Below are 56,558 nucleotides of genomic sequence, written 5' to 3'. Positions count from 1 at the left end.
GTAAGAGCAACCCTCCGGCGGCAGATAAAAATCGACGATTTCTGGGAACTGTTTTTTCAAAATGGGCACAAAAACTTCGTTCAACGCCAGTCCCAATACTGCCGGCTCATCCGGTGGGCGACCGGTAAAGGTTGAATGATAGATAGCATCTTTACGCTGGGTAATATGCGTAACGGTAAACACCGGGAAGCTGTCTATTTCATTATAGTAGCCCGTGTGGTCGCCGTAGGGGCCTTCCGGTGCCATTTCACCCGGCTCGATATAGCCTTCAAGCACAATTTCTGCGCTGGCGGGAACCTCAAGGTCATTGGAAATACATTTGACCACTTCCGTTTTATTGCCGCGCAGCAGGCCGGCAAAAGCATATTCGGAAAGCGTGTCAGGCACAGGTGTCACGGCTCCCAAAATGGTGGCTGGGTCGGCGCCTAGCGCAACAGAAACCGGGAAACGCTTACCGGGGTTCTGCTGGCACCACTCTTGAAAGTCCAGCGCGCCGCCACGGTGCGACAACCAGCGCATAATCAGCTTATTTCTGCCTAATACTTGCTGACGATAAATGCCCAGATTCTGACGCACTTTGTGCGGCCCACGGGTGACCGTCAGCCCCCAGGTGATCAGTGGTGCCGCATCTTCCGGCCAGCAGTGCATCACCGGAATACGGCCTAAATCGACGTCATCCCCTTCCCAAATCTGTTCCTGACAAGGCGCAGAACTGAGGCGCTTGGTCGGCATGTTCAGCACTTGCTTGAACTTGGGCATTTTGTCGTAAAAATCGCGGAACCCACGCGGTGGCTCAGGCTCTTTAAGAAAAGCCAGCAATTCGCCCACTTCGCGCAGTGCGCTGACGTCGTCCTGACCCATACCTTTCGCAACGCGCTCTGGGGTGCCGAATAAATTGCACAGCACCGGCATGTCATAGCCTTTTGGATTCTCAAACAGCAGCGCAGGACCACCGGCACGCAGGGTGCGATCGGCGATTTCGGTCATTTCGAGGTAAGGATCAACTTGCTGGGTGATACGTTTCAGATCACCCTGCTTTTCAAGCAAAGCCAGGAAGTCACGCAGGTCACGATATTTCATACGAGGCACGTCATTAAAGTTTTATCACCAAATTTAGAGGGCAGTATAAAGCCTGTCGGGCGCTGTGGCTGCATTTTTCAAAATTAATGAACCAAAAATAGGCAACCTAAAGGATAATCGACAGCCCATGTGGCTTATCAATCTATTAAATGCATTGGAAGGGTACAAGACCAGAAAGTGCTCGCGTGTCTTGATATTCCTGCGTCTCGAGGCCATGACGGAAGACTTTAAAGCCTTCACCTTTGGCGCTGTAGTAGCTCAATTTATTGCCCGAAACGTGCAGCATACTGCCTTCACGCAGCGCAACCACTGACTCACTCGGATTCACCGCGCAAAATTCGGCAATACGTTCATCGCGCGTCTCACCCATGTGTCCGCTGATGTGTGCATCAATGTAATGAGGGTTAATCTGCACCGGAAACAGGCCCAGTGCAGGCAGTACCACCGAGTTGCGAACCGGCATGTCATTGGTGGTGCGAATACTAGGCGTGGCCACGTTACAACCCGCGCTCCAACCGATATAGGGCACTTCGCGCTCACGTACTGCGCGCTGTACCGGTACAATCAGTCCTTTTTCATGCAGCATTTGGTTTAGCATCCAAGTATTGCCACCGCTGACCAGAATACACTGCGCCTGCTCGATAGCCTCAGAAGGTACGCCAGCATGATGAATACTGCCCACTTTAATGCCCAGCGCATCTTCCAGCTCCAGCGCTTTGGCATCCCAATCGGTACGAATCAATGCGTAGGGGATTAACACTGCGGAAGTGATATTGCGCGCGCTGAACATCGCTTTAATCTGCTCATGGGCATAACCGAGTGGCTGGCTGTCGCCTGAAAGTTTGCCGTTACTGAGTAAGAACAACTCCATTACGTTTCTCCAAAAAATTATCAGACCGGAAGTTCGTCATTGAATCGGCGGATCGCGATTAAACGGATAGTCAGTGAATAAACCGCAAAATTGTTATCAGCTTAGATGTTACCATTCCTGTAGAGGCTGTGCTGCACGCGCGGCTATTTATCCCTTAAAGCTTTTGTTATTCTCAATCTGTTAGTCACGAGGAAAACGATAAATGGAAAGCTGGTACTTACTGTATTGCAAACGGGGTCAACATATTCGTGCCCAAGAACACCTTGAGCGTCAGCACGTTCAATGTTTGGTGCCGACGATCAAGTTAGAGAAAATCGTGCGCGGTCGTCGAACCATGGCAGACGAGCCTTTGTTTCCGAACTATATGTTCATCGCCTTTGATCCTGAAAAGGTTCATACCACCACCATCAGCGCAACCCGCGGTGTTAGCCACTTTGTCCGTTTTGGACACCAGCTTGCCACGGTCAATCCCAAAGTTATCGAGCAGCTGGTAACGCAACCGCCTATCGATGTTCGCGACCCTGAAACGCCGCACGAGGGTGACCGCGTGTTAATCACGGAAGGTGTATTTGAGGGGCTACAGGCTATTTATACCGAGCCTGACGGCGAGCGACGTTCACACCTGCTGCTAAACCTGCTCAACAAACAGGTCAAACAAAGTTTAAGCAACACCGAATTCCAAAAGCTCTAACCCCTCGACTCCCTTTCTACAGTCTGAACAACCGGCGCGCATTGTCGTCGGTTATCTGTGCCAATGCTTCTGGGGTCTCCCCTTTTTCACGCCAATGCGCGACCTGATTAACAATGTGGGGCAGGAAGCACGGCTCGTTGCGTCGGTTTTTAGGCTTGTTTTCCATATCTCGAGGCAGCAAATAAGGCGCGTCCGTTTCCAGCAACAGTTTATCACGCGGGATTAACGGCAGCATTTCGCGAAGCTCAAGCCCACGCCGCTCATCGCACACCCAGCCTGTAATGCCGATTGACAGCCCTAAGGCGAGATAATGCTCCAGCTCATGCCGACTGCCGGTAAAACAGTGCACTACCGCACCCGGCAGGTGCGTTAACCAGGGTTCCAGCAATTGTGTAAAACGTGGATGTGCATCGCGACAGTGCAAAAACACCGGCATCTTCAGCTCGGCGGCCAGGCTAAGCTGAGCGGTGAACGCCTTTTCTTGATCGGCTGGCGTAGAGAAGTTACGGTTAAAATCCAGTCCGCATTCGCCGATAGCGACAACCTGAGCATGACTCGCTAACTGTCGTAACTGCTGCTCCACGTTATCACTCCAGGTACTGGCCTGATGAGGATGAACGCCCGCCGTTGACCAACAAAAATCAGGGTACTGAGCGGCCAACGTCTGCGCCTGATGGCTTTCTTCAAGCGAAGTGCCGGTTATCAGCATCCCCGTTAGCCCAGCGATTTTTGCGCGCTCAACCACGTCGGCGCGGTCTTTATCAAACTGATTGCTGGTTAAATTCAGGCCAATCTCAAACATCACATCCTCTCAAAACAGAAACCGCCCAATTGGGCGGTTAATTAATCTGCAAGCTAGCGCTTAAGAAGCATCGGACTCGCTGTCCACATCGTCATCTTCATCGCCACGGCGTCTTTTACCTACATAATAACGGGCGCAGAACACGCCAATTTCAAACAAGATGTACATTGGAATAGCCAACAACGTCTGTGAGAAAACATCAGGTGGCGTCAGCAGCATGGCGACGACGAAAGCCCCGACCAGAACATAAGGACGTTTCTTGCGTAAATCTTCAGGCGTGGTTACGCCAGTCCAGCACAGAAGAATAATGGCTATCGGGACTTCAAACGATACGCCGAATGCCATAAAAATGGTCATGACGAAATCGAGATATTTGTTAATATCCGTCGCAATCTCTACGCCAGCCGGTGCCGTTTTTGCAAAGAAGGCAAAGGCCAACGGAAACACCAAGAAGTACGCAAACGCCATGCCGAGGTAGAACAGTGCGGAGCTTGAAAACAGCAGCGGCATCATCAGACGACGTTCATGCTTATACAGCGCAGGTGCCACAAAGCCCCACACCTGATAAAGGATAAACGGAGCCGAGACAAACACCGAAACGATCATCGTCAGCTTAATTGGTGTGAAGAACGGTGAAGCAACGTCTGTTGCTATCATGCTCGCGCCCAGTGGCATGACTTTGATAAGCGGTGCAGAGACCAGGTAGTAAATATCATTGGCAAAATAAACCAGTGCCAAAAACACCACAATCACGCAAATAATGGAATTTAGCAGGCGCTTACGCAGTTCTATCAGATGGCTGATAAGCGGTTGTGTATCTTCAACTGCCATGTTTAGCGTTCACCCGTTGGTTGTGAAGAAGGGGCCGACTGTACCGTTGGCGCGACTTTCGGTTGAACCACGTAGTCTATCGCAGCCTTTGGCGGAACAACCTGTTCTACCACCGGTGCAACAGCCGGTGAATCCGCGACATGCTCCGCAGCAGCGGGTGAAATACCTTCATCATGATGCGCTTCGGCATCCCTGAGCACAGGATTATGAATGGTATTTCCCTCTGTGGCATCGGCCACGGCCTGGTCAGCCGGGCTGAGGTTCTCATGAATTGAGCGCTTCATCGATGACGCCGCTTCTTTCAAATCGTCAATCGACGATTTAATTTCCGGCGATAGATTCTTTAAACCGGCTTCTTCGGCTTTCTTCAGGCTATCCTGCAACTCTTGCAGTTTTAACTCTTGATTCAGCTCATTTTGTACGGATGCTGCCATCGATCGTAGTGTACGGATCCAGCCCGCAACAGTTCTTACCGCAACGGGTAAACGCTCTGGTCCAAGCACAACCAAACCAATAACGAATACCAGCAACAGTTCACTAAATCCAATGTCGAACACGGCTTATACCTGCTCTTTGTTTTGACTCTTAGTTTCTTCTGCTTTTACTTCCGGCTTGGTGCCATTGATAGACTTGGCCGAAAAATCTGCATCAGACCCGGTTGTTTCAGTTTCTTTGTGCGCCTTGGAAGTATCATCTTCGTTCATGGCTTTTTTAAAGCCCTTGATTGAAGCGCCAAGATCGCTACCGAGGCCTCGTAATTTTTTAGTACCGAACAACAGAACTACGATAACCGCGATGACCAGCCAATGCGTAATGCTAAATGCACCCATGGTATTCACCTCAACATAATAATAATTTAATGACTGTCGTATAAACGACGCATAACTTCAATTTTAAGTTTTATCGGCCTATTCGGTCTTTCTGGTTCGCTTCCATCCGATAATCCAGGCGACCAGCCCCGCAGCAATCATCCATACAGGGTAAACCTCAACCTTGCCCATCATCAGCACTGTACCGCTGAGAAGTAATGTTGCCCCAACGCCGAAAAGATATCGGGATTGGCCCTGACGTTCGTTCTGCGTCTGTAACTGATGAGTCAGTTTTTCAATATTGTACTGCAAAAGTTGATGCTGTTTTAAGCTGTCGTACACCAGCTCGGGAAGCTCGGGAAGTTTCTCAATCCAGAAAGGTGCTCGCTCTTTGAAAGCGCGAACCATTGCCGGTAAACCTACCTGATCGCGGATCCAACTCTCCAGGAAAGGCTTTGCCGTAGTCCAGAGGTCAAGCTGTGGATAGAGCTGTCTTCCCAAGCCCTCAACGTACAGCAGTGTTTTCTGCAGCAACACTAACTGAGGCTGCACCTGCATGTTGAAACGCCTGGCGGTATTAAACAGGTTTAACAATACGTTACCGAAAGAGATTTCTGCTAGCGGCTTTTCAAAAATAGGCTCGCAAACCGTGCGGATGGCGAACTCAAATTCTTCAACGTTGGTATCACGAGGAACCCAGCCAGAATCTACGTGCAGCTCTGCAACTTTGCGGTAATCGCGGTTGAAGAAGGCTATAAAGTTTTCGGCCAGATAACGTTTATCGTCTTTGTTAAGCGATCCAACTATGCCGCAATCTATAGCTATGTAGCAAGGGTCTTCCGGCGTTTCATAGCTAACAAAAATGTTTCCCGGATGCATATCGGCATGGAAAAAGCTGTCACGGAATACCTGAGTGAAAAATACCTGCACGCCGCGCTCGGCCAGGAGCTTCATGTTGGTACCCTGTTTTTCCAGCGCGGCCACGTCGGAAATAGGAATACCGTAAATGCGCTCCATCACTAGCAGACGCTCACGGCAGTAATCAGAATAGACTTCAGGTACATACAGAATTGGGCTGTTCTCGAAGTTTCTGCGCAGTTGAATCGAGTTGGCGGCCTCACGAAGCAGGTTAAGCTCGTCAAGTAGCGTTTTTTCGTACTCTTTGACCACTTCCAGGGGACGTAAACGACGACCGTCAGGCAGCAGCAGTGGCAACCACCCGGCAAGGCGAGCCATCAGGCGTGTATCGGCCTTAATAATCGGCATGATGTCGGGACGTATAACCTTAAGCACCACCTTTTTGCCGTTCTCTTTCAAGGTAGCGGTATGCACCTGCGCAATCGAAGCAGAAGCCAGTGCGTTTTGGTCAAAATCATCAAACCAAGTTTCAATCGGTCCACCAAGGGCCAATTCAATGTGCTTGCGAGCCAGCGCACCGTCAAAAGGTGCGACGTGGTCCTGAAGCAACGCAAGCTGATCGGCAACGTGGGGCGGAAAAAGGTCACGGCGCGTTGACAGCATCTGGCCAAACTTGATCCACACCGGCCCCAGCTCTTCGAGCGCCATACGCAGCCGGGTACCCAGCGGCTTATCTTTGTGGCGGAAAGGGATCCAAAAGAATAAATAACGACCCAACCTTAACGGCAGCGTCAGTTTAATCTTAGGGATGAGTTCATCTAGCCCGTAGGAGAGAAATACCCGAATAATCAGGTACAGGCGACGCATTTCACCTGGAGTCATGGGTTCCCTTCCAGCATTTTTTTCAAGCGAGCTTCCAGCGCCAGAGTCTGACGTTCAACGGCGGCAACTTCATCGGTGAACCACGCGGCTTCCAGCGCACCCGGCGCCAGTTTCCACTCTTCGGTGATAACTTGTGCAACCTGACTCTGATGTTTCTTAACGCCCGCGGTCAGGAAACGAAATCCACCACTCACTGCCTGGCTGATGCCCTGTGCAGCAATATCGCCGATGTAGGGGGCCAGCAGCTCCGCAGGTTCCCATTCGGACATGTCTATCAGCGCAGAAAACTGCTGCACCACCTGAATATCGCCTTCGACGTTTAAATCGCCGCTGCGAATAAGTGGGGCCAGCTGTTGACGGTCGCGCAGTTTGCGCAGGGTGGAGAGGCGTGTAATAACGGTGCAATTTGCTTCGCCTTCCCACTGCCCCACCACGTCAACTTTTTGTTCATTAAAGATAAACGTCAGCGGTGAACTCAGTTCTTGCAGCTCAATACGCAAAACTTTGCCAGCAAGGCGTAGCCTCGCGGCCTTCATGCTACTTTCCTTAAACAACAACTGATTAAGGGTGGTCTCGATGGCAGCAGTCAATAACGGAGTTAACAACATCGGCATTTCCATATCAGAACTTGAAACCTCGGTGCAGCGCAACAATACCGCCAGTGAGGTTGTTATAAGTCACGTTCTCGAAGCCCGCGTCGGACATCATGCCCTTAAGCGTGTCCTGATCCGGATGCATACGGATAGACTCGGCCAGATAGCGGTAGCTTTCGGCATCTTGTGCCACCAGCTCGCCGATTCTTGGCAGAATATGGAATGAATAGGTGTCGTAGGCTTTGCTCAGCGGTGCGAAAACTGGTTTGGAGAACTCAAGTACCAGCAGGCGGCCGCCCGGCTTTAAAACGCGGAACATTGAACGCAGCGCTTTCTCTTTTTCGGTCACGTTACGCAGACCAAATGAGATAGTGATACAGTCGAAATAGTTGTCAGGGAAAGGCAACGCTTCGGCATTGGCCTGCACATAGCTGACGTTGCCAACAATACCGCTGTTGCGCAGCTTCTCGCGCCCCATTTTCAGCATGGAATCGTTGATATCGGCCAGCACAACTTCACCCTGATCGCCCACCAGACGAGAAAACTTGGCAGTTAAGTCACCGGTGCCGCCAGCCAAATCCAGGACGCGCTGCCCGCGACGAACGCCGCTACAGTCGATAGCATAACGCTTCCAGATACGATGAACGCCGAATGACATCAGGTCATTCATCAGGTCATATTTCGCGGCCACAGAGTGAAAGACTTCAGCGACCATCTCTGCTTTGTTATTTTTGGCTACGGTACGAAATCCAAAGTGTGTAGTTTCTGAAGAATCTACATTTTCCTGCGTCTGCTTTTCCATGTTTTTGCCTGCTTATTCATTATATCGCCTGGGGAAAGTGTATCAGAACCCCGGTGAAAGCCCCATCTCCGATGCGATTAACGCCGCACGCGGTGATCAAGCTGCGGTATTTTTGTTCACTCTATGAGCAAAACAAATTAAAAGTTCTTTGATGACGCAGCAACATCTTCAAATGGCCATGCGGCATTGTCATTCTGCTGGGCGTTTTCTGTCGCCCGCTCCGCCTGTTCCTGCGCCTCAGGCGCAGAGGGTTGTTCATCCAGTGACGCCTGATACTCTGGGTCATCTTCAGCGCTGGCCTGCTCCGCAAGCGCTGGGCTAATAGGCCGTTTTACCTCCACTCCCAACGCCCTGAATCCCTCAACCTGGCCGATAAGATTACCACGCCCTTGTGCAAGTTTGTTCATTGCCAGCCGATAACTTGCCTGCGCTTTATCGAGGCTCTGCCCCATCGACTGCATGTCATCAACGAACAGCCTGAGTTTGTCATAAAGGCGAGCGGCGCGGTCTGCAATACGTTTGGCATTCTGGCTTTGATGCTCATAACGCCACAGATTGCTAATAGTGCGCAGCGCAACCAGCAGCGTGGTTGGGCTAACCAACATAATGTTGTGGTTGAGCGCTTCACTAATCAGTTCGGGTTCACGATCGATAGCCACCAAAAAGGCCGGTTCTACCGGTATAAACATCAGCACGTAATCAAGACTGCGCAGGCCGGGCAACTGCTGATAGTCTTTACGACCTAACAGGCGAATATGGCCGCGCACCGAGGTAATATGCTCGTTGAGCGCAGCTTCACGCTCAAGGTCATCTTCGCTGTTGAAATAGCGTTCGTAGGCCACCAGCGACATTTTGGCATCAATCACCACGTCTTTATTTTGCGGCAGCCGCACCACGACGTCGGGCTGCATTCTGCTGTTATTTTCAGTCTGCACGCTGACCTGCGTCTGATACTCGTAGCCTTCTCGCAGACCGGAGGCTTCCAGCACGCGGCTGAGCACGACTTCCCCCCAGTTACCCTGCGTTTTGTTGTCGCCTTTCAGAGCCTTGGTCAAATTAAGCGCCTCGCGCGCCATTTGGGCATTGAGCTGCTGGAGACTGCGAATTTCATGGGTTAGCGTGTGGCGTTCACGCGCTTCCTGCCCAAAACTGTCCTGCACCTGACGGCGAAAACCGTCAAGCTGCTCACGCAGCGGCAGCAGCAATTTGTCTAGACTCTGTTTATTTTGTTCGTCTGCACGACGCCCGGTTTGCTCAAAGATACGATTTGCAAGATTTTCAAACTGACTGTTGAGACGCTGTTCGCTGTTAATTAACAGCCGCTGCTTGTCTTCGGCTGCCAGACGCGTTTCATCCAGCCGAGTGACAACCTCACGCAACTCGGCTTCCTGAGCGCTGTTAATTTCTCGCTGGGCCCGCAGTTCCTGGTTGAGCTGCTCACACTCGTTTTGCCAGTGTGCCAAAAGCTGGAGTTTTTCAGCGCTTGCGGCCTGCGCACTGTGCAGCGTTCTCAGTTCCAGTTCGCTTTCGCGCTGCTGATGTTTAGCCTGCTGCATATCGCGCTGTAGCGCCTCTTTTTCCAGAACAAGCTGCGCCTGAGCCTGCTCAAGCAATTTGTAGCGGGTGTCACTATCGGCCTGAACCTGCTGTTGACGCAAACTGGCGATTAACCCGCCCAGCAAAAGGCCAATCAAGCCTGCGCCTACCGCGTAAATAATGCTGATATCCACGGTTATTCCTCTGTCTAAATCTCTTGAAGGTCAAGGTAAATGCATACTGTATGGATGTCCAGATGCTTTTAAATCACCTGCCTGCACTTTGCGAGACGTCTTCCAGAAAATGGGCGCAACGGCGCTGATTTCACTTCACGGCCAGATCAAAACCACTGGCTTAGCCATTTGATCCCAAATGCACCCGGCGCCAGAATACCAAACCCCCACACCAGTGCCGACGTGAAGTTTGCCAGCTGAAAGTAGCGCTGTGGCATGCCGCAAATTCCTGCCACCAGCGGAACCACGGCGCGCAGCGGCCCAAAGAAGCGACCAATGAAAGCCCCTGGCATGCCCCAGCGTTCGAAGAAGGCGTGTCCGCGTTCAAGCATTTGAGGATGAGATTTAAACGGCCAGATATGGGGCACTTTATCGGTGTAGTGTGCACCAATCCAGTATGACAGCCAGTCACCAAAAAAGGCGCCGGAGGCCGCAGCGGCAAAAATAGGCCAAAAAGGAATACCGGTTTCACCAATCAGCGCACCTAACCCGAGCAGAATAACCGTGGCAGGCAACAATAATGAAAGGAAGGCCAGTGACTCACCAAAAGCCAGAAAGAAGACGATCGGCGGAGCCCAAGCCTGATGCTGACGGACAAACTCCGTCACGTAATGAATGACCTCGTTAATGCTCAAAAATTACCACCCATGTTCAAAACTGAATCTTATCCGCAATTTTTTACGTAATAACAGTAAACATTATTCAATAACAACCAAAGATTAACGAAGCGATTATTCAAGATAACGCGCGCACAAAGATTCACGGATTTCAGCCGTCAAACCGTACTCTTTTTCGAGCCAGTTATCCGCGTTGCCATACAGGTCGGTGATGGCGTTTAGTGCCGTATCAATGAATATTTCTTGCACCGAAAACACGTAGGCAAATTTCTCCAGCGCCGCCGGTGCTAGGGTTATCGACATTTTATCAAGCATGTGTTCACGGAAGGTCGCCAGCGTCGTTTCCGTCAACAGATAATCTTCTTTGACGGTAGCAATGTCGGCACCTAACGCCAGCAGCACGATGGCTGACCCAATACCCGTGCGGTCTTTCCCTACCGCACAGTGCTGAACCAGCGCACCGCCACCAGGCTGAACCAGCAGGCTCACCAGCTTTTTATAGGCGTCGTTATTGAACGGCAGACGGCGATAAAGCTCTAGCATAAATTCCTGCGGGTCAAATGCCGCAATAGTCTCGGCGGTAAGCCGTTCAAGATTGGCATTAATCACGTTGCTCAGCGGATTCGCCGGTGCATGGTGATATTCGCAGCCTGGCCACAGAATATCGGGCTTGGCGGCAACTTCATCCGCATCGCGGTAGTCAAGAATGTGCTGAAGCGGAATATTACTCAGGAAACGCTGATCCTGTTCGGTAAGCGCGTCTAACGCACCGGAGCGATAAAGCCAGCCACGTTTAATTCTTCGCCCATCGGCGACCGTATTACCGCCGAGATCGCGAAAGTTAACGCCGCCCTCCAAAGGGGTCAAAGAAGGATGAAGTAAGATTGTCGCCGTCATAGGGCCTCTTATTATTCCAATAATTCGTACTATGACCATACCAGATAGCGGCGCGGATATAAAAAAGGGGCCACCGGCAGGCGACCCCTCATTCAGACAAACTCAGTATTGCTTCAGAAAAAACTCAGGAATAAATCAGATTAATGCACTTAGGCAATCAGGCGGCGCGCGGCCTCGACCACAATCTTCACTGCGTGACTTTCCGTTTGTTTCATGGTCTCTGCATTAGGAATTTCTTGCTGTGTGCGGTTAACGATAACCCCGGCGACCATACCGGCGCGAAGGCCCTGGCTTGCGCACATGGTCAACAGCGTGGCGGACTCCATCTCGTAGTTCATCACGCCCATCTCTTGCCACTCCTGCATTGATTCCTTAAAGCGGCGTACCACGCGTCCTGAGTAGGTGTCATAACGTTCCTGGCCCGGATAGAAAGTGTCAGAAGACGCTGTCACGCCAATATGCAGATTGGCACCCACCGACTTGGACGCCTCGACCAACGCGGTAGTACAGGCAAAATCGGCTACCGCAGGGTATTCCATAGGAGCGAAATGTAGGCTGGCACCGTCAAGACGTACGGCGGCAGTGGTCACCAGCACGTCACCCACATTGATGTGTGGTTGAATAGCACCCGTGGTGCCAATACGCAGGAATGTGCGAATGCCCAGCTGCGCTAACTCTTCAACGGCAATTGAGGTAGAGGGACCGCCGATACCGGTCGAGCAGACAATCACGGCTTTACCGTCAAGCTCTGCGCGCCAGCTAGTGAATTCACGATGAGAAGCTAGATGAACCGGGTTTTCCATCAGCTTTGCGATTTTTTCAACCCGCTGAGGATCGCCGGGAACAATGGCTAGGGTCGCACCCTGCAGGCTGCTTTTGGTCAAACCAAGGTGAAAAACGTCAGACTGAGACATAAATAAACTCCTTCTTAATTCGGGTCATCTTTTTGAAAAAACATCCTGCCACTCTATCGTTCATTGGCATCTAATTTTGTGATAGAAATCGCTAAGCAACACAACCACTATCATCACTTGCATAATAATCGTGATCAATATCACAAAAACCGACCAAGTATTGTTCTTTTAAGACAAAGATGCCCTGCTATCCGTATGACAAACAGATTAAATCTTACTCAGCGAAGCATTTTTTACGTAAGGGTTAACTATAGGACAGGCTATGGTGATTGATGTGCTAACTTTATGACCTATAGTTTTACCTCCGAGCCCTTGTTTTCAAAAACCAAATTGTGAGTTTTAAAGAATAGAACTTATCCCCGTATGGAGACTGCAATGAAGAAAGATGATTCAATACAATTAAAACAAGCACCTGACAGTTTCTCCCCTGCCGTTACGCCTGTATCTGCTACTACTCTACACACTGATACTGAAGGCCTGCACGCGGGCGAAACGACTATCCCTTCACAGGGTGAGAATCTGCCTGCCTATCTGGCGCGACCTGCCGAATACACCGGCAAACTGCCGATTGTTTTAGTGGTGCAGGAGATTTTTGGTGTACATGAGCATATTCGTGACCTGTGCCGTCGTCTGGCGAAAGAGGGTTATCTGGCGATCGCTCCGGAACTCTATTTCCGTCAGGGTGACCCGTCCGACTACCGTGAAATAAGTGAGCTGTTCGAGAAGCTGGTGAGTAAAGTGCCAGACCAGCAAGTGTTGGCGGATTTGGACCACACGGCGCACTGGGCGGCACAACACGGCGGTGACGCTAGCAAACTGGCCATTACCGGATTCTGCTGGGGGGGTCGCATCACCTGGCTCTACGCCGCGCACAGCCCGCAGTTAAAAGCCGGTGTCGCCTGGTACGGCAAACTGGTAGGCAATAAAACGCTGACCAGCCCGACGCATCCGGTGGATGAAGCGGTTGATTTAACTGCCCCGGTGCTGGGTCTTTATGGTGGCCGCGACAGCAGTATCCCGCAAGATACGATCGAAACGATGCGACAGGCCATTCGCGCCGCCAATGCGAATGCGGAAATTGTGGTTTATCCGGAGGCAGACCACGCCTTCAACGCCGACTACCGCCCAAGCTACAACGCCGAAGCAGCGACAGACGGCTGGCAACGCATGCTGGCGTGGTTTGCCAAATACGGCGTTAAATAAAGCACTAAATATAATTTACGCGATCCAACAAAATGGCCCCGTCAGTGAAAACACACGGGGCCATTTTTTCATTTTGGTCTTAAAACCTGATTTATTGTCTTAAAAACCTGAGTTATTTATGAGGTAAGCCTCTTTAAGCCTGCTTGGGCTGACCATTCGAGGCACTGAGCCCGCCGTCGACCGGCAAATTGACGCCAGTCACAAAACGCGCATCATCACTGGCCAAAAAAGCAATGACTGATGCAATCTCTTCCGGTTCAGCCCCGCGTCCCAATGGAATACGTTCGGCAAATTTCGCCAGCAATGCCTTGTTTTCTTTGATATCACCTGCCATGTCGGTCAACGTCAGGCTAGGACAAACTGCATTGACGCGCACGCCGTCGGCGCCGTGGTCCATCGCCAGAGAGCGGGTGAAATTGGTCACCGCCCCCTTCGCCGCGTTGTAGAAGCTCATCCCCCAGTCACCGCCCAGCCCAGATACGGACGAAACGTTGACGATATTGCCTTTGCTTTTTTTCAATGCGTCAATAAAGAAGCGCGTGGCGTAGAACACTCCGCTGACGTCGATATCGAAAATCTTCTTCCAGTCTTCAATACTTGCCTCATTAACCTGGCCCTGTACCACAACGCCGGCGTTGTTAACCAAGACGTCTACGTGGCCGAATTTATCCAACACCACTTTTGCCAGGCGTTCGACCTCTTCGGGATTAGAGATATCGGCGACGTGGATATAATAATTCGTGGTTTCAAGCGTATTGGCAATCTTGGCCAATTTGATCTCCGTGCGACCCACCAGTACCACCGTCGCCCCTTCGGCAGCAAAACGCTGAGCGGTTGCTGCCCCCATGCCGGAACCTGCACCTGTGACCACCACGACTTTATCTTTAAATCGACTCATCTTTGTCTCCTTACGTTGTTCGAACACTATTCGAATTAAGATTTCACTCTACTAAGCCTAGTCAATGAGGCGAGGGATTAAGGCATTTGAACCTTAACCGGCGTGGCAATTCGCTGCAGGCAAGGCGAGTCGGGGGATACGAGAGAAGTTTAAGAGGTTACAAAATACTAATGAAACTAAAAACAGGTGCAAAAAGGGCGCCGAAGCGCCCAATGATTAACGACGAATACAACCCACACACTATATCGACTACGCCCACACTTTTAAGCGTGTTCAGCACGCAGGCGCTTGGCTGCTTTCACCATGTTTTCCAGCGACTCGCGGGTTTCTGCCCAACCTCGCGTTTTCAGGCCGCAGTCTGGATTAACCCAAAGACGCTCAGCCGGAATGCTGTCAGCCGCCTTACGCAACAGGTTCTCAATCCACTCAACGCTTGGCACGTTAGGTGAGTGAATATCGTAAACGCCGGGTCCAATGTCGTTGGGATAATCGAACGCTTTAAAGGTTTCGATCAGTTCCATATCAGAGCGCGAGGTTTCAATGGTTATCACGTCAGCATCCAGTGCCGCAATGGAATCCATGATGTCGTTGAATTCGCAGTAACACATGTGGGTGTGGATCTGCGTGTCGTCTTTGGCAATCGCGGCGTTCAGTTTGAATGCATCGACCGCCCAACGCAGGTACGCATTCCATTCTGACTGACGCAGTGGCAAGCCTTCGCGCAGTGCAGGTTCATCAATCTGGATGATCCCGATACCGGCTTTTTCCAGATCTTCCACTTCGTCACGCAGTGCCAAACCGATTTGCTTGGCGATGGTCTCACGGCTGACGTCTTCACGAGGGAAGGACCAGCAGAGAATGGTGATTGGGCCAGTCAGCATACCTTTAACTGGTTTAGTGGTCAGCGATTGTGCGTATTGTGCCCACTCAACGGTGATGGCTTCAGGGCGGCTCACGTCACCGATGATAACCGGAGGTTTCACGCAGCGAGAACCGTAGCTCTGAACCCAACCGTTTTGTGTGAACACAAAACCATCGAGATGCTCACCGAAGTATTCAACCATGTCGTTACGTTCAGCTTCACCGTGAACCAGAACGTCGATATCCAGACGCTCTTGTTCTTTAATTGCCTGTTTGATGTGCTCGCTGATGCCGGTGCGGTAGTTGGCGTTATCCAGTCGACCCTGCTTAAAGTCCAGTCGCAGACCACGGATTTCGGTGGTTTGAGGGAATGAACCGATGGTGGTGGTCGGCCATAGAGGCAGTTTGAAGCGAGCGCGTTGTGCTTGCGCTCGCGTGGTGTAAGCGTTGGGACGTTCGATGTCTGCCGCAGTAATGGCTGCAACACGTTTGCCCACCGCTTCGTTATGTACACGCTTAGATTCGCGACGAGCACGGATTGGCGCACTGTAGTCGGCCAGCTTTTTCAGCGTCTCTTCATTCGGGTCATTCAGGGCGGTAGTCAGCAACGCCAACTCAGCACATTTTTGCAGACCGAAGGCGAACCAGCTTTTCACTTCGTCATCAAGACGGGTTTCAACGCTTAAATCGATGGGACTGTGCAACAGTGAACACGAACTCCCAAGCCAAACATTGCGCCCCGCAGCCAGCGGTTTTAGACGATCGAACCAGCGGCTAAGGTCGGCGCGCCATACGTTACGTCCATTGATTACGCCCAGCGACAGCAGCCAGTCTCTTGGCAATTTGTCAGCAACCGCAGCCAAGTCATCGCGACCGGCAACCGCATCAATGTGCAGACCTTGCACCGGCAGTTGGCGGATGGTTTCAATGTTATGACCTACACTGTCGAAATAGGTCGTCAGCAGCAGTTTAGTGTGACCCTGCAACTGCTCATAAGCCGGTTTGTAGGCATCCAACCACGCTTGTGGCAATTCCAGAACCAGTGCAGGTTCGTCGATTTGAACCCATTCGATGCCGCGTTTTGCCAGCTCGGCCAGCACTTGCTGGTAGATGGGAAGAATATCGTTGATCAGGGACAGGCGGTCAAATTGTTCACCCTTCACTTTACCCAACCACAGGTAGGTCAATGGACCCAGCAGCACAGGTTTAATGTTGTGCCCCAGCGCCAGCGCTTCATCAACTTCGTCCAGTAACTGGGTCCAGGTCAGTTTGAAGCGCTGACCCTGAGTGAATTCAGGCACCATGTAGTGATAGTTAGTGTTAAACCATTTGGTCATTTCAGCCGCAGCGGCAGGTTTGCCGGTTGGCGCACGACCACGACCCAGACGGAACAGAGTATCGAGATCGACTGAGCCGTCATCATTCTGGTGACGGGCTGGAACGTTACCCAGCAGCAGGCTGGTCGTCAGAACGTGATCGTACCAGGCGAAATCGCCAACCGGCAACAGATCCACGCCAGCCTGTTGTTGTTGCTGCCAGTGACGTGCACGCAGTTCGCGTCCCGTCGCCAACAGTTCTTCTTGAGTGGTGTTGCCAGCCCAGTAGCTTTCCTGCGCTTTTTTCAGTTCACGACGCAAACCAACGCGCGGAAAACCCAGAGTGTGATTAAGTATCGTCATCTTTAAATTCCCATTTGGCCATCCAGATGTTTACACATCCATAATCAGCAGGTACTGTATATTCCACAAGCGCAATTTATTCACAGTGACAGTGAAGGACTCTCATGATCGAACTGAAACACCTGCGGACGCTGCAAGCTCTGCGCAATACCGGCTCTCTTGCCGCCGCAGCGGCACAGCTTCACCAGACACAATCTGCCCTGTCGCATCAGTTTAGCGATCTTGAGCAGCGTCTCGGTTTCAGACTTTTCGTGCGTAAAAGCCAGCCGCTGCGTTTTACCCCGCAGGGGGAAATCATGCTGCAGCTGGCGGAGCAGGTGCTGCCGCAAATTCAGCAGGCGCTCCAGGCCTGTCACGAACCGCAACAAACTTCACTGCGCATTGCTATCGAATGTCACAGCTGCATACAGTGGCTGACGCCTGCGCTGGACGCGTTTCACCAGAATTGGCCACAAGTGTTAATGGATTTTAAATCTGGCGTCACTTTTGACCCTCAGCCTGCACTACAGCAGGGTGAGCTGGATATCGTATTGACCTCAGATATTCTTCCGCGCAGCGGTCTGCACTACTCGCCGATGTTTGATTTTGAAGTGCGTCTGGTATTAGCACCGGATCATCCGCTGGCAAATAAAGCGGTAATAACGCCGGAAGACTTGAGCAGCGAGATCCTAATGATCTATCCGGTTCAACGTCAGCGGCTGGATATTTGGCGTCACTTCCTTCAGCCGGCGGGTGTGAGCCCAGTACTGAAGAACGTCGATAATACTCTGCTGCTGATTCAGATGGTCTCAGCGCACATGGGTATCGCTGCCCTGCCGCACTGGGTGGTAGAAAGCTTTGAGAAGCAGGGACTGATAGTAACCAAAACGCTGGGCGACGGATTGTGGAGCCGACTCTACGCCGCCGTTCGAGACGGTGAGCAGCGCCAGGCCGTAACCGAGGCGTTCATCCGCTCGGCACGCCAGCACGCCTGCAATAATCTGCCGTTCGTGCGCGACGCCTCACGCCCTAACGGCGCGGCTTCTCTGGTGAAAGCGCTGTCGCTGCCTTCGGAAGGTTAATAAAGGCTGAGTGCTTAAGCTCAAGGTTTGTCTGAAAAAAGCCCAACGACCTCGCTGATGAAGTAAACTTAAAGCAGGAAACTTTAGCAGGAGAACTATCGTGAGAGTTATTCATCAGATTATCACCGGCATGGCACTGGCGTTGATTGCAGCGTCCGCTTTCGCCGCCGTAACGCAAACGCCGATTGAAAGGCAGCAACAGTTGCTGAACAATCCATCGCAACAGCGCATGCAACAACGTATGCAGAGCGATGATCGGCTGCATCAGCGTCAGTTGGAGCAGGATCAAAAGTTCAGCCAACAACAGCAGCAATTGCGGTTACGTTCTCAATCGCTCAATGACCAACAGCGCCTGCAGCAAAACCAGCTCAATAACAACCAGCAGATTCTGCAGCAGAAGCTGAACCAAAGACCGTAGGGTATTCGTGATGGGGACACGTGTTTCGCTACCTCAGCTCCCCCATCCTGCCCCCCCACGTGTAAGGGCGCGAGTTCTTAAATCTTGGCCGCAAAATCTGGGCCTATCAGGTCGATGCGGTCTGTGCAGATGCAGTCCACGCCCCAACCAAGCAGTTGGCTTGCTCTTTCCGGGCTGTTCACCGTATACACCAGAATGTGCAAACCGGCCTGTTTCAGGTTGTGCACGCGTTCTTCGGTGAGTTCTTTATGATTAATATGCAACGAAACGCAGCCCAGACGTGTGGTTAACGCCTGCCAGTTCTCGTCCCACTTATCCAATAAAATTCCGCGTGGCAGCTCAGGTGCAGCCGCCTGCGCGGCCTCAAGCGACGCGACGTCAAACGAGGAAAGCAGAGGCGGAACGGCCTGATCCTGCCACAGTTCGCGTGCCGCCAATGCCACCTGCTCACCGGTCTCAAATGCCAGTCCGGTCGTGCCTTTGATTTCGATATTGGCCATCATGCCGTATTTGGCACAGCGCGCCGCCACTTCTGAGAGCAGCGGCAATTTCTCTCCGCTAAAGCTACTGCTGTACCAGCTGCCTGCATCAAGCTGAACCAGTTTGTCCCAACCCAACTCTCCCGCCACGCCCCAGCCGTTGCTGGTGCGGTTAAGGGTGTCATCATGCAGCAGAAAAATTTCGCCGCCCTGTGCCAATTTGACGTCAAACTCAATCATGCTGTGGCCGAGACGCGCACCGGTATCAATCGCCGCCAAAGTATTTTCAGGCGCCAGCGAACCGCCGCCGCGATGGGCCACAATTCGTGGATAAGGCCAAGCTGTCATGTTCACTCCATCCGTAATCCGCTTTTTGAATCAAAAAAGTGTAGCGCGTGCGCGGGTAAAACCAAACGTAATTGCGTGCCCGTTGCCGGACAATTTTCATGTGAGAGTCGCACTACCATGCCGCTTCCCGCCCAAACGCCGTGGGCCAGATTGTCCGCACCCAGCAACTCAAGGTTTTTCAGCTCCATCGGAATGCCGGTGTGCGGATCGTCCGTGAGTTGAATATGCTCCGGTCGCACACCTAAGGTCAACACGCGACCGCCCCACTCGGGACGGGCCTTTGGCAGCGGCAGCTCGTATCCGCCCTCCATCACCAGCGATGTGCCGTCGGAGGTCAATTGCCCCGGCAGCAGGTTCATTGCCGGTGAACCAATAAAGCTGGCGACAAACAGGCTGGCAGGACGCTGATAAACCTCTGAAGGAGTACCGATTTGCTCGGCAATCCCTTTGTTCATCACAATCACGCGCTCGGCCAAGGTCATCGCTTCAACCTGGTCGTGCGTCACGTACAGGCTGGTGGTCCGCAGGCGGCGGTGCAACTGCTGTAACTCGAGGCGCATTTGCACGCGCAGCTTCGCATCCAGGTTCGATAAGGGTTCATCAAAAAGAAAAACAGCCGGCTCGCGCACGATGGCACGCCCCATTGCTACACGCTGGCGCTGACCGCCGGAAAGCTCGCGCGGTTTGCGTTTAAGCAGTGGACCCAGCTCAAGAATACGCGCCGCCTCTTCAACCCGCGCCTGAATCTGCGCTTTACCGAAGCCGCGTATTTTCAGGCCATAAGCCATGTTGTCATACACGCTCATGTGCGGATAGAGCGCGTAGTTTTGGAATACCATCGCGATGCCGCGATCTTTCGGTTCAAGATTGGTCACGCGCACGTTGTCGATATAAATATCGCCGCTGGTGGTGCGCTCCAGCCCAGCCACCATACGCAGCAGAGTAGACTTACCACAGCCGGAAGGGCCAACCATCACGATAAATTCGCCGTCGGCAACGTCCAGATCGATAGTTTTGATAATCTGATTCTGTCCGTCGTAAGACTTGGTCACTGCCTGTAGTTTTAAATTTGCCATGTTTGTTTTTTACCAAGTGAATCGTTTGTCATGTTAATCATTTTTCACTGTCTACCAGGCCGCGCACAAACCAGCGCTGCATCAAGAGCACGACTGCCAAAGGTGGCAATAACGTCAGGATCATTGCTGCCATCACCTGATTCCACTGTGTCGAACCGTCTCCCGAGGAGATCATGCTCTTGATTCCAGCCACCGCCGTGCCCATCGAAGCATCGCTGGTCACTAAAATCGGCCACAAATATTGGTTCCAGCCGTAAATAAAGGTGATGACAAACAGCGCTGCAAGGTTGGTTTTCGACAATGGCAGCACGATGTCCCAGAAAAAGCGCATCGCACCCGCGCCATCGATACGCGCGGCTTCCAGCAGTTCGTCCGGTAGAGTCATAAAGAACTGTCGGAACAGGAAGGTGGCCGTGGCCGAGGCCATCAGCGGCAGCGTAAGACCCGTGTAACTGTCGAGCATGTGTAAATTAGCGATAACCTGCACCGTCGGGAAAATACGCACTTCCACCGGCAACATCAGGGTCATAAAAATTAGCCAGAAGAACACGTTACGCAGCGGAAAACGAAAATAGACGATGGCGAAGGCCGACAGCATTGAAATCGAAATTTTACCGACGGTAATCGCCATCGCCATGATAAAGCTGTTCAACAACAGAGGACCAAACGCCGGACTGTTGCTGCCCGCCCCCTGCGTCCAGATGGTGCGGATATTTTCAAACAAGTGCCCACCGGGGATCAGGCTCATCGGCACCTGAAAAATCTGTTTGTTATCCAGCGTCGCGGCAACAAAAGCCACGTACAGCGGGAATAACACCATCAGTACGCCAATAATCAGCACGGCGTGACAGAAAATATCGAGACCTCTTCTGTTTTCGATCATTGGTAACGCACCTTACGCTCGACGAAGCGGAACTGTATAAATGTCAGAGCTATCACCATGACCATCAGCACTACCGACTGCGCGGCCGAGCTTGAGAGATCGAGACCGGTGAAACCTTCACGATAAACCTTATAAATCAAGGTGGTAGTTGCCTGAACCGGTCCACCCTGCGTTGCCGCGTCAATCACCGGGAAGGTGTCGAAGAAGGCGTAAACCAGATTCACCACCAGCAGGAAGAAGCTGACCGGTGAAATCAGCGGCAGCACCAGATTGAAAAAGCGTCGAACTGGACCGGCGCCGTCAATGGCCGCGGCCTCAACCAGTGAACGAGGAATTGACTGGAGCGCGGCTAAAAAGAACAAAAAGTTGTAGCTCACCTGCTGCCAGATTGATGCCAGCACCACCAGGAACATCGCTTGTCCGCTGTTTTGCGCATGGTTCCAGTTATAACCAAGCGTACCAAGGAAATGCGTTATCAAACCCAAGCCAGGGCTGAACAAAAACATCCACAGTACGGCGGCTACGGCGGGCGCAACGGCGTAAGGCAGAATAAGTAAGGTTTGATAAATCCGGCTGCCGCGGATCACGTGGTCAACCATCGCGGCCAGCAGCAGAGAGATGCCCAGGCCAAAAAATGCCACCATAAAGCTGAATTTCAGCGTGGTGTAGAAAGAGGCGAGATAGTAAGGATCCTGGAACAGCTGTTGAAAGTTGGTCAGCCCGGCAAACACGCTTGAGACCCCAAAAGGATCCATTGTTTGCATCGAAAACCACAGTGCCTGACCGGCGGGCCACAGGAAAAAGATGGCCGTAATCAACAACTGAGGCAGAACCAGCGCATAAGGCAGCCAGCTACAGCCAAACCCGGGACGGTGTGAACTCATATGAATTACTCATCAAAACAAGAGACGGACAAGAGGGTGTGAAGCTCGTACGTTTGCAATCGCCAAAACGAATGACAGAGCAACGCGTAAAAACGACAATCGAGACACATTTTTACGTGCTGCCCTATCAGGCTTTAGTAGACCGCGGGCGTTATTGCTTCACTGATGCTTCAAAGCGACGCAGCAGCAGATTTCCACGCTGTACGGACTCATCCAGCGCCTGTTTAGCCGTTTTCTGGCCGCTCCACACGCCTTCCAGCTCTTCATCCACGATGGTACGAATCTGTGGCATGTTGCCCAAACGCAGCCCTTTGGTGAAAGGCAACGGCGGCTTGTTCATCATCTGGCGAGTGGCGACGTCGGAACCTGGGTTCTTGTCATAGAAGCCCTGCTGTTTAGTCAGCTCGTAGGCCGCCGTCGTTACCGGCAGATAGCCGGTTTTCTGGTGCCATTCGGCGGCAATTGCTGGCGTTGTCAGGAACTGTAGGAATTCGGCAACACCTTTATAGGTTGCGTCGTCCTTGCCTTTCATTACCCACAGGCTCGCGCCGCCAATGATGGCGTTTTGCGGAGCACCCTTCACGTCGGCGTCGTAAGGCATCATCCCGACACCGTAGTTGAATTTGGCGTATTGGCGGATATCGGCCAGTGAACCGGAAGAGGCGGTGGTCATCGCGCAGTCGCCGTTATAGAACTTGGCGGTAGACTCATCTTGGCGACCGTAATAGGTGAATTCGCCCTTCTTGTTCATGTCTTCCAGGAATTGAATATGTTTAATTTGTTCAGGCTTGTTGAATTCTAGAACCGCATCAGTGCCGTCAAAGCCGTTGTTCTTGGTTGCCACCGGCAGGCCATGCCAGGCGCTGAAGTTTTCAATCTGGATCCAACCCTGCCAACCGCTGGCATAGCCGCACTTCATGCCAGCTTCTTTCAACTTGGCGGTGTCTTGTTCCAGCTCCTGCCAGGTTTTTGGCGGCTGATCGGGATTCAGACCGGCTTTTTTGAACGCGTCTTTGTTGTAGTACAGCACTGGCGTAGAGCTGTTAAACGGCTGCGACAGCAGACGCCCCTGAGAATCTGAATAGTAGCCGGAAACCGTCGGCACGAACTGTGAAACGTCTTCTTTCAGGCCCGCATCGGCAAATACCTGATAAACCGGCTTAATCGCCTTGCTTGCCATCATGGTTGCGGTGCCGACTTCATAAACCTGCAAAATTGCTGGGGCATTGCCGGTACGGTAAGCCGCGATGCCTGCTGCCAGGTTCTGGTCGTATTTGCCTTTATAAACAGGAACGATTTTTACATCAGGGTGCGTTTGGTTAAAACGATCGGCCAGTGAGTTAACTTCTTTACCTAGCTCACCGTCCATTGAGTGCCAAAAAGGGATTTCCGTGACGGCAAAAGCGTTGGCGCTAATAGCCAGCATAAGTGCTGCACCCAGAGCTGATTTTTTTAAATTGATGTACATGCCTGTCTCCTGAATTCTGCTGGTGTAAGGAAATGCAGAGAAATAATGGAAGTCACAAAATTTTTTATTCGGGAGCTAACATGACACGGCTAAATGACAGAAAAATAACCGTTAAATGACAATAACGTGACAGCGGCGTGAAACACAGATGACGGGAAGATGGCAAAAATAAGGCGCATTGGGTGAGCAATGCGCCATAAATTCGTATTACTGTAGTTTAAGGGGTAAAAACCCGCGTATCTTTCCCTAAAGCGCGCGCTTCAGACGGGCAACGGCTTCATGCAGTTGCTCTTCGGTTGCGGTAGCGAAGGAGATGCGGAAGGTCGAGTGATCTGGGTTATCGGAGAAGAAGAACTCACCAGGTACAAACACTACGCCCTGCTCCAGCGTTTTCTTCATCCACTCGGTGCAGTTACGTGGTTCGCGGAAACGCGCCCACAGGAACATGCCGCCTTTAGGGTATTCGAAGGTCAGGACGTGGCCGAGCTCGCGCTCAAGCAACTCGGCCAGCACGGTGCATTTTTTCTTGTACGCGGCGCGAATAGTTTCAATCTGCTTATCGAGACGACCCAGCCCCAAGTAATACTCGGCCACCGTTTGCGACAGCGAGCTGGCGTGCAGGTCGGCGGCCTGCTTAATAATTGCGACTTTGTTCAGCAGCCAATGCGGCATAATAACCCAGCCTAAACGCAGGCCAGGGGCCAGAATTTTGGAGAAGGTAGAGGTATAAATGATGTTATCGGCATGGCCATAGAACTGCTTCGAAAGTTCAAACAGCGTGGGCAGGCGCTCGTCGGTAAAGCGCAGTTCGCCATAGGGATCATCTTCAACAATCAGGAATTGGTGCTCTGCGGCCAGCTTAACCAGCTGTTCGCGGCGTGAAAGACTCAGGGTAACACCGCTCGGGTTGCCAAAAGTCGGCACCAGATAAACACCTTTAATTTTGCGCGTCTTGAGGATTTCGGCCAATTCGTCGACGTTCATGCCGTCACCGTCGGAACCGACAGAAAGCAGGTGCGCTTCGGCCAGTTCTAAGGTTTGCAAGGCTGCCAGATAGGTCGGGCGCTCCACCACGAAGATGTCATCCGGGTTAACCACGGCACGCATAACCAGGTCCAGCGCCTGCTGCGAACCGGCGGTCACAACAATATCTTCAGGCGCGGAAACAATGCCGCGCGTCTTGCACAAGTCAGTAATGCATGAACGTAAACCATGACTGCCTTCGGTCAGACCATACTGAAACGCATGCTCCGGCTGCTCGGTGATCGCCAGCTGCGTCGCCTGCGCCAACCCTTCAAAGTCGAATAAGGCTGAAGAAGGGATACCACCCGCCAGCGAAATAACGCCCTCCATCTTGCTGTGTTTCAGCAATTCTCGAATGGCCGAACTTTTAAGCCTGACCATGCGGGCGGCGAGCAAACCTTCTGTGTTCATGTCGTGTTCCTGATGATGTGCAAAAAATTTATAAGAATGTAAGAAATGTTAATTTATAGACAAAATAAAAACCGCAAAGCGCTTGCCGTGCGGTTTATTAGATTTATCACAGATTTTTCTTTAATTAACGAAATTTATGCCCCCAGATAGGCAGAACGCACCGCTTCGTTAGCTAAAAGCGCCTCTCCGGTGTCTTCAAGCACCACGTGACCATTTTCCAGCACATATCCTCTGTCGGCCAGCTTCAATGCCTGGTTAGCATTTTGCTCAACCAAAAAGATAGTCATGCCCTCTTCGCGCAGAAGCTGAATAGTGTCAAAAATCTGCTGGATGATGATGGGTGCCAAACCGAGTGAGGGTTCGTCGAGCAGCAGCAACCGTGGCTGGCTCATCAGTGCTCGGCCAATCGCCAGCATCTGCTGCTCTCCGCCCGACATAGTGCCCGAACGCTGCGCCCGCCGCTCCTTCAGCCGCGGAAATAGCGTGAATACTCGTTCAAGGCGCTGCTGGTACTGGTCGCGGGCGGCAAAAAATCCGCCCATCGCCAGGTTCTCTTCAACCGTCATGCGCGAAAACACTCGACGCCCCTCGGGTACAATCGCAATGTCGCCGCGCATGATCCGCGCCGTCGGCCACTCGGTAATGTCCTGACCTTCAAAAACGATCGACCCCTGCGAGGCACGCGGTTCTCCGCACAGTGAGCCCAGCAGCGTGGTTTTACCCGCGCCGTTAGCACCAATCAGTGTGACAATTTCGCCTTTATTAATATGCAGGCTCACCTGATGTAGCGCCTGAATTTTACCGTATTGGGCTGATACCTGATTAAATGACAACATCTTTTACCCCTCGCCCAAATACGCACGGATCACGTCTGGATTGTTACGGATCTCATGCGGCGTGCCCTGTGCCAGCGGCGTACCCTGATTCACGACATAAATCCGGTCCGAAATGCCCATCACCAGCTTCATGTCGTGCTCAATCAGCAGCACGGAAACCTGATGCTCGCTACGCAGTTCGGCAATAAGCTGGTTTAACTCTTGGGTTTCACGCGGGTTAAGTCCGGCAGCAGGCTCGTCGAGCATCAAAATTTCTGGCTGAGTTACCATGCAGCGTACGATTTCGAGGCGGCGCTGTTGCCCATAGGCTAGATTGCCCGCTTGGCGATTGGCGTGTTCGAGTAAACCGACGCGGTCAAGCCACTGCGCGGCGCGGTCAAGCGCATCAGACTCCGCACGTCTGAACCCCGGCGTTTTGAACAGACCGGCGAGCACACCACTTTTAAGATGCTGATGCTGGGCAACCAGCAGGTTTTCAATCACCGTCATTTCGCGAAACAGCCGTACGTGCTGAAAAGTACGCACTATACCCATACGCGCAATCTTCTGGCCGGGCAGGCCTTCAAGATGCTGTTCACGCAGTTTAATGGTGCCGCCGCTTGGGCGATAAAAACCGGTCAGGCAGTTAAATACCGTGGTCTTACCGGCACCGTTTGGCCCGATCAGGGAAACAATTTCCCCTTGATTAAGTTGCAGTGCGACGTTGTTCACCGCCAGCAGCCCACCAAAGCGCATCGTCAGTCCTTCAACGGTCAGCAAAGATTGCATGTTCATACCTGCTCCTCCTTGACCGCCGTGACCTTGTCGGCCACTTTCAATTTAAGATGTGGCCGTTTCATCGGCAGTAGCCCCTGCGGACGCCAAATCATCATCAGCACCATCAAGGCACCCAGCAGTAACATGCTGTATTCGTTGAGGTCACGCATCAGTTCGCGCGACACCACCAGCAGAATTGCCGCCAAAATTACCGCAAACTGCGAGCCCATTCCGCCCAGCACGACGATGGCCAGTACGAAAGCGGACTCGACGAAGGTAAAGGATTCAGGACTGACAAACCCTTGGCGCGCAGCAAACAGGGTACCGGCAAAACCGGCAAAGGCGGCGCTGATAGTAAACGCCGTCAGTTTGATGCGCGTTGGGTTGAGACCGAGCGAACGGCAGGCAATTTCGTCTTCGCGCAGCGCTTCCCACGCGCGACCGAGCGGCATACGCAGCAGTCGATTAATCACAAACAGGGTCAAAATAACCAACAGAAGCGCAACCAGATAGAGGAAAATAATCCTGTCACCCGGGTCGTAGCTCAGGCCAAAGAAATGGCTAAACGTATCCCAGCCCCCTTCGCGCGCGGACCGGCTAAACTCGAGGCCAAACAGCGTGGGTTTAGGGATCTGGCTGATGCCGTTCGGACCACCGGTTATCTCAGTATTATTGAGCAGCAAAATACGCACGATTTCACCGAAGCCCAACGTCACAATGGCAAGATAGTCTCCGCGCAGCCTCAATACTGGGAAGCCTAGCAGGAACCCAAAGGCCGCCGAAACCAGCCCCGCCAGCGGAAGTGCCTCCCAAAAACCGATGCCGTAGTAGTGATTGAGCAGTGCGTAGGTGTACGCGCCAATTGCGTAGAAGCCGCCATAGCCCAGCACCAGCAGGCCTGAAAGGCCAACCACCACGTTGAGTCCGAGGCCCAGCATAATGTAGATGAGCGTCAACGTGGCGATATCTACCGAGCCACGCGAAACGATAAACGGCCAGGCAACGGCAGCAATGATCATCAGCAGCGCCAGCCATTTTTGCTTAGGCGTGGAGCCGTCAAAGCTCGGCAAAACCCAACTCGGACCCGAGACTTTTTTCAGCCCTTTTTGCAGCAGTGGTCGAAACAGCTGAAACACAAAAACCACCGCGCAGCCGGCCGCAATCCAGTACCAACGCACAACGTCAGCGCCATGAACCACCAGCCGCGTGCCGTCGAGACTGAGTTGCAGTCCCATGATAAACGATGCCAACACCAGTAAAACCAATGCCGAAACCAGCGCATTAAGCAGGTTAAGATGCTTCATACTTTCTCAACCTCCGGACGACCCAAGATCCCGGTTGGCAGAACCAGCAACACCACAATCAGCAGCGCAAAAGATACGACGTCTTTGTACTCGGTGCTGAGATATGCCGAAGTCAAGGCTTCGGCCACGCCCAAAATCAGGCCGCCAATCATCGCACCAGGAATGCTGCCAATACCGCCTAGGACTGCGGCCGTGAAGGCTTTCATGCCGGCCATAAAGCCGATATACGGGTTAATCACGCCGTAAAATTGTCCCAGAAGTACGCCTGCGACGGCGGCCATCAGTGCGCCAATAACAAAGGTCAGGGAAATAACGCGATCGGTGCTTATCCCCAGCAGGCTGGCCATTTTTAAATCTTCTGCGCAGGCGCGGCAGGCTCGACCCATACGGGAATAGCGAATAAACAGCGTCAATGACAGCATCGCGATAAAAGTCACCACCCAGATAATCAGCTGCATTGTGCTGATAGTCGCGGCAAAGCCGTTGGTTTCGCCCAGCGTCCACTGGCCGGTGACTAGGCTCGGTAACGCCAAGTCACGCGAGCCCTGGGTCAGGCTAACGTAGTTTTGCAGGAAAATAGACATCCCGATGGCAGAGATAAGTGCAATCAGTCGCTTTGAGTTACGCACCGGCTTATAGGCCACGCGCTCAATGCTCCAGCCATAGGCGCTGGAAATCACAATAGCCGCGATAAATCCGGCACCTATCAGCAACCAACTGGCGTCGATGCCCATCATCATCAGCGCGGCAATCACGATAAAGGAGACATAGCTGCCAATCATGTATACCTCGCCGTGGGCGAAGTTGATCATGCCGATAATGCCATAAACCATGGTGTAGCCGATGGCGATCAGCGCGTAGGTGCTGCCCAAGGTCACACCGTTAAACATCTGCTGGATAAAATAGAGAAACTGCTCTGACATACCTTGAACCTTAATGACGCTCCAGCTCGTGGGCATAGCGCTGCAACAGGGGCTGCAGCGCTAATGACGATGGCCGAGAGTTTAAAATTATTACTTAATCGGCGTAGAAGTGCCGTCGGCGTGCCACTCGAAGATGCCAAACTCGAAGCCTTTCAAATCACCCTTCTCATCCCAGCTCAGCGGGCCCATGACGGTATCGACCGGTGCTGATTTAAGATTTTTGACGATATCAGCCGGCTCCATGCTGCCGCTGCGGGTCATACCCGTGGTTAACGCCTGCAGTGCCGCATAGGTGGTCCAGACAAACGGGCCGGTTGGGTCGAGCTTTTTAGCCTTCAGTGCATCAACGATTGGCTGGTTGGCAGGAACCTGATCATAACGTTTTGGCAGTGTGACCAGCATGCCTTCGGACGCAGCCCCGGCAATGTTTGAGAGCGAGGAGTTACCCACGCCTTCCGGGCCCATAAACTTGGCGTTTAGACCAGCCTGTTTGGACTGACGCAGGATTTGACCCATTTCTGGGTAATAGCCACCGAAATAGACAAAATCAACGTTCTCTTTTTTCAAGCGCGCCACCAGCGTAGAGAAGTCTTTGTCACCCGCCGTAATCCCTTCAAACATCACCACGTTGCCGCCGGATTTCTTCAGGCTGTCTTGTACAGAACGCGCCAGACCTTCACCGTACTGTTGCTTGTCGTGAATAACCGCGATGCGCTGAGGTTTGATGGTGTCGAGGATATATTTAGCCGCGGTTGGGCCTTGATCGGAGTCCAGACCGGTGGTGCGCATAATCATCTTATAACCACGGGTAGTCAGGTCGGCGTTAGTCGCCGCTGGCGTAATCATAATCACGCCTTCGTCTTCATATATATCTGATGCAGGCTGAGTAGAAGAAGAGCACAGGTGCCCAATAACATAGCGAATGCCGTCGTTGATGACTTTGTTAGCTACAGCCACGGCCTGTTTAGGATCGCAGGCGTCGTCGTATTCAACACCGACCAGCTTGTCGCCCTTAATACCGCCCTTAGCGTTAATATCTGCAATCGCCTGTTTTGCACCGGTAAATTCCATGTCGCCGTATTGGGCAACCGGTCCGGACATCGCGCCAACGATGGCAACTTTTATGTCCTTGGCTATGGCTGAGTGGCCAAGTGCCAGAGCAACACAGCCCGCTAACCAGACTTTACCCTTTGTTAATTTCATCCTGACTACCCCGTTTGATTATGTTGTGATGTCGTATATCCACCTGCTTAAAACATGCTCACATGAGGCTTTCGCCATAAGTAATAATGAGTTAGCAGGTTTTTTTGGTCTTATTCACTAATAAAACGCTTATTTATCACATCATTAAACAGGAATTTTCTTCTGCAAATCAAATCTCACACTCAGAAACATGAGGTGTAAACAGAATTTTATTTGGGGTTAAACGCGGCAAATCGCGAAGTTGTCAGCGGTTAAAACTGCTTAGTTAAAATTAGTCCGCCGTTTATATTTTATACGCCTGTGCGGAAAATATTTTCTAACTGTTATTGTACAAAAAAAGTTACGCACCACTGAAAGGGTTATCCAGTACACTGTTCATTGTCCTTTTCCCTTTGTTATCTGTGCCTAAATCATGAAATTAACCATCGTAAAGCTCGACAACCTTACTCCGCAGGACAAAATCGATTTAGCCAAGATTTGGCCACAGCAGCAGTGTGCCGACTGGCGCAGCGGGATCGTGGGGCAACGAATGATTTTTGCAGCGCGATTTAATGATAGGCTACTGGCGGCGGTGAAAGTTTCGGTGACGGGTACCAAAGCTGAATTAGGTGATTTGTGCGTACGTGAGGTCACACGCAGACGCGGCGTAGGCTTGTATCTGATTGAGGATTTACAGCTACAGCTTCCCGAAATAATAACGTTTTCGATTCAGGCCCAGCCCGGTATTACCCAGACTGACAGTGCGGCATTCGACGCCTTTATGCAGGCCTGTGGTTTCAGGTTGGTTGGAAACAGCTGGCAGAAAGTTCGGCCTCACTAACGTCGGGTCGTTTTCTGTAGCCATAAAAAAAGCGACCTCAGTGGGTCGCTTTTTTACGTGATACCTGCTGTTCACAGGCCGTTTAATCAAAGACAATAAATCAGGCTTCGATAGCCAGTCGCAACTTTTTCATCGCATTTTTTTCAAGTTGGCGAACGCGCTCGGCAGAAACACCGTATTTGTCAGCCAGTTCCTGAAGCGTCGACTTATTGTCGTCGTCAAGCCAGCGGGCACGGATAATATCCTGACTACGCTCGTCCAGCCCTTCCATTGCGAAGGTCAGTTTATCGGCTGCGTTGGTTTCCCAGTTATCATCTTCGATAGTTTCTGCGAAGTCAGAGCTTTTATCCTGCAAATACAGCATAGGCGCCATTGCTTGACCATCGCGCGGCTCTTCGTCCGGCGTTGGGTCAAAGGTCATGTCCTGTGCCGCCATGCGAGATTCCATTTCTAGCACGTCTTTACTGGTTACACCAAGCTCACGAGCAACGTGTTCGACTTCTTCATGGCTAAACCAACCCAGGCGCTTCTTGTTTTTGCGCAGGTTAAAGAACAACTTACGTTGTGCTTTAGTGGTAGCCACTTTCACGATGCGCCAGTTACGCAGCACGTACTCGTGGATCTCTGCTTTTATCCAGTGCACGGCGAAGGAAACCAGACGTACACCGACCTCGGGATTAAAGCGGCGAACCGCTTTCATCAGGCCAATGTTGCCTTCCTGGATAAGGTCAGCCTGCGGCAGACCGTAACCGGAATAATTACGGGCGATATGAGCGACAAAGCGCAGGTGAGACAGGATTAGCTGTTTAGCTGCTTCCAGATCGCCCTCGTAATGCAGCCGTTCAGCCAGTGCCCGTTCTTCCTCTGCCGTGAGCATAGGATAGGCATTGGCGGCCCTGACATAGGCTTCCAGGCTACCTTGGGGTACTAGTGCTAAAGTTTGCATTTCTTTGGTCATTAAAGCCTCTCTAATGTGACGTAAGAAGGTTTTACACAACGTTGTCGCGGAATGAATACCAACGGATAACCGTATTACGACAGCGAAGAACCACTCACATTGCTGCTGATATGACCCTGAAACTCACTCAAAGTTCACTCATTAGCGCCTTATTCGGCCCAATGACTGTATGCGAGGTACAGGGAAAATGATTGGGAAATCGTGCTCAAGAGGAAGAGAGTTCATAAGATCCTAAATAACAAGGATCCTTTAAAGCAGACTATTGAAATGGGTCTTCCCTTGCAACACAACCCACAGCTACAAGGGAAGAGTATACCAAAAAAATCTTATTGTGGTGTAAATCGTCGTAAATGTTGCACCGTTGCAAGGTAGGCCGCGATCCAACCGATCATCGCCGAGATCAACAGCAGCAGCAGGCTTTCATCCCACCCTAACCCGTGAAGATCAAAGTTAGTGCCAAACACCGAGGCAACCTGCGTCACCACTGCCTCTAAACGCAACACCAGCGCTTCTGAAAGAATAAGCGAGAGCAGAGCCCCACAAAATCCGAGCATTGCACCGCCGTTGAGAAACGGCCTCAAGATAAACCCATCGGTGGCGCCGATAAGTTTCATTACGTTAATAGTATCGCGGCGACTGAAAATGCTCAGGCGCACGCTGTTGCCGATGACCAAGAACACAGCCACGATCATCAAGACGCCAATCATGGCAGCTATTTGCCCCACCAGCCCAGTCAACGCAGCGAGTCGCGCAAACCAGCTGTCGTCCATGCGCACTTCGTCTACGCCCTGTACGGCAGCAACTCGGTCACGCAAGGTGTTCAGTGTCTTGGAATCTTCAAAGTTCATTTTCGGCGTGATGATTGCCACCGCAGGGAGCGGGTTTTGCTCCAGCATATCCATGGCACCGCCAAAGCCTGACCAGTTGCGGAATTCGCTCATCGCTTCCTGCCGAGAAAGGTAGTTAACCTTATCAACGCCAGCTTCAGCTTTAAGCGCTTTCATTACGTTCATGGCCGCGTCATCATCCAGCGATTTATCGAGATAAACCGTTAATTGCGGCGTGGGATACCACTGCTCCGCGGCCTGACTCACGTTTTTCCACACCAGATAGCACACACTCGGCAGGGTCAGCGAGATGGCAATCACCATGACGGTCAACAACGTTGCCAGCGGCTGGCGCAGCATGTCGCGGATGGTGTTGCTCCACGCATAGCGCCACTGCTCGCGGAATCCGCCCTGCAGCGCTTTGCTTTTGGTATCACGTGCGCTCTTGGCCGTGCGGCCCGGCTTAGGACTATTGGCCATGGTATGCGCCTCCGGCTACTCTTCCCTGACTCAGGGTCAGCGTACGATAGCGGCGGCTGGCAATCAGCCCCATGTCATGGGTTGCCATCAATACAGTCACGCCAACGCGGTTAAACTCTTCAAACAACCGCAAAATTCCCTCCGACAACACTTCGTCCAGGTTACCCGTAGGCTCATCGGCCAGCAGCACCGCTGGTTTGTTCACCACGGCGCGAGCAATACCCACCCGCTGCTGTTCACCGCCGGAAAGTTGAATAGGGAAGTTCTTCGCCTTGTCCAACAGGCCCACTTTGTCGAGTGCAGCCGAAACCCGGCGTCGAATGTCTTCACCACTTGCACCGGCAATGATCAGAGGCATCGCGACATTGTCGTAAACAGTTCTGTCGAGCAGCAGGTGGTGATCCTGAAATATCATGCCAATCTGGCGGCGCAGAAACGGGACTTCGCGCGCCTTCAGGCGGCTAATGTCGTGGCCACCAAATAAAATATGGCCCGCGCTCGGGCGTTCAATGCCGCAAATCAGTTTCAACAGAGTACTTTTACCGGCACCGGAATGACCGGTCAAAAATGCCATTTCACCCTGCTGAATGTGGAAATCGACGCCCTGCAGCGCCTGTCGCCCGCCTAGATAAGCTTTACTGACCTGTTCAAAGCGAATCATCCGTATTAATCCTCTCGGGCAAAAAGTGCCTCAATAAAATCGTCAGCCTTGAATGGCCTTAAATCTTCGATACCTTCACCCACACCGATATAGCGGATAGGGATCTCAAACTGGTCGGCGATGGCAAAAATCACGCCGCCTTTGGCAGTACCATCCAGTTTGGTCAGCGTAATACCTGTTAGACCGACAGCTTCGTTAAACAGTTTCGCCTGACTGACGGCGTTCTGTCCGGTACTGGCGTCAAGTGTCAGCATAACCTCATGAGGGGCGTCCTCGTCCAGTTTTTTCATCACTCGGACAATCTTCTTAAGCTCTTCCATCAAATGAGATTTGTTTTGCAAACGCCCTGCCGTATCGGCAATCAGCACGTCAATTTTTCGTGACTTGGCCGCCTGAATAGCATCAAAAATCACCGATGCAGAATCCGCGCCGGTGTGCTGGGCAATCACCGGAATATTGTTGCGCTGACCCCACACCTGAAGCTGCTCAACCGCCGCCGCACGGAAGGTATCACCCGCCGCCAACATCACAGATTTGCCCTCGGCGGCGAACTGGCGCGCCAATTTACCGATAGTCGTGGTCTTACCGACGCCGTTGACCCCGACCATAAGGATGACATACGGGCTTTTCCCAGTGACATCCAGCGGCTTATCAACTTTAGCCAATATTTCAGACATTTCTTCCTTCAGCTTGCCGTACAGCGCTTCCGCATCTTTAAGCTGCTTGCGGCTGGCGTGTTCAGTCAGCGAAGTAATGATTTTACGGGTTGTTTCAACCCCGACGTCCGCAACCAGCAGTTGCTCTTCGAGCTCTTCGAACAACTCGTCATCAATTTTCTTACCGCGGAACAGGCCAACAAAGCCGGAACCAAGATTCTGACGCGTTTTAACCAGGCTGCGTTTTAAACGGGCGAAGAAACCCTCTTTTGTTGGGCGATCCTGCTCGATTTGCTGTTCCAATGCAGGCAGGGTTACCAGCGGCTCAAGCGCAACCGGTAACTCTTTTTCTTCAAAGATTTCTGGCTCTGGCTCTGGCTCAGATACAACGTCAACCCGATGTTGATGGGTAGCAACCTCTTCGGTCACCGCCACAATTTCCTGCGCCAACTCTTCCGCGTTATGACTGATAACCGGCTCGGCAACGGCAACAATGTCAGCATCTACAACGTCAGCGTCTACAACTTCTGCTTCGGTCACTTTTACTGCAACGGGCTCAGCCTCAATCACCTCTGGCGCTTTAACAGCCTCAGGTTCAATTTCAGCAATCTCGACCTCAGTGTGAGTGGGCTCATGCAGGGTCTCGTCCTGCTCTACCGGCTCAAGGGGCTGCTCAACCGGCGTTGTCTCTTGCGGCTGTTCTTCTTCTTTGCGACCCCGTCCAAACCAGGAAAGAAAACCGCGTTTTTTCTCTTTTGCCATTTTACAACTTCACTCCACGCCGTTAATTACCGACGAACGGATTATTAATAGGGTAATAACCTAGCAGTCTATCACTTTCCCTTAAACGCAACACGCCTGAGTGATGAATTCGCTGCTCATACAATCAACTACGTGGTAACAATGCGAAACAGCCGTGACGTCGCGGTAGCCTCCAGAGCATCACACCGGTAGAATAGCCCCTCAACCCGTGTTCCTGACACCCGAAGACTTTTATACAACCAGAATCTACAATCGAAACTATGGCAAAAAAACCGCAAACCCCGGCTGCTGGCCAAATTCGCCTGATCGGCGGGCAATGGCGTGGACGCAAGCTACCGGTTCCGCATAGCCCAGGACTGCGACCGACCACCGACAGGGTCAGAGAAACGTTATTTAATTGGCTCGCGCCGGTTATTCAGGGTGCGCGTTGCCTCGACTGCTTTGCCGGCAGCGGTGCGCTCGGTATTGAGGCGCTGTCTCGCTATGCTGGCAGCGCGACGTTACTGGAATTCGAAAAGCCGGTAGCGCAGCAGCTTGAAAAAAATCTGGCACTGCTCAACGCGCAAAATGGCCAAGTGGTTAACGTCAATTCTCTGAATTGGCTGGCTAAAAATGGTCAGGCGTATGACGTCGTTTTTCTCGACCCGCCTTTTCGCAAAGGCATTCTGCAAGACACTATTGGCCTGCTCGACGCCAACGGCTGGCTGGCGGAAGAGGCCTGGATTTACATTGAATCAGAAGTAGAACACGGCGCAATCCCCGTGCCCGCCAGTTGGCGCCTGCATCGGGAAAAGATCGCTGGGCAAGTTGCCTACCGCTTATATCACCGCGAGGTCACGCTTGCTGCTGACACCTCGCCACAGGAGCAGTCAGATGTTGATTAATGTTGGTCGTTTATTGATGCTTTGCATCTGGATTTTTTTGCTGTCAAACATCATTCATCCCTTCCCTAAACCGATGAAATATTTCCTCGATGTGGCAATGGTGTTTATGTTTTTCATGCACGGTTTGCAGGTGATGCTGCTCAAAGCCACTCAGGGTAAAGATCAGGCGCCTATTGGCGCTTGGCTGCAACTGCGTATTTTCCTGTTTGGCGTATTTGAATTAATGGCCTGGCAGAAGAAACAGCCGCCGATGCCGAAGAAGTAATCCCACGCTGATAAGCACTGCGCACGTTCGCTGCGCAGTGTCTTAAAGCTATACCAAAACTAAACCAAACTCTTTGAAATCCCACTTTGCCCCTTCGCGCTCAATTTTAAGTCTCTTTTAAGATTGTCGGCCACCCCGTGCCTCTCCTACACTGAAAGCATGAGGTGGAGCAGGTATCGCTCTGCCGTTTTTGGCAGTTCTTTGCTTACTTTTTATAAATAAGGATAAACAATGAGTTGGCCGTTTATTGCTGTATTTCTTTCGGGTTGGCTGTATGTCGACGCACGTTATCGTGGGCCTCGCTGGCAGGGATGGGTGTTCAAACCTGTGACCCTGCTGCTGCTGATGCTGCTCGCCTGGCAGGCGCCAGTAATGGGCACCAACGGGTATCTGATTGTGCTGGGACTGATGGCCACACTGATTGCCGATGCGCTGCTGCTGCTTCCTCGCGAACGTTATCTTTATGCGATCGGCGCATTTTTCCTGTCGCATCTTCTCTATACTTTGAGCTTTGCCAGCCAGATGAGCTTCACCTTTTTCTGGCCGCTACCGGCAATACTGGCGATTGTCGGCGTGATATTACTGGCGATTATCTGGAGCAGGCTCGAGGAAATGCGCTGGGCGGTGATGACCTTTATTGTCATGACGCTGCTAATGGTGTGGGTTGCCGGTGAACAATACTTTTACCGCAGCACCGACTTGGCTTTTTCGTTATTGTGTGGCTCAATTTTGCTGCTGCTGGCCAATATTGTCTGGACTATCAGTCACTACCGCTTCAAGTTCCGCGCCGCCGATGCAATTGTTGCCGCCTGCTATTTTGCCGGACACTTCCTGATCGTACGCTCGCTTTATCTTTAATCGACGTTTTTGACTTGACCCTGGAGTTTACTCCAGGGTGTAGACTCCTGAAATCAGCGCTCAACAACGCTCATCTGGAGATTCTATGTCAACACAACAGCATCAACATTCCAAACGCTGTGGCACTCGCTGCGCATCCTCTGCGCCTCCCGCAATGGCATTTAAGAAAATCACCCCCATCAAGCCCGCGGGCCCACATCCGGCGAGTTGCTGCAGCGAATCAGCCTCGGTAACCACCACGTCGTGCTGTAACGTAACGCCACCCAGTGAGCACTCACCTACTCAAGACAGCTGCTGTAGTGATGGCAGTGACGGCGGGAGTAGTGATGAGGAAAGCCCCAGCGATTTAGGCGCGGCAGCCCCCGATAGCCAGCGCTACAGCTGGCTGGTCTCCGGTATGGACTGCCCAAGCTGCGCGCGCAAGATTGAAAATGCCGTCAGCGGCCTGCCTCATGTCAACAGTGCAAAAGTGCTGTTTGCTACCGAAAAACTGGTTGTCGATGCCAATGAGGATATTTCTTCACACGTGATAAAAGCCGTCACCGCCGCCGGTTTTACTCTAAAAAAATCAGATCTTCCTCAGGTTGCGCCCTCTCACCTGAAAGAAAATGCCCCGCTTATCGGCCTGATAATCATGATGCTGCTCAGCACCGCGCTGGCACAGTTTGCTCATCCCTGGGGCAACATCGCCTTTATCGTTACAACGCTGGTGGGTCTTTGGCCGGTATTGGTTCAGGCAATTAAACAAACGCGCAGCGGTACGCCGTTTGCCATCGAAACCTTGATGAGCATTGCCGCCATCGGCGCGCTGTTTATTGGCGCAACCGCCGAGGCCGCCATGGTGCTGCTGCTGTTTATGGTCGGTGAAAAGCTTGAGGCCTTTGCCGCCAGCCGCGCGCGCAGTGGCGTAAAAGCCCTGATGGCCTTGATTCCTGAAAGTGCGCAGAAAAAAGTAGCCGGTAAACTGCAAACCGTGCCCGTCGCCAGCCTGCAACAGAACGATATCATTGAAGTCGCCGCCGGTAGCCGCCTGCCGGTGGATGCCGTGCTGATGCAGGCCGTCGCAAGCTTTGATGAAAGCGCATTGACCGGGGAGTCTGTGCCTGTCGAACGCCAGCCGGGTGAGAAAGTGCCCGCTGGAAGCCTGTGCATCGACAGCGTTGCGCAACTGCAGGTCGCTTCGGCCCCGGGGCAAAGCGCCATCGACCGTATTCTGCAATTAATAGAAGAAGCTGAAGAGCGTCGTGCGCCTATAGAACGCTTCCTCGACACCTTCAGTCGTTACTACACGCCGGTCATTATGCTAATGGCGCTGCTGGTCATTATTATCCCGCCGCTGGCCATGGGCCTGCCTTGGGATACGTGGATTTATCGCGGTCTGACGCTGTTGCTGATTGGCTGCCCCTGTGCGCTGGTTATCTCAACGCCTGCCGCCATTACCTCGGGTCTGGCTGCCGCAACGCGTCAGGGTGCGCTAATTAAAGGCGGCGCTGCGCTAGAACAGCTGGCGCTGGTAAACACAATTGCGCTAGATAAAACGGGGACTTTGACTGAGGGCAAACCCGAAGTCACCGACACTGTTTTGCTGGCCGATGTGCCAATAGAGCAAGTGCTGGCGATGGCGGCAGCGGTGGAAGCCGGCTCGCATCATCCACTGGCAAAAGCCATTATTGCCGCCGCCGCAGCTCATCCGCCACTGACTGCCGATCGACGCAAAGCACTGGCCGGCGTTGGAGTTGAGGGCTGGGTGAATGATAAGCACGTGCTGGTCGCGGCGCCTAAGCATCTGCCTAAGAACGCCTTAACGCCTAGCTCGGTCGCGCAAATTTCCGCGCTGGAATCCGTCGGCAAAACAGTTGTCGTCGTGCTTGAAGAACAGCGCGTTCTTGGCCTGCTGGCAATGCAGGACAGACTGCGTGAAGATGCCGTTAGCGCACTGGCAGAGTTGAAAAACCTGGGGATTGAAACGGTGATGCTGACCGGGGATAACCCACTGGCCGCGCGCAGTATTGCTGAAAGGCTAGGCATTGATTTCAAAGCGGGATTACTGCCTGCGGACAAAGTGCAGGCAGTGGCCGAATTAGGTCAGCATCGCGTGACGGCAATGGTTGGCGACGGCATTAACGATGCCCCAGCAATGAAGGCAGCGCGTATTGGCATCGCAATGGGCAGCGGGACTGACGTCGCGTTAGAAACGGCAGACGCCGCACTGACCCACAATCGGTTAAGCGGGCTGGCGCATATGATCCGCCTTTCACGGGCAACGCGCGCTAATATTCGCCAAAATATTACTATTGCCCTTGGTTTGAAGGCTATTTTCCTGGTCACCACGCTGATGGGACTCACTGGCCTGTGGCTGGCCGTATTGGCAGATTCGGGTGCAACCGCGCTGGTGACCGCCAATGCGCTGCGCCTGCTCAGGAAAAAATCATAAAAAAATCAGTTTTGTCGTTCGGCCCCACGTGTAACATGCGCTGACTAACGGCACTGGCGTGATTTAAACGCCGGTGCCTTTTTTCAACAGAAAACGGTAAGGCAGTTGTTCGGTGTCGGACGCCAGCAAAGTATGCTCCATAAAGCGACAGAAGCCGGGAATATCGCGAGTGGTCGCCGGATCGTCAGCAATAATCAACAGCGTTTCGCCGTCGTTCATCTTGCGCACCGCTTTGCGCACCATCATCACCGGCTCTGGGCAACGCAGGCCCTGTGCGTCTAGCTGTTGATCCGCATGGTCAAAGGGGTCGTTCATGTCTGTTCTCTTCATCACCGATAACGTATTGCGCGACAGTTTACCCCGCATTTCCACCGGCGCAAGCTGCCGTTAACCCACTCACGGTGAAACAAGGGGGATAGCATTTTGTTGCGCAAACGGATAGTATGCGCGCCGCGGCGGTAAAATCGCCGTCTTTAGCACGAAATTTAATCTATTGGTCGTTTGTGCCATAGACATTATTGGGTTCCCTCACCCCAACCACTAAAAAGGTCACAATTTATGTACTCCTTTTCTGCTCAACAGCGGTTTTCCGCGTTGATATGGCTTTCGCTATTCCATATCGCCATCATCACCTCCAGCAACTATCTGGTGCAACTGCCTGTCTCCATCTTTGGGTTTACCACCACCTGGGGCGCGTTTACGTTCCCGTTTATTTTTCTGGCCACTGATCTGACGGTACGCATTTTTGGTGCCCCACTGGCTCGCCGCATCATTTTGTCAGTGATGCTGCCGGCATTGGCCATCTCCTACGTTATCTCTGCGCTGTTTTATCAGGGAAGCTGGCAGGGGTTTGCTTCGCTCGGCAGTCTGAACATCATGGTCGCACGCATTGCTACGGCAAGCTTTATGGCTTACGTGCTCGGGCAAATCCTTGATGTGCAGGTATTTAACCGTCTGCGTCAGCGCAACAGCTGGTGGGTAGCCCCTACGGCCGCAATGTTCTTGGGCAATATCAGCGATACGCTGGCGTTCTTCTTTATTGCCTTCTATAAAAGCAGCGACGCTTTTATGGCTCAGCATTGGGTTGAAATTGCACTGGTCGACTACAGTTTCAAATTGCTCATTTGTCTGATTTTCTTCCTGCCGATGTACGGTATGCTGTTGAATGTCCTGCTTAAGCGCCTTGCTCAATCAGGTAAAAGTGATGCTGTGCACTTTAACGACGACACAAAAACCGCCAATATCTAACTTGCTTTTCGGCGTTGAATAGGTTGCCATAAAGGCCGTGAAGTCAATTACCTATACCCGTTACGCTTAGTGACGGGATAGAGTGCGTGAAACTTAAAGGAAGCCCTATGCACAAATTAGCCAAGTTTATGGGAATAACGCTGCTGGTTGCCGGTTTGGCCGCCTGCGATGGCAAAACTGATGATAAAACAGCATCGGCAGACAAGGGCGCAGCGCCAGCAGCCACGGCATCAATGCAGCCAATAAGCCTGCTTGACGGCAAAGTTTCGTTTTCACTGCCCCAAGGCATGAGCGACCAGAGCGGTAAGCTCGGCACGCAGGCTAATAACATGCACGTTTATGCGGATAAAACCGGGCAAAAAGCGGTGATTGTTATTCTGGGCGACTCAACGCCTGACTCACTGGAAACTATTGCCAACCGCTTGGAACAGCAACAGCATGAACGTGACACCAATCTACAGGTGGTGACCAACAAATCTATTCAGGTTAATGGTCAGACGCTGCAACAGTACGACAGCGTGATTAATTCTGCCGGTCAGAAAGCCTACTCATCAATCGTGCTGGCAAAAATCGACAACCAGCTGATGACTATGCAAATTACCCTGCCAGCGGATAACCAACAGCAGGCGCAGACCGACGCAGAGTCCATTATCAACACCTTGAAAGTTCAGTAAGTCATTTAAAATGTATTAAACGCGGAGGGACCTGTCTCTCTCCGCGTCATGTCTTCCTCTCTAGCCTTACCCGCCATTTCGCTCAAAAACGAACACAAATGCGCATTAAATTCCAGATTAAGTCTTAAAACGTGATCTCTCCCCGCCAATTTACCCGCATTAATATTTCAAATTGTTAATAAATCCGGCAAAATCTGCTCGTGATTCATAAATCTGTAACATTAATGTCATAAATCCAATCCATCTTCGTGCCTCGGACTCTAATGACGCTCGTTATGGAACATTTCAATACCCAGGGAATATGCCTCGGAGGCATCCATGCTAAGTATTTTCAAACCTGCTGCTCACATTGCGCCGGTTGACGACACCCATATCGATCCACTATACCGCCGCCTGCGCTGGCAAATATTTATCGGCATCTTCTTCGGCTACGCTGCCTACTACCTGGTGCGCAAGAACTTTGCGTTGGCGATGCCATATCTGGTTGAGCAAGGCTTCTCGCGCGGCGACCTCGGTCTGGCGCTGTCGGGGATTTCCATCGCCTACGGCTTTTCGAAATTTATCATGGGTGCGGTTTCCGACCGTTCAAACCCGCGCGTCTTCTTGCCCGCCGGTCTCATTTTGTCTGGCGCTGTCATGTTGTTTATGGGCTTTGTGCCTTGGGCAACCTCAAGTATCGCCATCATGTTTGTCCTGCTGTTCCTTTGTGGATGGTTCCAGGGCATGGGTTGGCCACCGTGCGGCAGAACTATGGTGCACTGGTGGTCGCAGAAAGAGCGCGGCGGCATCGTTTCCGTTTGGAACTGCGCGCACAATGTGGGCGGCGGCATTCCTCCGCTGCTGTTCCTGCTGGGTATGGCGTGGTTTAACGACTGGCGCGCTGCGCTCTATATGCCAGCCTTTGCCGCCATTGCGCTGGCGGTATTTGCCTTCGTGATGATGCGTGACACCCCGCAGTCCTGCGGACTGCCGCCAATCGAAGAGTACAAAAATGACTATCCGCCGGACTACGACAAGGACTCGGCAGAAAAAGAGTTAACCGCGAAACAGATTTTCATGCAGTACGTTTTGCCGAACAAACTGCTGTGGTACATCGCGCTGGCTAACGTGTTCGTCTACCTGCTGCGCTACGGCATTTTGGACTGGTCACCGACCTATTTGAAAGAGGTAAAACACTTCGCGCTGGATAAGTCTTCATGGACCTATTTCCTCTATGAATATGCTGGAATTCCAGGGACACTGCTGTGCGGCTGGATGTCGGACAAAGTGTTCAAAGGTAATCGCGGGGCGACCGGTGTGTTCTTCATGACGCTGGTCACTATTGCCACTGTGGTCTACTGGCTCAATCCGGTAGGAAACCCGAGCGTTGATATGGCCTGCATGATCACTATCGGTTTCCTGATTTATGGGCCGGTCATGCTGATTGGTCTGCACGCACTTGAACTGGCGCCGAAGAAAGCGGCAGGCACGGCGGCAGGCTTTACCGGTCTATTTGGATATCTGGGCGGGTCGGTCGCGGCAAGTGCCATCGTAGGTTATACCGTAGACAGCTATGGTTGGAACGGCGGCTTTATGCTGATGATTGGCGGCTGCGTGCTGGCCGTGATTCTGCTGCTGATGACCATGTTCAGCGAAAACAAGCACAAGGCGGCGTTAGCAAAACGCGGCTAAGAATTTAAGCAGTAGAAAAACCCACAATGCCCGCCAGTTGCAAAACTGGCGGGCATTTTTCTTTAACAACGGATTAGCGGTCGTTATTCAAATACATTTTTCGAAGATAGTGCGGCACGGCATCATCGGCATTGGAACCAATGATTTCAGCATCCGGCATTGCGGCCTTAAGACGCGGCAGTGAACCACTCATCAGACAGCCCTTACCCGACATATTGAGCATTTCGAGGTCGTTCATGCCATCACCAAACGCGATGCAGTCTTTCAGCGTATAGCCCATCAGCTTGGACACTTCTTCCAGCGCGTGACCTTTTGACACACCGCCGGCCATGACTTCCAGACAGACCGGCAGAGAGAAACTGACATTGACGCGATCGCCCCAGCGCGCGTTGATCGCCTGTTCGAGCGGGATCAGTTTTTCATGATCTTCACAGGTGAAATACACCTTGGCGATGCTGTCGGTTTCCAGCAGGCCCGGCTCATAAAGTTTGTATTTAAAGATAGACTCTTTAAAAAAATCATCCTGATCGCGACGATCGCGGTTCATATACCAGTCATCGTCGCGGTAAACGTTGGTCAAAATATCAGGATCGCCGTGCACGATGCCAAACAATTCTTCGGCGATATCCGGGGCAAGGTTATGGCTGAAGATCAGTTCGCCGTCGGTGTTGTGCACGCGCGCACCGTTCGAGGTAATCATATAGGCGCTGATGCCCAGATTGTCGCGAATTTGCCCAACGTCAATGTGGTGACGGCCGGTGGCGAACACAAAGTGAATATCCCGCTGAGTCAACTGCTGCAGGGTCTCTTTGGCGAAAGGGCTCAGGGTATGATCGGGTGACAGCAGCGTGCCGTCTAAATCGGAAGCAACAACATGATACATAACGTTAGGTTCTAACCTCTGATGGAGTTGTGCGCGGAAAACCGCGGATTAATTTTGTTGCGCAAAGAAGCGCATGATGGCGTCTAGCGCCTGCGCCCGCATAGCGTCCCGCTCGAACAGGATCTCATGCCGTGCGCCTTCAATGACCCGCGGTTTCCCTCCTTCACAGGGATGCCCGGCTATGGCCATGGCCTGACAAAAAGCGGTGTGTGACCGGTTATCGACGACATGGTCTTCACTCGCCTGCAACAAGAGCAACGGTGTCGTAATATTTTTGGCTTCTTCGAGTATCTGCATACCCGCCTGAATGCTTTCCCGCACCCAGTGATAAGTTGGGCCGCCGACGCGTAGCTCGGGGTAGTCGGAGTAAAAGCGCTGGTTGCGTCGATAGCGCTCGCGGCTGTGCGTCAAACGGTTAACCACAAACGGCAGAGGCCGCCAACTGCCAGTGCCCAGCGCGAAGCCGTCACGATAAACAGGGCGGCTCTCGGCCCAGTTTAAAATTTTGCGCGTTAGCCAGTTTGGCATCCGTAAATAAATGCCGGTCATGGGGGCTGAAAGCACCGCAGCGTCAAAATTATTGGGCTCTCGCGCTAGCCATAAAGCCAATATTGCCCCGCCCATCGAGTGGGCCAACGCAAACCTTTTAGCGTACTGACGTGGCGCAATTTCAAGCTGATAAAAAGTAGACAGGTCGGTGACATAGTCGTCAAAATTCTGGACGTGTCCGCGATGTGGGTCTTCGAGCAAACGACCGGATCGCCCCTGCCCTCGGTGGTCAACGATCATGACGTCGTAACCGCAGTGGAAAAGGTCGTACGCCAGCTCTGGGTACTTTACATAGCTTTCAATACGTCCGGTTGACACCAAGATGACTTTATTATGACTGGGCGAGCAGAAGCGCACGTAGCGGATTGGGACGTCATCAACCCCTGTAAATTCGCCTTCTTCCCTGCTGCGCCAGAAGTCCAGCAGCGGCCCGTTGGCAAAAGCAGAAAAACCGTATTCTCGCGTTAACCACCGCTCGTAATTTGCTGACATTGACTGTCCCAGAACTAAAGTGCCGCGTGGAGAAATAAGTTGTTTTCAGGCCGTAGCGCAAATTTTAACAATAGCGTATTGTGCCACAAAAAGAGGCATCTCAATAGATTTCGCGAATCCGATTATTTATTCGGGACCCGCATTCCAAAACTCAATCAGGGATAAGCAATAATGACATTGGACTGGTGGCTAACCTATTTATTAACGACCTCAATTTTGAGTCTGTCGCCGGGCTCTGGCGCAATCAACACCATGAGCACCGGCATTAGCCACGGCTATCGAGGTTCAGTGGCGTCGATTGCCGGACTGCAGCTCGGGCTATCGATTCATATCGTGCTGGTGGGAATTGGCCTCGGCGCATTGGTGTCACAGTCTTTGCTGGCCTTCGAAATTTTGAAATGGTGTGGTGCAGCCTATCTCATCTGGCTGGGTATTTGCCAATGGCGTGCGGCGGGTGCCATTGATATGAACGCGCTGGCCAGCAGCATGCCACGTCGCAGACTGTTCAAGCGTGCAGTGCTGGTCAATCTAACCAATCCGAAGAGCATCGTGTTTCTCGCCGCACTTTTCCCGCAGTTTATTATCCCACACCAGCCACAGGTCGCGCAGTATCTCGTATTGGGCATTACCACGGTGGTGGTCGATATTATTGTGATGATAGGTTATGCCACGCTGGCAAAACGTATTTCAGGCTGGATTAAAGCCCCTAAACAAATGACTCTGCTCAACCGTATTTTTGGTTCACTGTTTATGATGGTGGGCCTGTTGTTGGCCACTGCGCGCAAGATTTAAAACAAAAAAAGGGGCTTGCTTAAGCATGCCCCTTTAATTCGAAAGATTAAGACTTAGCGCGAAATGATCAGGTGTATGCCGATACCGGCAAACAGCACGCCCGCCACGCCGTCAATCCACTTGGCCAAACGCTGATAGCCACGGCGCATAACCGGCAGCGCAAACACGACGGCTACCACGGAGAACCAAGCCAACGTTTCTAAGCTTATCAGTGCAAAAAGACCCCAACGTTCACCGCTGCCGACGCTGTCGCCGACAAACAGCGAGAAGATACTGCCGAAGTAGATAACCGCCTTTGGGTTAGACAGGTTAGTCAGCAGGCCACGCATAAAGGTTTTACCGCGCGCAGGCAGAACAATGGCCGGTGCCTCTGCACCCTTGCCGTCTGCCGCTTTTTTGGCGCGGGCCGACTTCAGCAGCTGCCAGCCCATCCAGCACAGATAAAGGCCGCCGCCCACGGTGATAATTTGATGTAACCACGCCATTTTTTGCAGCAGGAGATGCAGGCCCATTAGCGCCACCGCAGCCCACACCAATACCCCAAGAGTAATGCCGAGCACGCCCATCATCGCCTCTTTACGCGATCGGCTCATTGCCGTTTGCGAAACGAAAAAGAAGTCGGGTCCCGGTGACATTAGCGCCACCAGATGTACGGCTGCGACGGTTAAAAACAGAATTAACATTGCTTACTGCTCCCCTATTGACCGGTGTTTAATAAATTCTTTAATGCCGACAGCTTACTCACTCATCGCCGTTATCAATGTGATCGCGGATCAATGTCATAAACGGACGACCAAATTTTTCGAGTTTCCGCTGGCCCACGCCGGTGATACCCAGAAGCTCGCCTGGGCTAACCGGCAGCTGTTCTGCCATCTCAAGCAGCGTAGTATCATTAAATACCACGTAAGGAGGAACGTTCCCCTCGTCTGCCAATGACTTACGCAGCTTACGCAATTTAGCAAACAGTTTGCGGTCATAGTTGCCGCCGTAGGTTTTCTGCGTGTTACTGCCGCGAATTTTCAGCGTTTGCAGTCGCGGCACCGCCAGCTGCATCGCCATTTCACCGCGCAGCACCGGCCTCGCCGCTTCGGTGAGCTGTAGCGCAGAGTGCATGGCGATATTCTGGGTAATGAGCCCCAGATGAATCAGTTGGCGCACAACGCTTATCCAATGTTCATTACTTTGCTCGCGACCCATGCCGTAAATCGGCAGTTTGTCGTGACCGTATTCGCGAATACGCTGGTTGTTAGCACCGCGCAGAACTTCAACGATATAACCCAAACCAAAGCGCTGGCCGACGCGATAAACGCAGGACAGCGCCTTTTGCGCGTCCATCAACCCATCGTAGCGTTTAGGCGGATCAAGGCAGATATCGCAGTTGCCGCAGGCTTCCTGTTTACCTTCGCCAAAATAGTTCAGTAGCACCAAACGTCGACAGGTTTGCGCTTCGGCAAAAGCCCCCATCGCATTGAGCTTGTGGCGTTCAACGTCCTGCTGAGGACCCGCCGGTTTTTCATCAAGACAGCGGCGCAGCCAAGCCATATCTGCCGGGTCATAGAGCAACAGAGCCTCGGCAGGCAGTCCGTCACGCCCGGCGCGGCCGGTTTCCTGATAATAAGATTCGATATTGCGTGGAATATCAAAATGCACAACAAAACGCACGTTGGGCTTGTTGATGCCCATGCCGAATGCCACGGTAGCGACCACAATTTGCACGTCGTCGCGCTGGAAGGCCTCTTGCACCTGCGAGCGACGTTCGTTTTCAAGCCCGGCGTGATAGGCACCGACGCTGATGCCACGGCTTTGCAAACGGGCGGCGGTGTCTTCTACCTTCGCGCGGCTGCCGCAGTAAATAATGCCGCTTTTACCACGCTGGTCCTGCACAAAGCGCAGCAGCTGGTCGAGAGGTTTAAACTTCTCAACCAAAGTGTAGCGAATATTGGGACGGTCAAAGCTGCTGACCTGCACGAGCGGGTCATTCAGCTCAAGCAGGCGAACGATGTCGTTACGCGTGGCGTCATCGGCGGTTGCCGTCAGGGCAATCACCGGCAACTGCGGATAGCGTAATTTTAGCTGCCCTAACGCGCGGTATTCAGGGCGAAAATCGTGCCCCCACTGCGAAATGCAGTGCGCCTCATCGACGGCAAGCATTGCCGGATTCCACTGCTGCAGTTGCTCGAGAAAATCCCCCATAGTCAAACGTTCAGGGGCGATATAGAGCATTTTAATGCGACCGCTTCGGCATCCGGCCATCACCTCGAGCTGCTGCTCGCGGGTTTGGGTAGAGTTCAGACAACCTGCTTCAACGCCGGCAGCCATAAGCTGATCGACCTGGTCTTTCATCAGGGAGATGAGCGGAGACACCACCAGCGTCAGGCCATCCATCACCAGGGCAGGAATCTGATAACACAACGACTTACCGCCGCCGGTTGGCATCACCACCAGGCAATCTTGCCCGGAGATGGCTGCGTTTATGATCGTTTGCTGACCCGGTCGAAATTGCTGGTAGCCGAAGGTGTCGCGTAACACCTGTTCTGCCAGTAATTCCTTATTTATCACTGCCGCCGTTGACACACTTTTCCCCAAATTTTATGACACTCAAGCGCTTTTTCTTAAGTAACAGGAACATAGCGCCGAGTTATGCTGGTGCCGGTTGGTCGATCACATCATATCGTTGAGTATGATACCAACACCGACGCGAGTCTGCTTGTAGTTGTAGTCAATCAATGACTCACCGTAGCCGCTAAACAGCTGCGTATAGAAGCGCACGTGGCGAGTCAACGGATAGCTCCAGCCCAGCTCGGCACCGCCGTAGCCCGTATTCCAGTTATAACGGCTGGTCACGCTAATCACGCTTTCACCCAACGCATAGCCGATTTTAAGCCGGTAATAACCCATATACTTGGTTATGTCCGGATTATCATCATTACTTTCGCTTTCTGGGATACGGTACCAAGGTTTAAGGTCAACTTGCCAGTTTCCGTTTTGCGCCATATAACGAGCGTAGACACGATTCCAACTGCGCGACGTGGGGTCAGCACGGCCGTTGGACTGGTGGTTGAGGCCGTATTCGGCTTCACGCAGCGTCCACCCCATAAACTCATAGTCCGTCGCCCAGGCGAGGAACAGCTGCGGCTCGTAATTAGTCTCACGAAAAGGCGAAGACTCAGCGCTGTTAGACAGCTGCCAGAACGACTTTTGGGTATAGGATGCGCCCAACACCGAGTTGTCGCCCACAATACCGCGCCAGAGAGGAAACGCCAGACTGAGCTGAAACTCGACTTCATCATTTTTTGCGTTGTCGGCCCAGTTGTAAGACTGAATGGCTTCTTTATTGATGTGGTTGGTGTAGGTATAAAGTATATAGTTTGATTCATAAGGATAAAGCGTAAACGGGTTATCGTGTTGCTGAAGCATATTGGCAATAATGCTGCCACGCACGCTCGGTGTATCATGTACGTCCTGAATCTTAGCTTCATCAGCATAACTGAGTAATGGCACAGCCAACATGACAGCCCCAACGGCCCAAGAATTACGCATCCTTCCTCCACCCCAAAGTGTTCTGCCGACGGTCGGCATAATGGTTATTTGTTGAAACATTTTTACGAAAAAACAGGCCATTCTACACACAAATTCACACGGGGTTAGGATTAGCATGAGTCGCCAAGAAATCAATAATGTTGGCGAATAAAATCAACAATTGATTCACAATAAAGTGCTTTCATCCTCATCCGCTATCAGGAAATTTTCATGTCCGCTACGCCTTTAAGCCACGACGCCGCCCGCCAGTTGATCGGTGAGATTTTTATTTACGACATGCCATTTAATCGCGAGTTGGGATTGGAACTGCGTAAGCTAGACGCAGACATTGCCGAGCTGACGTTCAGTAATCACCCCAAATTGGTCGGCAATGCGGTGCAGAAAATTCTGCACGGCGGCGTGATTGCTTCAGTGCTCGACGTGGCTGCTGGGCTGGTGTGTGTTAATAGCGCGCTTATTCGCCACGATAAACCTGACCACCCGCTGCTTGAACCTGAAATGCGCCAACGGTTATCGAAAATGGGCACCGTTGACCTGCGCGTAGACTATCTGCGTCCGGGTCGCGGGGAGATATTTACCGTAAGCAGCACGCTTATCCGCGCTGGAAACAAAATTTCCGTCGCCCGCGTGGACTTACACAACGAATCCGCCGTTCACATTGCGACCGCAACGGCGACCTATTTAGTTGGCTAGGAATATTACCTAAGCAGGACATTGTCATGGATGCCAAACGTACTCGTCAGGGCGTGATTTTTGCCTTTATTGCCTATTTTATTTGGGGCATTGCGCCCGCCTATTTTAAATTAATCAAGCAAGTCCCCGCCGAGGAAATCCTGACGCATCGGGTTATCTGGTCATTTTTCTTTATGCTGCTGCTCATTTCACTGAGCCGCGGCTGGGGCGGCGTGAGGAAGGTTTTTGCGACGCCGAAAAAAGTTTTCCTGCTGCTGGTCAGCGCAGTACTGGTGGGAGGAAACTGGCTGCTGTTTATCTGGGCCATCAATCACAACCACATTCTCGAGGCCAGTCTGGGATATTTTATCAGCCCGCTGGTTAACGTGATGCTGGGTATGCTGTTTCTCGGCGAGCGCTTTCGCCGTTTGCAGTGGGTGGCTGCTGCGCTGGCTTTCGGTGGCGTTGCAGTGCAGCTGTGGATGTTTGGTTCGCTGCCGATCATTGGCCTGGGGATTTCACTGACCTTCGCATTTTACGGGCTGATGCGCAAAAAAATCGCCGTAGATGCGCCGTCGGGCATGCTGATAGAAACTCTGTGGTTACTGCCTGCCGCCGGAATTTATCTGTTCTTTATCGCCCACAGCACCACCAGTAATTTGACGCAAAACCCGCTGTCGCTGAATCTGGAGCTGGCTGCCGCCGGGGTTATTACCACTGTGCCACTGCTGTTCTTTACCGCCGCCACGTCACGACTCAAATTCTCCACGCTGGGCTTTTTCCAGTACATCGGTCCCACGCTGATGTTTATTCTGGCGGTAGTGTTTTATGGCGAAGAGATTGACCCTTCACAGCTGGTCACTTTTGCCTTCATCTGGGCCGGTTTGGCGTTCTTCATCTACGATGCACTGCGCCACCAACGCCAAATGAAAAACAGGGGCACGATTAAATTAAAAAGCATCAAGGCCGAGAGTTAACCCGCCCGCTGTGCCGGATTTGGTGAGGCGCTGCGTGAAATAAAGCGCGCCATCGCCGGTCCGGTAACGATAATAGTCAGCAGGCGCAGCGTCTGCATCGCCATAATGAACGAAATATCAACGTGACTGCCCGCTGCAATGATGGCCACCGTATCCAGCCCGCCCGGGCTAGTGGCCAGATAGGCGGTCAACATATCGACGTGAAGAATTTTGGTCAGCACCCACGCCATGGCTCCGCAAATCAGCATTAAGCCAATAATCGATGCAATCATCTGTGGCAACGTGCGCAACGCCAGTTTGAAAATTGGACGCGTAAAGCGCAGCCCAACGCTCCAACCGATAAAAGTATAAGCAATCGCCAACAGCCATTCGGGGATCTCGAGCAGCACCGTGCCGGTGGAATGCAAAAAAGCACCGGCCACGGCCGGAATAAGCAGTGCACCTGAGGGAATGCGCAGCTTGGGTGCTAGCCAGACCCCTGTCAATGCCAGCGCGGGCGTGACCAGGAAACGCCAGTCCAGCGGCGGAAACCATACCACGGACGCCGCTGCCGAAGCCGCATCACCGAGGCTCATGCGCGCCACAAAGGCGGCGGCAGTTGCCACGAACAGCACCCGAAGATACTGCATAAATGCCACCAGTCGCACGTCTGCACCGAAATCTCCGGCCATAGCAACCATCGCACTAGCACCGCCGGGCGACGAGCCCCACGCACCGGTAGGTCCCGGTAAATGACTGAATCTCACCAGCAACCAACCTGAGAGTCCGCTGGCCAACAGGGTGAATATCAGCACCATCAGCACAACAAACCAGTCATGGAGCAAGGGAGGCAGGATCGAAGGCGACAGCGCCTGCGCTATCATGCAGCCAATCACGCCTTGAGCAATTTTAAAACACACGCCGGGGATACGCACCGTCGCGCCAAGCAATCCCATCACGACGCCCACGATCATCGGCCCCAAAAGTAGCGCAGCAGGGACCTGTAAATACTGAAAGATAAAACCCAGAATCAGCGACGCTGCGATTAAAAAACCCCACTGGGCGGCGGGAGTCATTCTTTCCATCAACATTAATTGCATCTTCATTAAGACAACATGGGCGATATTTTTAACATATTTCACGGGGGAAGGGGGAGGTAATACGTAAGGAATGTCCCCGGCGAACCGGGGATTCAAATCGTTAAAGCCAGTTTTTTCTTTTGAAATACAGATAGGGCGCCAGACCGGCCAACAGCATCAATACCAGCGCTGCCGGATAGCCAAATGCCAACTTCAGCTCCGGCATAAACTCGAAGTTCATGCCGTAACTTGAGGCCACCAGCGTAGGCGGCAGAAACACTACCGAGACTACCGAGAAGATTTTGATGATGCGGTTCTGCTCAATATTGATAAAGCCCATCGCCGCCTGCATCAAGAAGTTAACCTTCTGGAACAGCGATTCATTGTGCGGCAACAGGGATTCGATGTCGCGCAGCACTTCTCTGGCCTGCTCCAATTGTTCGCCGGGTAAGCGCGCTTTACGCACCAAGAAATTCAGTGCGCGCTGGGTATCCATCAAACACAACCGAACCTTCCAGCCGATATCCTCCAGCTCTGCCAGCGTAGACAGCGCAGCATCATATTCATCACCCTGATGACCTTCCATGATGACGCGGCTGAGCTTTTCCAAATCGCTGTAAATATTTTCGATTTCGTCGGCCAGCTGTTCGATTTTAGTTTCAAACAGGTCGAGCAGCAGTTCGTAGGCGTTGCCGTCGGTCAGTTGCTGATTTCTGGCGCGCATGCGATAGAGACGAAATGCTGGGAGTTCGCGCTCACGCAGCGTAAACAGGCGGCCATCGCGAATGGTGAACGCCACCGTGCTGTTGCCCGCGTGGTCTTCCGCATCTTCATAATAGAAAAAGGAGTGAATATGCAGCCCGTCTTCGTCCTCGAAGAAACGCGCCGATGCCTCGATATCGTCCAGTTCTGGCCGGGTTGCCAGACTTTGCCCCAGCTCGGTCTGAACGCGCTCGCGCTCTGACTCGTCAGGCTCAATCAAATCGACCCACAGAGATTCCGACAGTGAGGTCTCTGATTCATCCAGTTCCAAACGGGATAAGCGGCTGTTATCTAATTTAAAAGCACTCAGCATGTGCCCGTTCTCCCTAGTGGTGACAGGTGTAGACAACGCGTTGAAGCACAAGGGGAAACACTGGGTGAAAGTCACCGACATGTTTCAGACCCGATTCAGGTCTGACTCACAGCGACAATGGGGGTCGCTGACAACCACATTAGCGGGAACTAACATCCGCGCTTTGGCCGTCAGCAATGAGGACGGCCTTAGTGGAAACTGCTAAGCAGATTATTGAGCCAGTATCTACTGGGTGCGTCCAAGGCGAAAATCCTCATTGATAATAGTGCGCGCATGTTACGCCGAGAAGAAAAAGACTGTCAACCGGCAACATGCCTAATTTCGCAACATTTCGGCATGAATTTCAACCACCCATCAACGTGCGAGGTGCTTACCCGCGAGGCATTTTTTGGCTACACTCTGTTGCAGACCTAATCCGACTTTTACTCTTTGACGCACACTTTTCAGGAATAAAAATGATAAAGCAGATCACCCACGAAAACCTGACCCAGCTTGCCACCAAGGCGACTGAATCTCCGCGTTTGCGCACCAACCTCAACCTGCATCCGGACGTTCATGACCCAGTACAAAGACTGGCGGTGACCATGGATAAAGAGAGCTATGTGCGTATTCACCGCCACCCACATACCTGGGAATTATTGAGCACCCTGACCGGCCGTCTTGTTGTATTGACTTACAATTCAGAGGGACAGATTACCGAGCGTTTGGTATTGGGCGAAGAAACCCGCGCACTGGAAATCCCTGCGGGCGTGTGGCACAGCGCCATCGCATTGGATAATGGGTCGACTTTCCTTGAAATCAAACAGGGACCTTATATTCCGGTCCCTGAAGAAGATACCTTTCCGGGCAGCCCGGCAGAAGGCGATGACAAGTCCCAGGCTGTCATGGCGTGGTACCTCACCGCCAAGGTTGGGGACGTAGTAAAGTTTTAATTTATACCGCTTCTAATCTTGCATAGGCCGCGACGAGCCACTTGATGCCTTCTCCTGGGAAGGCAATTTGCAGACGACTATGCTCGCCGCTGCCTTCCAGATTCACAATTGTGCCCTCACCAAATTTCGGATGGCGAACGCGCTGACCCAAAGTGAATCCGCTGTCATTTTGACTGGTGATTGGCGTACCCATGCTGCGATGATTAACTTGGCGGGTCACGCTGGCGCGCAGGCGCACTTCCTCTACGCAGTTTTCCGGCAGTTCGCCAACGAACCGCGAAGGCCGGTGATAGACCTCTTTGCCGTATAAACGACGGGTTTCTGCATAGGTCAACGTGAGCTTTTTCATCGCACGCGTGACGCCGACGTAGGCCAGACGACGCTCTTCTTCAAGCCGACCGCCTTCATCCAGTGCCATCTGGCTTGGGAACATGCCTTCTTCCATGCCGACGATAAACACCTGTGGAAATTCCAGCCCTTTGGCAGAGTGTAGCGTCATCAGCTGTACGGCGTCCTGATAGGCATCGGCCTGCCCTTCTCCGGCTTCCAGCGCCGCGTGAGATAGAAACGCCTGCAGCGGCATCAAGTCCTGATCTTCATCCTGATAGCTGAACTGCCGCGTCGCTGTCACCAGTTCTTCCAGGTTTTCAATACGCGCCTGGCCCTTTTCGCCTTTTTCCTGCTCATACATGATGAACAGGCCGGAGTCTTTAATCACCCGGTCCGTTTGTACATGCAGCGGCATTTCAGAGGTTTCATGCGCCAAGGCGTCGACCAGTTCGGTAAAACGTTGCAGTGAGGAGGCTGCGCGCCCCGCCAGCACTTTTTCTTGCAGCAGCGCGCGCGTGGCCTGCCACATGGTCAACTGCCGATCACGCGCCGTCTGACGGACTACGTCGAGCGTTCTGTCGCCGATGCCACGCGTCGGGGTATTGACGACGCGTTCGAAGGCGGCATCGTCGTTTCGATTGGCCATCAGGCGCAGGTAAGCCAGCGCATCTTTAATTTCCTGACGTTCGAAGAATCGCTGGCCGCCATAAATGCGGTAAGGCATGGCCATTTGCAGTAAGGCTTCTTCGAGCACGCGCGACTGGGCATTGCTGCGATAAAGAATGGCGCAATCGTTCAGCGCACCGCCGTTGTCCTGCCAGGCCTTAATGCGGTTCACCACGTAGCGGGACTCGTCCAGCTCGTTAAAAGCGCAGTACAGCGAGATAGGTTCGCCCTCAACGCCCTCGGTCCACAGGTTTTTACCCATACGACCGTTGTTGTTGGCAATCAAGGCGTTGGCGGCAGTCAGGATGGTGCTGGTCGAGCGATAGTTTTGCTCGAGGCGAATGGTTTCTGCGCCGGGGAAATCTTTCAGGAAGCGCTGAATATTTTCAACCTGTGCCCCACGCCAGCCATAAATGGACTGGTCATCGTCACCAACGATCATCACATTATTGTTTTCACCGGCAAGCAGGCGTATCCAGGCGTATTGAATGCTGTTGGTGTCCTGGAACTCGTCAACCATCAGGTTGGTAAAGCGTTCGCGGTAGTGCTGCAAAATATGCGGCTTGTTCAGCCACAGTTCGTGGGCGCGCAGCAGCAGCTCGGCGAAGTCGACCAAACCGGCACGATCGCAGGCTTCTTGATAGGCCTGATAGATACGCAGCCAGGTCGCTTCAATCGGATTGCCATAGCTTTCGATATGCTGAGGGCGGAGGCCTTCATCTTTTTTACCGTTGATGTACCACATCGCCTGGCGCGGCGGCCACTGTTTATCGTCTACGTTAAGCGCTTTGATAATGCGCTTAAGCAGGCGCAGCTGGTCATCGCTGTCGAGAATTTGGAAATCCTGCGGCAGGTTGGCGTCAAGATGATGGGCGCGCAGCAGGCGATGGGCGAGGCCGTGGAAGGTGCCTATCCACATGCCGCCCTGGCTGGTGCCAATCAGTTGTTCAATACGATGGCGCATTTCAGCCGCGGCCTTGTTGGTAAAGGTCACGGCCATAATGGAATACGGCGAGCAGTTCTCTACCGACAGCAGCCAGGCGATGCGGTGCACCAGCACGCGGGTCTTACCGCTGCCCGCGCCGGCCAGCACCAGCAGGTTGCTGCGCTTGGCGCCTACGGCTTCGCGTTGTTTTTCATTCAGGCTGTCGAGCAGGTCAGAGACGTCCATAAGCACCGTTTGTCCGGATAGAGAAATGCTTCCACGGGCAAGTCGGTTAATTCTCGAACGCCTCGCGGAGGTTTACTGCTGTTATATACAGTA

Annotated in this window: 55 protein-coding genes (1 of these 55 only partly in view); 16 read left to right on the top strand and 39 right to left on the bottom strand. The window is 52.5% G+C overall.

Annotation, left to right across the window (positions count from 1 at the left end; translation table 11 throughout):
* On the bottom strand, positions 1–1,080 hold the 5' portion of the coding sequence (gene ubiD / locus BS639_RS03745) for a 4-hydroxy-3-polyprenylbenzoate decarboxylase (protein WP_055773218.1). The gene continues 438 nt to the left of window position 1, outside the view; 1,080 of the gene's 1,518 nt are visible here — the first part of the coding sequence; the start codon lies at positions 1,078–1,080; its stop codon lies off the left edge, out of view.
* A 145-nt stretch (positions 1,081–1,225) separates the two neighbouring features.
* Complete coding sequence (gene pepE, locus BS639_RS03740) at positions 1,226–1,951, bottom strand: dipeptidase PepE (RefSeq protein ID WP_055773221.1); 726 nt, start codon at positions 1,949–1,951, stop codon at positions 1,226–1,228.
* A gap of 202 nt (positions 1,952–2,153) precedes the next feature.
* On the opposite strand from pepE, the gene rfaH reads away from it, so the two are divergent.
* The gene (gene rfaH, locus BS639_RS03735; protein WP_055773224.1) at positions 2,154–2,642 is read left to right on the top strand and encodes a transcription/translation regulatory transformer protein RfaH; all 489 of its coding nucleotides are present in this window, start codon (positions 2,154–2,156) and stop codon (positions 2,640–2,642) included.
* Positions 2,643–2,658: 16 nt separating this feature from the next.
* On the opposite strand, the gene tatD is transcribed toward rfaH, so the two are convergent.
* The 11 genes from tatD to udp form a co-directional block, all read right to left on the bottom strand.
* Positions 2,659–3,444, bottom strand: coding sequence for a 3'-5' ssDNA/RNA exonuclease TatD (gene tatD / locus BS639_RS03730; RefSeq protein ID WP_055773227.1), 786 nt, complete (start codon positions 3,442–3,444; stop codon positions 2,659–2,661).
* Positions 3,445–3,504: 60 nt separating this feature from the next.
* A complete protein-coding gene (gene tatC, locus BS639_RS03725; protein ID WP_055773230.1) occupies positions 3,505–4,275 on the bottom strand; it encodes a Sec-independent protein translocase subunit TatC in 771 nt (256 codons plus the stop codon).
* Positions 4,276–4,277: 2 nt separating this feature from the next.
* On the bottom strand, positions 4,278–4,832 hold the full coding sequence (gene tatB, locus BS639_RS03720) for a Sec-independent protein translocase protein TatB (protein ID WP_055773233.1): 555 nt from the start codon (positions 4,830–4,832) through the stop codon (positions 4,278–4,280).
* A gap of 3 nt (positions 4,833–4,835) precedes the next feature.
* A complete protein-coding gene (gene tatA / locus BS639_RS03715) occupies positions 4,836–5,105 on the bottom strand; it encodes a Sec-independent protein translocase subunit TatA (protein WP_055773236.1) in 270 nt (89 codons plus the stop codon).
* 78 nt (positions 5,106–5,183) lie between these two features.
* Positions 5,184–6,824: a ubiquinone biosynthesis regulatory protein kinase UbiB gene (gene ubiB / locus BS639_RS03710; RefSeq protein ID WP_055773239.1), complete on the bottom strand. Its 1,641-nt coding sequence runs from the start codon at positions 6,822–6,824 to the stop codon at positions 5,184–5,186.
* Positions 6,821–7,432: a ubiquinone biosynthesis protein UbiJ gene (gene ubiJ / locus BS639_RS03705; protein ID WP_084982286.1), complete on the bottom strand. Its 612-nt coding sequence runs from the start codon at positions 7,430–7,432 to the stop codon at positions 6,821–6,823. The genes ubiB and ubiJ overlap by 4 nt, the downstream gene beginning before the upstream one ends.
* 13 nt (positions 7,433–7,445) lie before the next feature.
* Positions 7,446–8,219, bottom strand: coding sequence for a bifunctional demethylmenaquinone methyltransferase/2-methoxy-6-polyprenyl-1,4-benzoquinol methylase UbiE (ubiE, locus tag BS639_RS03700; protein ID WP_055773244.1), 774 nt, complete (start codon positions 8,217–8,219; stop codon positions 7,446–7,448).
* A 137-nt stretch (positions 8,220–8,356) separates the two neighbouring features.
* A complete protein-coding gene (rmuC, locus tag BS639_RS03695) occupies positions 8,357–9,949 on the bottom strand; it encodes a DNA recombination protein RmuC (protein ID WP_084982285.1) in 1,593 nt (530 codons plus the stop codon).
* A gap of 146 nt (positions 9,950–10,095) precedes the next feature.
* Positions 10,096–10,623, bottom strand: a complete 528-nt coding sequence (locus BS639_RS03690) for a DedA family protein (RefSeq protein ID WP_084982284.1) — start codon at positions 10,621–10,623, stop codon at positions 10,096–10,098.
* A 96-nt stretch (positions 10,624–10,719) separates the two neighbouring features.
* On the bottom strand, positions 10,720–11,502 hold the full coding sequence (locus BS639_RS03685; RefSeq protein ID WP_084982283.1) for a tyrosine-protein phosphatase: 783 nt from the start codon (positions 11,500–11,502) through the stop codon (positions 10,720–10,722).
* A gap of 149 nt (positions 11,503–11,651) precedes the next feature.
* Positions 11,652–12,416 carry a uridine phosphorylase gene (udp, locus tag BS639_RS03680; protein ID WP_055773257.1) on the bottom strand — a complete coding sequence of 255 codons (765 nt, stop codon included), beginning with the start codon at positions 12,414–12,416 and terminating at the stop codon, positions 11,652–11,654.
* Between the two features lie 375 nt (positions 12,417–12,791).
* Between udp and BS639_RS03675 the strand changes: the two genes are divergently transcribed.
* On the top strand, positions 12,792–13,619 hold the full coding sequence (locus BS639_RS03675) for a dienelactone hydrolase family protein (protein WP_055773260.1): 828 nt from the start codon (positions 12,792–12,794) through the stop codon (positions 13,617–13,619).
* A 133-nt stretch (positions 13,620–13,752) separates the two neighbouring features.
* Here the strand turns inward: BS639_RS03675 and BS639_RS03670 are convergent, their stop codons facing one another.
* Positions 13,753–14,517 (bottom strand): SDR family NAD(P)-dependent oxidoreductase, encoded by a 765-nt coding sequence (locus BS639_RS03670; protein WP_055773263.1) that lies wholly within the window; start codon positions 14,515–14,517, stop codon positions 13,753–13,755.
* 263 nt (positions 14,518–14,780) lie between these two features.
* Positions 14,781–17,057 (bottom strand): 5-methyltetrahydropteroyltriglutamate--homocysteine S-methyltransferase, encoded by a 2,277-nt coding sequence (gene metE, locus BS639_RS03665; RefSeq protein ID WP_084982282.1) that lies wholly within the window; start codon positions 17,055–17,057, stop codon positions 14,781–14,783.
* 104 nt (positions 17,058–17,161) lie between these two features.
* Here metE and metR point away from each other — a divergent pair, with 104 nt between their 5' ends.
* Together metR and BS639_RS03655 are read left to right on the top strand one after the other, a co-directional pair.
* Positions 17,162–18,118, top strand: a complete 957-nt coding sequence (metR, locus tag BS639_RS03660; protein WP_084982281.1) for an HTH-type transcriptional regulator MetR — start codon at positions 17,162–17,164, stop codon at positions 18,116–18,118.
* Positions 18,119–18,218: 100 nt separating this feature from the next.
* Positions 18,219–18,536, top strand: coding sequence for a hypothetical protein (locus tag BS639_RS03655; RefSeq protein WP_084982280.1), 318 nt, complete (start codon positions 18,219–18,221; stop codon positions 18,534–18,536).
* A gap of 77 nt (positions 18,537–18,613) precedes the next feature.
* Here BS639_RS03655 and ugpQ read toward each other — a convergent pair whose 3' ends face one another.
* The 11 genes from ugpQ to BS639_RS03600 all read right to left on the bottom strand — a co-directional run bounded on the left by ugpQ (position 18,614) and on the right by BS639_RS03600 (position 30,130).
* Positions 18,614–19,363, bottom strand: a complete 750-nt coding sequence (gene ugpQ / locus BS639_RS03650; protein ID WP_084982279.1) for a glycerophosphodiester phosphodiesterase — start codon at positions 19,361–19,363, stop codon at positions 18,614–18,616.
* 2 nt (positions 19,364–19,365) lie between these two features.
* Positions 19,366–20,439, bottom strand: coding sequence for a sn-glycerol-3-phosphate import ATP-binding protein UgpC (locus BS639_RS03645; protein ID WP_055773275.1), 1,074 nt, complete (start codon positions 20,437–20,439; stop codon positions 19,366–19,368).
* A 37-nt stretch (positions 20,440–20,476) separates the two neighbouring features.
* Positions 20,477–21,322: a sn-glycerol-3-phosphate ABC transporter permease UgpE gene (gene ugpE, locus BS639_RS03640; RefSeq protein ID WP_055773277.1), complete on the bottom strand. Its 846-nt coding sequence runs from the start codon at positions 21,320–21,322 to the stop codon at positions 20,477–20,479.
* Positions 21,319–22,206 (bottom strand): sn-glycerol-3-phosphate ABC transporter permease UgpA, encoded by an 888-nt coding sequence (gene ugpA, locus BS639_RS03635; protein ID WP_055773279.1) that lies wholly within the window; start codon positions 22,204–22,206, stop codon positions 21,319–21,321. The genes ugpE and ugpA overlap by 4 nt, the downstream gene beginning before the upstream one ends.
* Before the next feature lie 151 nt (positions 22,207–22,357).
* Positions 22,358–23,674 (bottom strand): sn-glycerol-3-phosphate ABC transporter substrate-binding protein UgpB, encoded by a 1,317-nt coding sequence (gene ugpB / locus BS639_RS03630; RefSeq protein ID WP_055773280.1) that lies wholly within the window; start codon positions 23,672–23,674, stop codon positions 22,358–22,360.
* Positions 23,675–23,920: 246 nt separating this feature from the next.
* On the bottom strand, positions 23,921–25,108 hold the full coding sequence (locus BS639_RS03625; RefSeq protein WP_084982278.1) for an aminotransferase-like domain-containing protein: 1,188 nt from the start codon (positions 25,106–25,108) through the stop codon (positions 23,921–23,923).
* 134 nt (positions 25,109–25,242) lie between these two features.
* Positions 25,243–25,944 (bottom strand): high-affinity branched-chain amino acid ABC transporter ATP-binding protein LivF, encoded by a 702-nt coding sequence (gene livF / locus BS639_RS03620; RefSeq protein ID WP_055773284.1) that lies wholly within the window; start codon positions 25,942–25,944, stop codon positions 25,243–25,245.
* Between the two features lie 3 nt (positions 25,945–25,947).
* Positions 25,948–26,718, bottom strand: a complete 771-nt coding sequence (gene livG / locus BS639_RS03615; RefSeq protein WP_084982277.1) for a high-affinity branched-chain amino acid ABC transporter ATP-binding protein LivG — start codon at positions 26,716–26,718, stop codon at positions 25,948–25,950.
* Positions 26,715–28,004, bottom strand: a complete 1,290-nt coding sequence (locus BS639_RS03610) for a high-affinity branched-chain amino acid ABC transporter permease LivM (RefSeq protein ID WP_055773288.1) — start codon at positions 28,002–28,004, stop codon at positions 26,715–26,717. The genes livG and BS639_RS03610 overlap by 4 nt, the downstream gene beginning before the upstream one ends.
* Positions 28,001–28,927, bottom strand: a complete 927-nt coding sequence (gene livH, locus BS639_RS03605) for a high-affinity branched-chain amino acid ABC transporter permease LivH (protein ID WP_055773290.1) — start codon at positions 28,925–28,927, stop codon at positions 28,001–28,003. The genes BS639_RS03610 and livH overlap by 4 nt, the downstream gene beginning before the upstream one ends.
* Positions 28,928–29,017: 90 nt before the next feature.
* A complete protein-coding gene (locus BS639_RS03600) occupies positions 29,018–30,130 on the bottom strand; it encodes a branched-chain amino acid ABC transporter substrate-binding protein (RefSeq protein WP_055773292.1) in 1,113 nt (370 codons plus the stop codon).
* 412 nt (positions 30,131–30,542) lie between these two features.
* On the opposite strand from BS639_RS03600, the gene panM reads away from it, so the two are divergent.
* Positions 30,543–30,950: an aspartate 1-decarboxylase autocleavage activator PanM gene (gene panM, locus BS639_RS03595; protein WP_084982276.1), complete on the top strand. Its 408-nt coding sequence runs from the start codon at positions 30,543–30,545 to the stop codon at positions 30,948–30,950.
* A gap of 100 nt (positions 30,951–31,050) precedes the next feature.
* Here panM and rpoH read toward each other — a convergent pair whose 3' ends face one another.
* The 4 genes from rpoH to ftsY all read right to left on the bottom strand — a co-directional run bounded on the left by rpoH (position 31,051) and on the right by ftsY (position 35,294).
* Positions 31,051–31,908 (bottom strand): RNA polymerase sigma factor RpoH, encoded by an 858-nt coding sequence (rpoH, locus tag BS639_RS03590; RefSeq protein WP_055773296.1) that lies wholly within the window; start codon positions 31,906–31,908, stop codon positions 31,051–31,053.
* 326 nt (positions 31,909–32,234) lie between these two features.
* Positions 32,235–33,215 (bottom strand): permease-like cell division protein FtsX, encoded by a 981-nt coding sequence (gene ftsX, locus BS639_RS03585; RefSeq protein WP_084982275.1) that lies wholly within the window; start codon positions 33,213–33,215, stop codon positions 32,235–32,237.
* Positions 33,205–33,876: a cell division ATP-binding protein FtsE gene (ftsE, locus tag BS639_RS03580; RefSeq protein WP_084982274.1), complete on the bottom strand. Its 672-nt coding sequence runs from the start codon at positions 33,874–33,876 to the stop codon at positions 33,205–33,207. The genes ftsX and ftsE overlap by 11 nt, the downstream gene beginning before the upstream one ends.
* Positions 33,877–33,881: 5 nt before the next feature.
* A complete protein-coding gene (ftsY, locus tag BS639_RS03575) occupies positions 33,882–35,294 on the bottom strand; it encodes a signal recognition particle-docking protein FtsY (RefSeq protein ID WP_084982273.1) in 1,413 nt (470 codons plus the stop codon).
* A 260-nt stretch (positions 35,295–35,554) separates the two neighbouring features.
* Here ftsY and rsmD point away from each other — a divergent pair, with 260 nt between their 5' ends.
* From rsmD to BS639_RS03555, 4 genes are all read left to right on the top strand, one after another.
* Positions 35,555–36,178 (top strand): 16S rRNA (guanine(966)-N(2))-methyltransferase, encoded by a 624-nt coding sequence (rsmD, locus tag BS639_RS03570; RefSeq protein ID WP_084982272.1) that lies wholly within the window; start codon positions 35,555–35,557, stop codon positions 36,176–36,178.
* Positions 36,168–36,443: a DUF1145 family protein gene (locus BS639_RS03565; protein WP_055773306.1), complete on the top strand. Its 276-nt coding sequence runs from the start codon at positions 36,168–36,170 to the stop codon at positions 36,441–36,443. The genes rsmD and BS639_RS03565 overlap by 11 nt, the downstream gene beginning before the upstream one ends.
* 231 nt (positions 36,444–36,674) lie before the next feature.
* A complete protein-coding gene (locus BS639_RS03560; RefSeq protein WP_055773308.1) occupies positions 36,675–37,301 on the top strand; it encodes a lysoplasmalogenase in 627 nt (208 codons plus the stop codon).
* Positions 37,302–37,386: 85 nt separating this feature from the next.
* Positions 37,387–39,735, top strand: coding sequence for a zinc/cadmium/mercury/lead-transporting ATPase (locus BS639_RS03555; protein ID WP_084982271.1), 2,349 nt, complete (start codon positions 37,387–37,389; stop codon positions 39,733–39,735).
* Positions 39,736–39,798: 63 nt separating this feature from the next.
* On the opposite strand, the gene tusA is transcribed toward BS639_RS03555, so the two are convergent.
* Entirely contained in the window at positions 39,799–40,050 is a 252-nt protein-coding gene (gene tusA / locus BS639_RS03550; RefSeq protein ID WP_055773312.1) for a sulfurtransferase TusA, read from the bottom strand.
* A 243-nt stretch (positions 40,051–40,293) separates the two neighbouring features.
* Here tusA and BS639_RS03545 point away from each other — a divergent pair, with 243 nt between their 5' ends.
* The 3 genes from BS639_RS03545 to glpT all read left to right on the top strand — a co-directional run bounded on the left by BS639_RS03545 (position 40,294) and on the right by glpT (position 43,328).
* Positions 40,294–40,983, top strand: a complete 690-nt coding sequence (locus tag BS639_RS03545) for a 7-cyano-7-deazaguanine/7-aminomethyl-7-deazaguanine transporter (RefSeq protein WP_055773314.1) — start codon at positions 40,294–40,296, stop codon at positions 40,981–40,983.
* A gap of 107 nt (positions 40,984–41,090) precedes the next feature.
* Complete coding sequence (locus BS639_RS03540) at positions 41,091–41,657, top strand: DcrB family lipoprotein (protein ID WP_055773315.1); 567 nt, start codon at positions 41,091–41,093, stop codon at positions 41,655–41,657.
* A gap of 318 nt (positions 41,658–41,975) precedes the next feature.
* Positions 41,976–43,328, top strand: a complete 1,353-nt coding sequence (gene glpT / locus BS639_RS03535) for a glycerol-3-phosphate transporter (protein ID WP_055773317.1) — start codon at positions 41,976–41,978, stop codon at positions 43,326–43,328.
* A gap of 73 nt (positions 43,329–43,401) precedes the next feature.
* On the opposite strand, the gene yigL is transcribed toward glpT, so the two are convergent.
* Positions 43,402–44,211: a sugar/pyridoxal phosphate phosphatase YigL gene (gene yigL / locus BS639_RS03530; protein ID WP_055773320.1), complete on the bottom strand. Its 810-nt coding sequence runs from the start codon at positions 44,209–44,211 to the stop codon at positions 43,402–43,404.
* Positions 44,212–44,259: 48 nt separating this feature from the next.
* Positions 44,260–45,252 carry a lysophospholipase L2 gene (pldB, locus tag BS639_RS03525; RefSeq protein ID WP_055773322.1) on the bottom strand — a complete coding sequence of 331 codons (993 nt, stop codon included), beginning with the start codon at positions 45,250–45,252 and terminating at the stop codon, positions 44,260–44,262.
* A 171-nt stretch (positions 45,253–45,423) separates the two neighbouring features.
* Here pldB and rhtB point away from each other — a divergent pair, with 171 nt between their 5' ends.
* Positions 45,424–46,044: a homoserine/homoserine lactone efflux protein gene (rhtB, locus tag BS639_RS03520; RefSeq protein ID WP_055773324.1), complete on the top strand. Its 621-nt coding sequence runs from the start codon at positions 45,424–45,426 to the stop codon at positions 46,042–46,044.
* 53 nt (positions 46,045–46,097) lie between these two features.
* Here the strand turns inward: rhtB and rhtC are convergent, their stop codons facing one another.
* The 3 genes from rhtC to pldA form a co-directional block, all read right to left on the bottom strand.
* Positions 46,098–46,727: a threonine export protein RhtC gene (gene rhtC / locus BS639_RS03515; RefSeq protein WP_084982270.1), complete on the bottom strand. Its 630-nt coding sequence runs from the start codon at positions 46,725–46,727 to the stop codon at positions 46,098–46,100.
* Between the two features lie 58 nt (positions 46,728–46,785).
* Positions 46,786–48,618, bottom strand: coding sequence for an ATP-dependent DNA helicase RecQ (gene recQ, locus BS639_RS03510; protein WP_055773328.1), 1,833 nt, complete (start codon positions 48,616–48,618; stop codon positions 46,786–46,788).
* 87 nt (positions 48,619–48,705) lie between these two features.
* Positions 48,706–49,584 carry a phospholipase A gene (gene pldA / locus BS639_RS03505; protein ID WP_055773330.1) on the bottom strand — a complete coding sequence of 293 codons (879 nt, stop codon included), beginning with the start codon at positions 49,582–49,584 and terminating at the stop codon, positions 48,706–48,708.
* Between the two features lie 210 nt (positions 49,585–49,794).
* Between pldA and BS639_RS03500 the strand changes: the two genes are divergently transcribed.
* Together BS639_RS03500 and rarD are read left to right on the top strand one after the other, a co-directional pair.
* Positions 49,795–50,277, top strand: a complete 483-nt coding sequence (locus BS639_RS03500; RefSeq protein ID WP_084982269.1) for a thioesterase family protein — start codon at positions 49,795–49,797, stop codon at positions 50,275–50,277.
* Between the two features lie 26 nt (positions 50,278–50,303).
* Complete coding sequence (gene rarD / locus BS639_RS03495) at positions 50,304–51,233, top strand: EamA family transporter RarD (protein WP_055773334.1); 930 nt, start codon at positions 50,304–50,306, stop codon at positions 51,231–51,233.
* Here rarD and BS639_RS03490 read toward each other — a convergent pair.
* Together BS639_RS03490 and corA are read right to left on the bottom strand one after the other, a co-directional pair.
* Positions 51,230–52,288, bottom strand: coding sequence for an AbrB family transcriptional regulator (locus tag BS639_RS03490; RefSeq protein ID WP_407690298.1), 1,059 nt, complete (start codon positions 52,286–52,288; stop codon positions 51,230–51,232). The two genes, rarD and BS639_RS03490, sit on opposite strands and share 4 nt — an antisense overlap.
* Positions 52,289–52,412: 124 nt before the next feature.
* Positions 52,413–53,366, bottom strand: a complete 954-nt coding sequence (gene corA / locus BS639_RS03485) for a magnesium/cobalt transporter CorA (protein WP_055773337.1) — start codon at positions 53,364–53,366, stop codon at positions 52,413–52,415.
* A 455-nt stretch (positions 53,367–53,821) separates the two neighbouring features.
* Between corA and BS639_RS03470 the strand changes: the two genes are divergently transcribed.
* Positions 53,822–54,298, top strand: coding sequence for a WbuC family cupin fold metalloprotein (locus tag BS639_RS03470; protein ID WP_055773341.1), 477 nt, complete (start codon positions 53,822–53,824; stop codon positions 54,296–54,298).
* 1 nt (position 54,299) lies between these two features.
* Here BS639_RS03470 and uvrD read toward each other — a convergent pair whose 3' ends face one another.
* Positions 54,300–56,465: a DNA helicase II gene (uvrD, locus tag BS639_RS03465; protein ID WP_084982268.1), complete on the bottom strand. Its 2,166-nt coding sequence runs from the start codon at positions 56,463–56,465 to the stop codon at positions 54,300–54,302.
* Positions 56,466–56,558: the final 93 nt, after the last annotated feature.

Source organism: Rouxiella silvae (assembly GCF_002093625.1).
GTDB classification, from domain to species: Bacteria; Pseudomonadota; Gammaproteobacteria; order Enterobacterales; family Enterobacteriaceae; genus Rouxiella; species Rouxiella silvae.
Note: the sequence above shows the minus strand (reverse complement) of the source record. Positions and strands in the feature narration are given on the sequence as shown.

What these genes read in the sequence shown, in the direction of transcription:
- BS639_RS03625 (WP_084982278.1), bottom strand. Translation starts at nt 25,108, where the DNA reads ATGAACACAGAAGGTTTGCTCGCCGCCCGCATGGTCAGGCTTAAAAGT.
- ugpA (WP_055773279.1), bottom strand. Translation starts at nt 22,206, where the DNA reads ATGAGTTCACACCGTCCCGGGTTTGGCTGTAGCTGGCTGCCTTATGCG.
- corA (WP_055773337.1), bottom strand. Translation starts at nt 53,366, where the DNA reads ATGCTGAGTGCTTTTAAATTAGATAACAGCCGCTTATCCCGTTTGGAA.
- tatC (WP_055773230.1), bottom strand. Translation starts at nt 4,275, where the DNA reads ATGGCAGTTGAAGATACACAACCGCTTATCAGCCATCTGATAGAACTG.
- rhtC (WP_084982270.1), bottom strand. Translation starts at nt 46,727, where the DNA reads ATGTTAATTCTGTTTTTAACCGTCGCAGCCGTACATCTGGTGGCGCTA.
- BS639_RS03610 (WP_055773288.1), bottom strand. Translation starts at nt 28,004, where the DNA reads ATGAAGCATCTTAACCTGCTTAATGCGCTGGTTTCGGCATTGGTTTTA.
- ftsY (WP_084982273.1), bottom strand. Translation starts at nt 35,294, where the DNA reads ATGGCAAAAGAGAAAAAACGCGGTTTTCTTTCCTGGTTTGGACGGGGT.
- BS639_RS03670 (WP_055773263.1), bottom strand. Translation starts at nt 14,517, where the DNA reads ATGAGTCGATTTAAAGATAAAGTCGTGGTGGTCACAGGTGCAGGTTCC.
- ubiB (WP_055773239.1), bottom strand. Translation starts at nt 6,824, where the DNA reads ATGACTCCAGGTGAAATGCGTCGCCTGTACCTGATTATTCGGGTATTT.
- rsmD (WP_084982272.1), top strand. Translation starts at nt 35,555, where the DNA reads ATGGCAAAAAAACCGCAAACCCCGGCTGCTGGCCAAATTCGCCTGATC.
- BS639_RS03545 (WP_055773314.1), top strand. Translation starts at nt 40,294, where the DNA reads ATGTACTCCTTTTCTGCTCAACAGCGGTTTTCCGCGTTGATATGGCTT.
- ugpE (WP_055773277.1), bottom strand. Translation starts at nt 21,322, where the DNA reads ATGATCGAAAACAGAAGAGGTCTCGATATTTTCTGTCACGCCGTGCTG.
- pldA (WP_055773330.1), bottom strand. Translation starts at nt 49,584, where the DNA reads ATGCGTAATTCTTGGGCCGTTGGGGCTGTCATGTTGGCTGTGCCATTA.
- BS639_RS03600 (WP_055773292.1), bottom strand. Translation starts at nt 30,130, where the DNA reads ATGAAATTAACAAAGGGTAAAGTCTGGTTAGCGGGCTGTGTTGCTCTG.
- metE (WP_084982282.1), bottom strand. Translation starts at nt 17,057, where the DNA reads ATGACGATACTTAATCACACTCTGGGTTTTCCGCGCGTTGGTTTGCGT.
- ftsX (WP_084982275.1), bottom strand. Translation starts at nt 33,215, where the DNA reads ATGGCCAATAGTCCTAAGCCGGGCCGCACGGCCAAGAGCGCACGTGAT.
- uvrD (WP_084982268.1), bottom strand. Translation starts at nt 56,465, where the DNA reads ATGGACGTCTCTGACCTGCTCGACAGCCTGAATGAAAAACAACGCGAA.
- ubiE (WP_055773244.1), bottom strand. Translation starts at nt 8,219, where the DNA reads ATGGAAAAGCAGACGCAGGAAAATGTAGATTCTTCAGAAACTACACAC.
- ugpQ (WP_084982279.1), bottom strand. Translation starts at nt 19,363, where the DNA reads ATGACAGCTTGGCCTTATCCACGAATTGTGGCCCATCGCGGCGGCGGT.
- rhtB (WP_055773324.1), top strand. Translation starts at nt 45,424, where the DNA reads ATGACATTGGACTGGTGGCTAACCTATTTATTAACGACCTCAATTTTG.
- BS639_RS03470 (WP_055773341.1), top strand. Translation starts at nt 53,822, where the DNA reads ATGATAAAGCAGATCACCCACGAAAACCTGACCCAGCTTGCCACCAAG.
- udp (WP_055773257.1), bottom strand. Translation starts at nt 12,416, where the DNA reads ATGTCTCAGTCTGACGTTTTTCACCTTGGTTTGACCAAAAGCAGCCTG.
- BS639_RS03565 (WP_055773306.1), top strand. Translation starts at nt 36,168, where the DNA reads ATGTTGATTAATGTTGGTCGTTTATTGATGCTTTGCATCTGGATTTTT.
- tatA (WP_055773236.1), bottom strand. Translation starts at nt 5,105, where the DNA reads ATGGGTGCATTTAGCATTACGCATTGGCTGGTCATCGCGGTTATCGTA.
- rarD (WP_055773334.1), top strand. Translation starts at nt 50,304, where the DNA reads ATGGATGCCAAACGTACTCGTCAGGGCGTGATTTTTGCCTTTATTGCC.
- BS639_RS03685 (WP_084982283.1), bottom strand. Translation starts at nt 11,502, where the DNA reads ATGACGGCGACAATCTTACTTCATCCTTCTTTGACCCCTTTGGAGGGC.
- BS639_RS03555 (WP_084982271.1), top strand. Translation starts at nt 37,387, where the DNA reads ATGTCAACACAACAGCATCAACATTCCAAACGCTGTGGCACTCGCTGC.
- ftsE (WP_084982274.1), bottom strand. Translation starts at nt 33,876, where the DNA reads ATGATTCGCTTTGAACAGGTCAGTAAAGCTTATCTAGGCGGGCGACAG.
- ubiJ (WP_084982286.1), bottom strand. Translation starts at nt 7,432, where the DNA reads ATGTTGTTAACTCCGTTATTGACTGCTGCCATCGAGACCACCCTTAAT.
- BS639_RS03500 (WP_084982269.1), top strand. Translation starts at nt 49,795, where the DNA reads ATGTCCGCTACGCCTTTAAGCCACGACGCCGCCCGCCAGTTGATCGGT.
- livF (WP_055773284.1), bottom strand. Translation starts at nt 25,944, where the DNA reads ATGTTGTCATTTAATCAGGTATCAGCCCAATACGGTAAAATTCAGGCG.
- rfaH (WP_055773224.1), top strand. Translation starts at nt 2,154, where the DNA reads ATGGAAAGCTGGTACTTACTGTATTGCAAACGGGGTCAACATATTCGT.
- ugpB (WP_055773280.1), bottom strand. Translation starts at nt 23,674, where the DNA reads ATGTACATCAATTTAAAAAAATCAGCTCTGGGTGCAGCACTTATGCTG.
- pepE (WP_055773221.1), bottom strand. Translation starts at nt 1,951, where the DNA reads ATGGAGTTGTTCTTACTCAGTAACGGCAAACTTTCAGGCGACAGCCAG.
- tusA (WP_055773312.1), bottom strand. Translation starts at nt 40,050, where the DNA reads ATGAACGACCCCTTTGACCATGCGGATCAACAGCTAGACGCACAGGGC.
- BS639_RS03490 (WP_407690298.1), bottom strand. Translation starts at nt 52,288, where the DNA reads ATGACTCCCGCCGCCCAGTGGGGTTTTTTAATCGCAGCGTCGCTGATT.
- tatD (WP_055773227.1), bottom strand. Translation starts at nt 3,444, where the DNA reads ATGTTTGAGATTGGCCTGAATTTAACCAGCAATCAGTTTGATAAAGAC.
- BS639_RS03540 (WP_055773315.1), top strand. Translation starts at nt 41,091, where the DNA reads ATGCACAAATTAGCCAAGTTTATGGGAATAACGCTGCTGGTTGCCGGT.
- glpT (WP_055773317.1), top strand. Translation starts at nt 41,976, where the DNA reads ATGCTAAGTATTTTCAAACCTGCTGCTCACATTGCGCCGGTTGACGAC.
- BS639_RS03560 (WP_055773308.1), top strand. Translation starts at nt 36,675, where the DNA reads ATGAGTTGGCCGTTTATTGCTGTATTTCTTTCGGGTTGGCTGTATGTC.
- rpoH (WP_055773296.1), bottom strand. Translation starts at nt 31,908, where the DNA reads ATGACCAAAGAAATGCAAACTTTAGCACTAGTACCCCAAGGTAGCCTG.
- livH (WP_055773290.1), bottom strand. Translation starts at nt 28,927, where the DNA reads ATGTCAGAGCAGTTTCTCTATTTTATCCAGCAGATGTTTAACGGTGTG.
- livG (WP_084982277.1), bottom strand. Translation starts at nt 26,718, where the DNA reads ATGAACATGCAATCTTTGCTGACCGTTGAAGGACTGACGATGCGCTTT.
- yigL (WP_055773320.1), bottom strand. Translation starts at nt 44,211, where the DNA reads ATGTATCATGTTGTTGCTTCCGATTTAGACGGCACGCTGCTGTCACCC.
- metR (WP_084982281.1), top strand. Translation starts at nt 17,162, where the DNA reads ATGATCGAACTGAAACACCTGCGGACGCTGCAAGCTCTGCGCAATACC.
- panM (WP_084982276.1), top strand. Translation starts at nt 30,543, where the DNA reads ATGAAATTAACCATCGTAAAGCTCGACAACCTTACTCCGCAGGACAAA.
- BS639_RS03645 (WP_055773275.1), bottom strand. Translation starts at nt 20,439, where the DNA reads ATGGCAAATTTAAAACTACAGGCAGTGACCAAGTCTTACGACGGACAG.
- BS639_RS03675 (WP_055773260.1), top strand. Translation starts at nt 12,792, where the DNA reads ATGAAGAAAGATGATTCAATACAATTAAAACAAGCACCTGACAGTTTC.
- pldB (WP_055773322.1), bottom strand. Translation starts at nt 45,252, where the DNA reads ATGTCAGCAAATTACGAGCGGTGGTTAACGCGAGAATACGGTTTTTCT.